The organism is Halobacteriovorax sp. RT-2-6 (assembly GCF_047085025.1).
In the GTDB taxonomy this organism is placed as follows: Bacteria; Bdellovibrionota; Bacteriovoracia; order Bacteriovoracales; family Bacteriovoracaceae; genus Halobacteriovorax_A.
Map to the genome: position 1 here is coordinate 758435 of NZ_JBKIYH010000001.1, position 57671 is coordinate 816105.

Genomic DNA, 57671 nt, shown 5'->3' on the forward strand with positions numbered 1-57671 from the left:
TTTCTTTGCTACTTTCTTAGTTGCTTTCTTTGCTACTTTCTTAGTTGCTTTTTTCTTTGCTACTTTCTTAGTTGCTTTCTTTGCTACTTTCTTAGTTGCTTTTTTAGCAACTTTCTTCTTTGCTACTTTCTTCTTGGCCATGGCCATCTCCTTAATCTATATAGAAAAAATTTCCAAAATCATGTGCATATTTTTGAGTAATCATTCCATAACCTGGATAGTTTACTTCATCTAACTTAAACTTCTTCCCAAAGCCTTTAACTCCCCAAGAATTCTTAAAGTAATAAACACCCTTATATTCGAATTCCTGCCAAGAGCCATCTTCCATCTGCATTCTAGTCTTCACAACAACATCATCGTCATAACCAACAAGAATCATCGAATGGCCCCCGCCTTTTTCTCCCGAAATTCGACGATCACGTGTTCCAACTTCAGGATAGCCAACAATGCCTGCATACCATTTGCTCTTATCACGTTCTTGAATCTCAAGAGTCTGAGTCTTTTTTGCATTCCAAGATCCATAGTACAACTTAGTTCCTAGAATAACTGACTTTCCTTGACTTAACCATTTCTTAATTTTGGATAAGTCTTTCGACATGTAAGACTTCTTTCTTGAATAAAGATCATCCACTAAAGTGTCTCTTAAATAAATTGCCTCTTTTCTAATTGGAATAAAATCAGGATCAATTTGAGCAATATCATAATCAGTCATTTCAAATAAACGAGGATCACGCTGCCCAAGTAAACAAGACTGTAGATACTTTGGAAGCTCTACTAAATGGCCACAAGTTTGTTTGGCCATAGTGATTTCAGGATAGTCATCTTCAAGAGATGGCCATTTCTTGCGAGAGTAAGGCCAAGTTTTTTCGTAAACAACTCCCCAATCAAGAATGGCACGCATATTTTTAGATGTTGTTGAACCTTCCCAACTCTTATCCTTCATTATGAGATATTCCATCCACTGCTCAGACAAATCGAGCTCAACTGGTAGAACCCCATGCTTACGAATTAGTAAGTGCTCAACAATTCCAATTGCACTAAACATAGTGCATGTACCACGGGAGCCTTGAGACTTAACGGAAGTCTGTTGGCCAATTAATGCATGGATATCACTTCGCGATGGAAGCTCAGATGCTTGGGTGTATAGTGCACCAAGTAGAATTATTAAATTCAATAAAATCGATCTAAGGTGTGTTGTGTTCATGTATGGAATTCTGACTCTTTAGCTCGGTTTTATCAAGATGCAATGCAAGGTTCCTGGATACTTTTCGGGATGCGTGGCATGAAGTAATTATGCTAAGCATCCCGAAAAGTATCCAGGAACCCATACCAACAAACAGATTGCCTAATCGCCTTTCTAAAGGCACATTATACGCATGATTTCATTGGCAGGATTAAACGACAAACAACGCGCGGCGGCTGAGACCATCGAAGGCCCAGTACTGATTTTAGCAGGTGCTGGAAGTGGTAAAACACGTACAATCACCTACCGAATTGCGCATATGGTTGATAACCTGCATATTCCTGGAAAACAGATTCTGGCCGTTTCATTTACAAATAAGGCCGCAAAGGAAATGAAAGAAAGAGTTCACGGCCTGCTTGGAAAGAATAAATCTAAAGGAATGACTTTAGCGACTTTTCACTCACTAGGTCTGAAAATTCTTAAGAAAGAAATTACTCATTTGGGTTATCATAAGAACTTCTCGATCTACGACCAAACAGATCAAATGAGTATCATACGTGAAGGTCTTAGACTTTATCACGATAACAAGGGCTCATTTAAGAAAGAAGTTATTCAGTCTAAGATTGGAAAGCTTAAAAACGAAGGGATTAAGCCTGAGGACTTTGCTGATTCGCCATTCTTTGATGGAGAAGATCCTTATGATCACGCAGTTAATTTTCTCTACGAATTTTATCAAGAGAAGCTTAAATTTTATAATGCCATCGACTTTGATGATATTCTTCTTCTAACAGTTAGGCTCTTTGATGAGAATCCCGAAATCGCTTTAGAATATTCAAATGGATTTAAGTACATTATGGTAGATGAGTACCAAGATACAAATCCACTTCAATTTAGACTTATTCGACACTTAACTTGTGCCCACGATAATCTGTGTGTTGTTGGTGACGATGATCAAGCAATCTATTCGTTTCGAGGTGCCGATATTTCAAATATCATTGGCTTTGAAAGAGATTACTCTCGTGCAAAAGTTATCAAGCTAGAGCAGAATTATCGCTCAATCTCACCGATTCTAAAACTTGCTAACGCTGTTATTCAAGAAAATACAGATCGTCGAGACAAGACACTGTGGTCAGATAAACCAAGTGATCACAGGCCTATCCTTTGGGAGCTTGAAGATACTGAACATGAGGCGGAAATCATTGTTGAAGATATTATCTCTCACCAATCTAAAGGTGGGCATTTAGGTGACATCGCAATTCTTTACCGTTCAAATACTCAAGCAGCACCAATTGAAGAGCAGCTAAGACTTTCTCAGGTTCCCTATACAATTATCGGTGGCCAAAAATTTTACGAGAAAAAAGAAGTAAAAGATATCATGGCCTATCTTTCGGTCATTAAAAATCCTGCCGATCAAATGGCGCTTCGAAGAATTCTAAATGTTCCAAATCGTGGAATCGGAATGAAGACTTTAGAGAAATTTCTAGAAGAAAGTGAGGCCCATCAGATCGATCTGTTTAGTGCAATGAAAAATGCACCTGAACTTGCGGGTACACGAGCGGATAAGATTACAACATTTATTAATTTTATTGAAAGTGCAAAAGAGTATTTTGGAAGACTACCTCTTAGTCAGGCAATCACAAGTCTTACGGATGATCTAAAGTATTTTGAATATATCGACAAATGCTATGACCAAGTTAAGCAGGCTTCACGTAAAAAAGACGATATTCACTTCTTCATTGAATCAGCGGCGCGTTTTACAGAGAATTTTAAGGAACAAGCTACCCTAGATAAATTCATGGAAAAGCTTATGCTTCAAGATTCTCAGGATACAAAAGATGAAGACGAAGATGATGATGTAAGAAAGAATGAAGTTACGATGATGACTCTTCACTCATCAAAGGGGCTTGAGTTTAAACAAGTTTATATGGTTGGAGTCGAAGAAGAAATCCTTCCGCACAAGAAAACAATTGTTAATGGCGAAGGAGACGCAGAAGAGCGTAGACTTTGTTATGTAGGGATTACTCGCGCTCAAGAAAAGCTTATCATGACAGTGTGTAAGCAAAGAAAAATATACGGCAATATGCTAACACGCCATCACTCACGCTTTCTATGCACTGATGATGCAAAAAAATACTTTGTTAAACAAGACCGTCAAAACTTCGGTCACCTTGAAACTCAAGAAGAAGTCGACGCCTATAAGAAAGATTTCTTTTCAGGACTTATGAATCTTCTAGATTAAAATCAATGATAACAGTATTGGAAGAGTAACCTGGGATAAGGCTAAGTAGTGTTTCAAAAAATCCCTGCTTAATCGTCACACGCATCTTACTTACCTTGCGACAATCATAACTTCGTTGCTTAAAAATATCTCTAATTCTACGCTCTTCAATACCAAAGCCAGAAATATTTTTTGAAACACGATAATCAAGTTTATCGTCTGCTTTTGCCCAAATACCATTTGGAGAAGCACAAAATTGACTATTGAGCTTAACTCCACTTGATGCACAAGAAGTAATGAACAGTATAAAAGGGAGAATGACAAATCTAGTAAACTTCATACTCATTCTCTCCAATATCAGTGGCCGCCTTAACTTCAATTTGCTTTTTGGAAAAAAGGCCAAAACTTAAAAATTTTATAAATTGATCAAGTGGAGATTCAATCTCTTGAATTTCAACACGTGAAACATACTCACTTCGACGACGAAAGAAATCATTACCTAGTTTTATATGATGCTGTTTCGGAAGTGATCCATAAAACATATTTTGAATTTCGTGATTTGCTTTTAACGTAATGGCCTCTCGATTTGCATGTTTTGAAATATGCAAAAGCCTCTCACCATCTCCACTATAGAGTGTGCTAGAGCAAGACGAAAGAAAGAAGGCAAAAAGGCCCATTACGATTATATTAATATTAATTTCCCTTGAAGTCTGGGCTTCTCTTCTCTTTTAGAGCTGAAAGTCCCTCAAAGTGATCATTCGTTCTTTGCGCAATTCCTTGGTATGCACTCATTAAATTGAGATGAGACTCAAGATCATCGTGAGCAGCACGCTTCATTGCTGTCTTTGTCAATTGTACTGCAACTGGAGCATTAGCAGCTATTTCATTTGCAAAAGCAGATACAGCAAGCTCAAGGTCCTCACCTGTTACGATATTATTAACAAGGCCCATTTGCATGGCCTCTTTAGCAGTATAAATACGACCCGTTAAGTACATCTCCATTGCTTTTGTGTAACCAACTTTTCGAGTTAAAAAGAATGGCCCACCATCTCCAGGAACGAGAGAGAGCTTACAGAAAGTTTCACCAAATTTCGCATCATCGCTTGCGACTGCAAGATCACACATCGCTACAAGATCACATCCAGCTCCAATTGCACCACCGTGAACCATTGCTATAATTGGTTTTTGAAGTCTTTCGATAACTCGAGGAATATTTTGAATTCCACGTGAGTAACGATTTCTGAGCTCAAAAGATTCACCTGCAAACATTCCTTTGCGAGCAATCATTGCTTTAATATCACCACCGGCACAGAAGTTGTCGCCTTCGCCTCTAAGAACGATCACGCGAATATCTGGATCACCATCAGCGAATGTTAAAACTTCAGTAAGAGAAGCAATCATTTTATTAGTGATAGCATTTGCCATCTTAGTATTATCAAGACTTACCCAAAGGGTTGCGTCTTTCTTTTCAATTTTTAAGTGTTCAAATTCGTAGCCGTAAATAGACATTACTTTCTTCCTTTATAAGCTTGAAAAAACTTAGACGGTGCAGTGTGACCGATTTTAGAAATAATAAAAGAGCTAGCATCATGGAGTTTATCCATATCCACGCCTGTATCAAAACCAAGTTTATGTAAGAGATTAACAACGTCATCTGTTGCCACATTCCCACTTGCACCTTTTGCATATGGACAACCGCCAAGACCTGCTGCAGATGAATCAAAAACCTCAATCCCCTCTTCTAAAGAAGCGTAGATATTAGCGAGGGCCATCCCCTCTGTATCGTGAAAGTGCATTGCCATCTGTTTTAAACCAAAGTGATCTTTAATTAGTTTTGTAATTCTTCGCACTTGGTTAGGGTTAGCGACACCAATAGTATCCCCTAATGATATTTCGTAACACCCTAGATCTAATAATCTTTGGATTCCATCAACGATTGATTTATCTTTTATTTCTTTTTCATAAGGGCAACCAAAAACTGTTGAAAGATAGCCTCTAACTTTCATTCCTTCATCAAGAGCGGCCTTTGCCACTTCAATCTGTCTTGCATGGGCCTCTTCAATAGTTGCATTGATATTCTTCTGGTTGAAAGTATTCGATGTTGCAGTAAACATACTAATCTCTTTCACCCCAAGACTCTTTGCAAGCTCTAGTCCCTTTAAGTTGGGTACTAAACAAGGAGTCGCAATCCCCTTATCTTCAGTGATTTTTAATACCTGAGGATACAGCTCTGCTGCATCCTGCATTTGAGGAATCTTATCAGGACGAACAAAGCTTGTTACTTCAATTGTTGAAAGTCCTGTCTCACTTAAAAGCTTGATAAACTCGAGCTTATCTTCTGTGGCGACAAAACTTTTTTCATTTTGTAATCCGTCGCGAGGTCCAACTTCAACAATCTTAATTTTTTTAGTCATAGTTAATCCGAATTAGTTTAATTCTACGAGGTCAACTCCACCATCAATTGTTTGGCCTTCTTGAACTAGTATAGCATCAATCTTACCATCACGAGATGCCTTTACAGTATGTTCCATTTTCATGGCCTCCATAACAACTAGAGCATCACCAATTTTAACTTCTTGCCCTGCTTGAACAAGAACCTTAAGAATTTTCCCAGGCATTGGCGAGCTCATTTCATGGGCCTCACCTGTAGCAGCCCCAGAGCGCTTCGCAACACTTCGTGAAAGTTCAACACGCTTACTATTTACAATATAGGCATTCTTTTGCGTTAGAATATGGAATGGAACTTCGTTAATCCAAAGAGCATCTTCTTCAATATCAACAGTACAAGTAAAGCCTTCAAAACGTACAACAAGAGTACTCACACCTGAGAACTTGAAGAAAGCTTCAAAAGTATTTTCTCCAAAGTCATAAATTCTCTTTTCACCTTGGTCACCGCTCATTCTAAAAGAATCAAACATGATATCATCTTTTAAGAAATCGTGAGCAAGAGCAGCAGCAATCTCTTCTGCATAAACTTCAGCAGGTGCAAGATCTGCTTCATAAGTTTTTACAAAGTGAGTATAAGTGTTACCAGCAAGGAATGCCTCATGCTTTAAAATTCTTACGAGATAGTCATTATTTGTTGTTAAACCTTCAAATGGAAGGTGATTAAGACCTGCAATCATTGTTCCTACAGCTTCATTTCTTTCAGCTCCCCAAGTAATTACTTTTGCAATCATTGGGTCAAAGTTAACAGTGATTGAGTTTCCATTCTTATAACCAGTGTCTAGACGAATCCCCTCAATTGCATCCCCAATATATTCAAGGCGACCAATTGCTGGCATAAAGTCATTATCAGGATCTTCTGCATAGATACGACATTCAATAGCGTGCCCGACTTGCTTAATATCATCTTGAGTAAACTCAAATCTCTCACCACTTGCTGCCATAAGCTGTAATTCGACAAGATCATATCCTGTTACCATTTCAGTGACAGGGTGCTCAACCTGTAATCTTGTATTCATTTCAAGAAAATAGAAGTTTTCACCGTCAAGAATTAATTCAACAGTACCAGCACCATGATAATCGATGGCCGTTGTAATCTTAACAGCTGCATCAGTCATCTTTTTACGAAGCTCATCACTTAGGGCCAAAGAAGGAGACTCTTCAATAATTTTTTGGTGACGTCTTTGAATTGAACATTCTCTTTCAAAAAAGTGAAAGTGATTCCCGTGAGTATCACTCATTACTTGAATTTCAATATGGCGTGGACTTGTTATGAATTTTTCAATCAAGACAATATCGGAACCAAATGAGCTTAGGGCCTCTCGCTTACAACTTTCAAGTTCAGCAAGAAAGTCTTTCGAGTCATTAACAACTCTCATCCCTTTTCCACCACCACCGGCAGATGCTTTAATCAGTACAGGATAGCCCATTTTATCAGCTTCAGACTTTAAGAATTCAGGTTCTTGATTTTCACCATTGTATCCTGGAATAACAGGAACACCGATTTCAATCATCTTGTCTTTAGACCCTTTCTTATCTCCCATAAGAACAATATGCTCAGGAGTTGGTCCAATAAACACAAGACCTGCATCAGTTACTTTCTGAGCAAATATTGCGTTTTCAGATAAGAAACCATAACCAGGGTGAATTGCATCACATCCACTATCTTTTGCAATTTGAATGATCTTATCCATATTCAGATATGTTTCACTAAGAAGTTTTCCTTCTAAGTAATAAGTCTCATCTGCAAATTCTCTTTGAGGAAGATTTCTTTCTTCAAAAGTGTAAAGAGTTACTGTTTTAATTCCAAGAGTGCGACAAGTTTTGATAACTCTTAGTGCAATCTCAGCGCGGTTGGCGATTAATACTTTCTCAATTTTCTTTATAGTTGCCATATATAACTTACTTCCAGTTTGGTTTTCTTTTTTCAAGTAATGCTGTCATACCTTCCTGACCTTCATCAGAAATTCTCTGCTTAGCAATAACTTCACAAGTGTAATTCATTGTTGCTTCATCATTTCCAAGACGCTCTTTAACACCAAAAATTAACTTCTTTGCAACTCTCTGTGCATTTGGTGCAACTTTAATGAGTTCTTTTGCCATATTGACGATATCTGCATCATAGTAGCGATCAAGAGAAACTCTATGAATAAGGCCAATTTGTAGAGCACGTTCTCCATCAAATCTCTCACCAGTAAGAAATAGGTGGCGAGCATTTGACTCTCCAATTTTTGCCATAACAAATGGAGAAATTACCGCAGGAACAAGTCCAAGATTAACTTCCGTAAGACCAAATTTTGCACTCTCACTTGCGATGACAAAGTCACAACAAGCAACAAGACCAACTCCACCACCAAGGGCAGCGCCATTTACTCGGCCAATGACTGGCTTAGAAAGATTGTTAATTGCATGAAATAGTCCCGCTAACTTTTTAGAGTCCGCAATATTTTCTTCCATTGAATAGTCTTTCATTTTTTTCATCCAATTTAGATCAGCTCCTGCGCAAAATGATTTTCCGGCACCAGTAAGAACAACAACGCGGACGCTATCATCATTTTCAAGTGCTAGGAACTCTTCTGTAAGTGCTGCAATCATCTCATCATTGAATGCATTATGAACTTCTGGGCGATTTAGTGTGATGAAACAAATCCCACTTTCTTCACCTGTTTTTATCTCTTTTGTATATCCTGTCATAAAAAATCCTTCTTCTATTTCACTACATTCTAAAGACACCAAACTTAGTCTCTTCAATTGGAGCCTGTTTGCTTGCTTTAATTGCCGCACCTAAGATATCACGAGTTTTATGAGGTTCAATCACACCGTCATCCCACAGTCTTGCTGTTGAATAATATGCGCTTCCTTCATTTTCGTATTTATCTAAGATAGGTTGTTTAAACTTCGCTTCTTCTTCGGCCGTCATCGGCTTTTCACCTTTTGCAACAAGCCCGTCTTGACGAACAGTTGCAAGTACTCCTGCTGCTTGCTCACCACCCATTACTGAGATACGAGCATTAGGCCACATCCATAAGAAACGAGGAGAATAAGCACGACCACACATACCGTAGTTACCAGCACCAAAAGATCCACCAATCACAACTGTAAACTTTGGAACATTAACAGTTGAAACGGCCGTAACCATTTTAGCACCATGTTTTGCAATTCCTTCAGCTTCATATTTAGAACCAACCATGAAACCAGTAATATTTTGTAGGAAAACTAATGGAATATTTCTTTGTCCGCAAAGCTGAATAAAGTGAGAACCTTTAATTGCCGATTCAGAAAAGAGAATACCGTTATTAGCTACGATCCCTACTCTTTCTCCACAAATCTTTGCGAAACCACAAACCAGTGTTGGCCCGTATTTTTCTTTAAACTCATGAAAGCGTGAACCATCCACAAGGCAAGCAATGATCTCTCTAATATCAAATGGCTTCTTCGTATCACGAGGAAGAATTCCGTAAATATCTTCGGCATCATACTTTGGCATTTCAAAATTGAAGTCGTCTTCGTTTTGCTCAAAGTTTATATTTTCAAGAATTGATCTTGTAATTGCAAGAGCGTCGTCTTCGTCTTCAGCGAAGTGGTCAGCAACACCTGATTCACTTGTGTGAACTTTTGCCCCACCAAGAGTTTGAGCATCAACTTCTTCACCTGTTGCAGCTTTTACTAGAGGAGGTCCTCCTAAAAAGATCGTCCCATTATCTTTTACAATAATTGATTCATCCGCCATCGCAGGAACGTAAGCTCCACCAGCAGTACATGAACCAAGAACAACAGCAATTTGTGGAATCCCTTGGGCAGACATTTGGGCCTGATTAAAAAAGATTCTTCCAAAGTGTTCTTTATCTGGAAATACTTCATCTTGCATTGGTAAGAATGCTCCACCAGAGTCCACAAGATAAACACATGGAAGGCGATTCTCACGTGCCACCTCTTGCGCTCTTAAGTGTTTCTTAACTGTCATTGGAAAATAAGTTCCACCCTTAACAGTTGCATCATTGGCCACGAACATACACCAAACACCGTGAACCTTACCAATCCCCGTAACAATACCAGCACTTGGGATATCCATTCCATACATGCCGTTTGCAGCAAGAGATGATAATTCGATAAATGGAGATCCTGCATCGAGGATTTTATCAATACGCTCACGTGGTAATAATTTTCCACGAGAGTGGTGACGAGAAACAGATTTTTCTCCTCCACCCATATGAGCATGTTTAACTTTGTTTCTTAATTCTTCTACATTTGAAAAATGAAAATTGAAATTCTCTCTAAAGTCATCACTTGATCGATCGACCTTAGAAACGATAGGTAGCGTCCCTGAAATTGTCATAGAAATTGCCTCTAACTTTTGTAATAAAAACTGAGCAATTTTATCTATTTATGAGGGATTTTGACAAGGCAAGGCACGTTATAACGCGCCTTGCATCGGCTTATTCTAAGAAATTATTCTGATATTTCTGCTGCATTGAGAAATTGAGAGTAGATACTATCCTCAGAACTTACTTCTGAAGCCTCCGAGGCAATTGAGCGACCTGCGTTATCCAGTTTTTTAATCTGATCTGCTTCTAACTGGGGCCCCTCTAATTCAGGAAGCATTGCTACCTCAAATAGTGCATCTTTTGATTGTGAAAGGATGACGTTCCCATCATCATCATGGCCAATGAAGTATGTCTGACCATCTGCTAGGACAACGCGATTGCTACCTTTTGAAATTGCATCAGCAACTAGCTTACGATCTTGCTTTCCTATTCGATTATCTGATACCGATAGTACATCTGATCGTGTATTACTAGATAAACTAAGTCCTGATACCATATCTGCTGCGCCAAGGGCAGCTGAGATTGAAGATGCTGATCCAGAAGTTCCAGCACCTGCTATTGATGCTCCACCACCACGGCCAGAAGTTGTACCAACAGAGGCCCCTCCTCTTACACTAGATGGAGCTGCACCAGAGTGAGGATATGCAGAAGAACTACTACCAAAGTGACCTAATGCTCGCTCATCAGCAAAATTTTGCTCACTAGCAATACTTCTTTCTTTTCTCTTTGCGCTTTCTTCATTAACTGCAAGTGCATTTTTTGCAACATTGGCCAGTTGTTCTTTTAACTCTTTAAGTTGCTTTCTAAGCTCTTGCGCTTCTTGATCGTCATTAACACTTGATGCAAGTTGATTTTCTATTTTCTCAACTTGATTTTCGATCTCTCTCTCGACTCTTTCATGTTTTGTTTCATTTACTTGAGAAGCAGTATTTGTTTGCACCTGAGCAACTTGGGCCTGTCCCATCGTAGCCATTTGCGAGCTTTGTGCCATCCCAGTATTTTGTGTATTTGTATACTTCTTATTTAGGTACTCTGCCGTTTGAGAAAAGGCTCCATCATCGATAGCATCTGCAGATACATTTTCTATATTCGAATTTGATTTAGAATTATTATTAAACGCATTTGCTAGGCCACCCTTCTCATAGGACTCTCTAACTGAAGCAATTTGCTGTCCGTGACTTCCACGAACTTCATCAAAAACGAGTGCAGGGTCATAAGTTGAAGTAAAGTTACCATACCCACCCGCAATAGTTTGTGGGATCTCTCCTTTATTAAAAGCTGAACAATAGAACTCTGCTGTTTCAATATCATTTCCACCAAATGACTCATTCGCCTCAGTAAATTCAACTGCAGATACACTTTTCATTACATCATCAAAATTTGAAGGATCACAAGTATACTCAAGTTCTTCAATACGACTCTCACACTCACTAATTACTTCTTCTTTCAAATCTGTTAAGTGATTCATAAGAGAATCAAAGATAAAGCTCTTAGTATCAACACCTTGATTTTTAATTTCTTTTAAGGCCTTAGTTACTTGCTCAAAATCATCTGCGTCACGAACCATTGATTTCATAAATTTTGAACCAAAGAAGGATACGTATTGAATTAGAAATTGATCCTCTTCTTCTGCAGTAAAGACTTGATTAGCATAATCAAGGCGACCTTCTTTACCATCAGTTTGATAATAAAGGGAGCGACTTAACTTATCTGACTTTGCAATTTCTCTTTCTCTAAAACTATAAAATTCACGACTAAAGATTTTGTTATTATAAACATAAGCTTTAAGATCATCTTTATAATACTTCGAATATCCTTCACCACTAATTCTTTGTTCATTGAATCTTACAATGAAAAGATCAATGAATTGGTTTCTTTTACTACCGCCATTACCATCGAGGGCAACATTCTCAGCTGCAATTTTCTCATCAAAATAATCATCGATTTCTGTATTAGATTTTGTGAAAACATGATTTAGGCGCTGCTTTGCCTCACCTTCAGTACTTGTTTTGATAAGATTATCCAAATTATAACCAAGTTTCTTATCAATAGCATTTCTAACTTGAGGGCTTAAACAAGACTCAATTTTTTGACTAATTTTATCAATATCACTTTTTGTACAAGTAAATCGATCAAAGTTTTTATCTCTAATAGCTAGTTCGTGACGATAACGTTCTAATCGTCCAGCATTGTCTCTAATGAGATCAAAAAGATTATAAACTCGGCTGGCCACAATCGCAGAGTGAAACTTACTCTTATATGCTTCATCTGAATTAGGTACTAATACCTGTTCTTGAGTTACAGTAGCTGTAACGTTACTTACACAACCACAGTATTGTTCAACATTAATTTTCTCTTTAGCACCTTCTTGAAGGTCAACACTATATAAAGTGTCTCGACATGCATTACCATAACGAGACATACTGATTTCCATTTTTGTCACTTGATCAATTTGATTATCAGCTGGAGATGAACTCTTACGATCACCAACACAGCCAGACTTTGCAAGAGACTTCTCCATTTCCACAAATGGATCACTTGTACCAAGGATACGATTCTTTCTAATCTCATTGAATGTATTTTCGTTGTGATCAACCTGTTCAAGAAGATAGATACCAGCATCAGCAATAACCGTATCGACTTCACTTAACATTAGTAAGTTTTGTTGAAGTGGTGTAGAAAACGAACCTCCAGCGACTCCTAGGATAGCGGCTGCTTGAGTAGTGTTCTGTAGTGTAAACAATGTCGTAGTAATAAATATTTTAATTAATTTCATTTCCGTCCCGGATACCTGATCCAATTTGTCTATCGGTGGCATTAAGAATTCTCTTAAGTGACCAAAATTTATTGTTCACCTTCCTTTCTTCAATATATTATGGACGCTAAAAATAAATTTTCTAAACACACTACAAATAACTTAATTATGAGGTGAGCAAACTCACTGAATTCACGTGTACAACTGTTTAAAAATAAATAAATAGCGACTAAACAACAAAATCTCCTTGCGCCAATAATAGTCGTCGTTTCAACACTTTCTATTTTCAAAAAAAAGTAAAAAAAATAAAAAAGACCAGCTATTGCTGGTCTTTTCTATATGTGAATTTATTGATAATTCTATTCGTTGATTTCTGCGGCATTTAAGAACTTAGTATAAATACTATCCTCGCCAGGAACTTTTACTTCTTCACCTTCAGAAGCAATTTCACGCTTAGGACCGTCTTCGGCCTTAGGAGTAGGAAGTTGAGGTCCTTCTTGCTCAGGACTCGTCACACCAGCTAATACTTCTTCTGCTGTTTCAGAAAGAATCACATTTCCATCTTCATCATGACCAATATAATAGACACGGCCATCGGCAAGAACAACACTGTTATTCCCTTCAGCGATAGCTTTTGCAACTAAGCGTTGATCACTTTTAGCAATATTATCACCTGCTACTGCTCCTGAAGAAGCACGTGAAGAAGAGCCTGCTGTAAGTCCTAGTCCACCAGTTGCACCTAGTCGATTGATCGCACTAATTCCTGTACCGGCCGATGAAGAACTGCCTCCAGCTCCAGCAGAAAGATTTGAAGGAATACTCGATCCACTAGACGCCTGCTGTACAGCTCTAGTATTTCCTGCAGGTGCCGCATCTCGACGACCTCCACCAAAACCACTACTTGCAGCTATATTAGACATTACTTTATTTCTTTGAGCTGCAATACGCTTTTCTCTTTCAGGATCATCTTCATCAATAGGTTTTTCAGACTTTGCAGTTATAGCAGTATTAAGCTCTGCTATTTGTGCTTTAAGTGCAGCAAGCTCAGCTCTAAGCTCCGCACTCTGACTCGCTTCATCAGTAGAAACAGCTGTAGAGTTTCGGTTCTCTTCAAGCTCTTTCGCAATTGCCTCGGCTTCATCCTCAACTCTTGTTTTCACATCTTCAAGAGACTTAACAGATGTTGACGGATTTTGAATCATTGATTGCAGAGAGTTGTTATCAATAACATTCGAACTTGCAAAACTATTAGATGGTAATGAAGAGTTTGAACTATTGTAGCTTTCAAGAAATTGCGCAGCTTCATCAAAATTATACTCGCTTGAACTTCCATCATTTGCGACACCTGAGTCTTGTCCATTATTAATAATATCACCAGCAGTATTAGCTCTTTCAACAAAGCCTCCGAGGCCTCCATCTAATTTTGAATCGTCGTCACTCTTTACTTTATTAGTCCCAAGGCCAGTCGTTGGATCATATGAGCCTTTAATTTGCTCTAAGACTTTTTGTGAGTCCGAAACAACAGAGCTAGCAAGCTTGGCCGCATTCTCATTGGTAACACCCATATCTAGGGCAAGACAATACTTTCTTGAATTCAAAGAAACGTCTTCACTATTTGTATCATTAATCGCAACGAATTCTTCTAAAGAAAGAGAAGACATAATCTCTTTAGGACTACTGTTACAATCCTTTTCAAGGGCCTCAATTTTTTGACGACATGTTGCTCTTAATTCATCTTCGTGCTGATTTCTAATTACGTTATACATATCTCCCATCACTTTAGCGCCTTGATCATTTTTCGTTTCAAGAGCATTTAGAGCGTTTGAGATTTCAGATAGAGATGCCTTTGAAGAACCATCAAGTAGTCGTGGTAATGTTTGACTGGAAATTGATGTTGCAAATTGTAACATTAGCATATCTTCCTGAACTTGAGAGATATACATATTATCGACAAAAGAGCTTCCCCAACCATAACTTTTATTTTCTAAATTGGCCTTTGCTCTTAATGTTTTATCCGTTACATCAAGTTCCTGCTTTCTAAAATCTTGATAAGCTCCATACATAACAGGATCACTATAGATATACTTATTTAAGCGTGCCACATATGAACGAGGAAACCCTAAAGGTCCTCTTTTATGCTGGCTATATTCTAAGATAAAAATATTTGCGAATTCTTTTAGCTTTTCTTCATCAGTTGTGAACATCTGTCTTTGTCCACTAACATTTTTATCAATGTCTTCAAAGATTTGCTCGAAGCGATTCTTAGCGCGAGACTGTCTAGACGAGTTACCAAGAGCTGGAATCGTTGTCATAAAGTGTAGGCCAATCATATCATCCGAAGAATCAAGTTCCAGTTTCTTATCAATAGCATCACCAAGCCTTCCTGCAAAACAAGACTTAAGCTTATTACTTAGGTTTTCAATATTCTGCCCAGAGCAACTATACGGGTCATTCACATAGCTGTGCTTGTCAAATTCATCAAAACGAACTCTTGCGCTCTCTAAGAAGTCTTTAAATTCTTTGACTCTGTGAGCGACAACTTTTTCATAAATTTTATCAGAGAAGTTATCAATAACATCCTTCTGACCTAGCTCTTCTTCTTGTTCATCAGAATGAGTTATCTTATTTGCGCAATTACAGAATTTTTGAGGGTCAACTTTTGGTGTTATACTAAATGGATCTTCATCTATTGTTAAATAGTCATCAGAACAGCCTTTAAAACGGCTATCAAGCTTAAACATAAATGACTCAAGGAACTCACCATTCGTCCCTAGACGATTCTCAGAAATTGAATCATCACCAGTACAAGGCCTGTAGGCTTCATCAAAGCGAAAAGCAGTCGCATTATTCCAAGGATTGCCTCCAACGGCCACTGCAGAACTATGTGGATATTGTACTTTTTGCTTAAAAATGAAAGGAGAATTCGATAATCCCTTTAGTGATTTGTCACCATCGTCATAATTCAATTCGATTAGATTATCATAACTAAAGTCGTCCATTGGATCTTCAATACGACTCATAAGACCAGTTTGAAGGAAGCTTGCACTGTAAAACATCGGAGGAACTTTACTTCTAATTCCATCCCCACCTTCAAGCTCTCTAAGCTGTAGACGCTTAAGACGAATCGACTTCTCAAAATCATTATTCGTTTCAGCGATGTTATAGACTTGTTGAACAAGGACTTGTTGAACAGGGTCCACAGCATTGAATTGCCCACTTGCATTCACAACCGCATTACCAACCGCAGCGCCAAGCATGTCACCACTTTGATCAGCCACTCCACTAATAAGACCTGATTGTCCATTAGCAAAGCTTGAGTTAATCGTGAATAATAGGATAATCGATGATTTAACAACTTTCATTTCTTCCTCACATAGATTAATCTTCTTAATTTATCGGTTAATAAGTTTTATTTCTTTACTTAACCGACAATAAAGTTGACCACTCCCCTCTATCATTTTCACTTGAGAAAGGGTGTGAGTGAATAATTTTAATAAATTAGGTGCAAGATAATTTTTAGACCGACTTTAACTAGCTGATATCAAAGAATAATTTTCAATTGTAAAATTACTATTCACCAAAAACTGTGCAATTAATTGTGCCAATAAATTTTGCTTTTTAGCAAAGTCCTGGCCCATACTTAGTTAATTTATCTAAGTGGGAATCAATCGTAGCATAGGCGTACTTATGTAATCTTTCAGGAAGATCTGGGTATATTGATTGAAAAATCTCTTCACGACTCTTGCCTTCTTCCAAGCAAGCACGGATTTGATTCTCTCTTTCGATTCGATGATCAAGAGTTTGCTTAATTTTATTTGTTCCACCAAGACAAATTCCATGTGAAGGCATTACAACTTGTGGATCTAGATTGATTACATTAGTAAGAGAGTGAAAATATTCTCTCATATCAGAGCCTCGGCCACTTATTGTAACTGTTCCAATCGTTTGGATTAGATCTGAAACAATCATCCATGCCCCGTCAGCTCTTAGAAGAGAGCTCTGACCAAAAGCATGGCCACCAGTCGTAACTAGCTTTACTTCATGGCCACATGACGTTGTCACAATATCGCCATCATCATAGAACTTTACTTCATGGCCATCAAAATAATCCTGCCCAAAGTCTCCTAAAAGATGTTCATAAGTACCTTCGGACATAGAAAAAGGTAGTTTTAATATCTTTGCTAATTCACGACTAAACTCGTGATGATCAGGATGGTGATGAGTAAGAAATATCTCACTAAGATCATGTTCCTTTAGGCCATAAATTAGCTTTTCTAGTTCTTCTTCATTCTTAGGAGATGGATCGATAACAATTTTCTTTCCATTATCATCTCCAATGACAAAACAATTCGTACGATTTGCTGGAGGAAAAGTATGTGAAAGAGGCATGTATTGACGTAGGCCAAATAAAGGCTCAATCATTGGAACCTGCAAATCTCCATCATACTTCAAGTTAGCATCAAGGAAATCAAGAGAATTAATATCACGATCAAGGTCTTTAAGAATTGTAATCATAGGAGGAACAACCAAGAGATGTCCTTTCTTATATTCAGTAAAGGCCTCGTGACAATTCATCCACGTTGCCTTGGCAATTTCTCCCTCGTCAAAGTGAAAATTAATTTCTTCAAGAGCACTCTTATCTTTAATAAAAACCTTGAAGTAATAATTCTCAAATCGATGTGGATTAAAGTCAGGAGTGACTGCTAAAGCGTATTGCTTAACATCAAGTATGTGACCTGACTTTAATAGTTCATCAATATTTATATGAAGCTCCTCTTGGATCTCTCTTTTTAGAGCAAAGAGAAGGTAATCATCTCCACCATTGAGCACATCCTCTTCATCAACTTTTCCTCCAGGAAAAGAAGAGTAGCCAGGAAATGCTCTCAGATAGTTTTGTCTCTTCATAATAAGGACTTGGTCCTCACAGATAAATATTGCTGAAACTGATTGCTTCAATTGATCTCCAACTCTTTAAATACTCTTTGCGCATTAGTGTAGCGAACTTCCCTGTAACCTTTAATATTATCGAGAAGCTTAAGGGCGTGATATTGACTATTCTTCGCTTCAATTTTTTGAATACCGTTAAATAAGTAATTTCTTACCTTAGAACCAATCTCTCTTTCTTTTGCATGCCAAGCAGGCAGCAGAGAACGTAAGATTCTAAAGTGTCTCATAATTTTTAGTTGCCAATCTTTTGGCGAAATATCAAATTCAATCTTCTTTCCAAAGATATCAAATGAAGGACGGTTAATTCTCTCTTTAGTATAAGACTTACCAAGGAAGCTATAGATACTCTCTTCCATTTGCTTTAAAAAAGGTGAAAGCATTAAGTGAGCAACCATGACTTCATCTTTAACGATAAATGTCTTAGCAAGAACACGTGTAGCAAGAACTTTATTTTCTTCATCAACAATAGTTCCCACTGCTCTGGCCCCAGAAATAAACTCAGTCGTCTCTTTTCCACGATTGTATATATACTGATCGTGAATGATCTGAATTAAGTCCTTGCGACTCATCCAGTTAATATCAACAATTGCTTGATCAAGATGTTGTCTAAATTTATTAATAATATAAGTAGAATTATGCCAAGGAAGTAGTGACTCCCTTACGGACTCGATTGCTAAATCGAGAGGGTCCTTGTTCTTTACGACAAGATTCTTATACTTAGCTTCAAAAGCTTCAGTTCCAAGAGACGCCATTTCTCGCCCTAGCTTAAACGAAGCGATATTATTTTCAATTTCAGCAGGCTTCATCGACTTCTTTAAGGCCCCAAGAAGATCATCTTCACCAAATGGAACAAGACCTAATTGAAATGCATAACCGAGAATCATACTTGAAGCATAGACCGCTTTACCAAAGAAGAGATCACACCACTTCTTAAGAGGAACCAGAATAATTCTGTCATCACCTTTACTTCTAACTTTTTCAATAAGCTTAGCTCTAGTTAAACTTTCTTCACTCTCCCCCTTATCAAGAAGAATTGAAAGAGGCACTTGATACGAATCATCAAAAATTGCAACAGCATTCTCAGTCTTTAAAAATCCCAGTTGTCCAATACCATCTAAAAGGTCAGGACTTAAAAGTACATCAGAACCACCACGAGGAGTTACGGCCCCCATCGATTTTTCTTTATGACAAATCGACATATGTCCCGTTACATTTCCATTTCTTTGAGCAAGGCCCTTTTGATCCATAAATTTAAAATCCAGATCATCACGGCCGGCCATTTCAACACATGCATTTGCAATAATTTTAGAGATCGTTGTAATCCCCGATCCACCGACTCCCGTTACAACCATTCGCCAAGTGTCACCACTAGCAATTGCATCAAATGTTTTCTTCGTTTCAAATTCTTTCAGATCATATGTTAAGTGAGAAAGATCACTGTCACGATACATTGTTGGGTGATAACCTTTGACCACAACTTTTTCAAAACTTGGACACGCCTTCATTTTTGTACAATAACTATCGGCCACACAAATAGTAGGGTCAATTGCCATCTTAGTACCATATGCATCCATAACCTGAGTTAGGCCAGGACAACCTGTCTCTTCAATACAAATACGGCAGTCTTCACAAGCAGAAGTATTAATTTGATAGAAAGTTTTCTCAGTTAAAGACCCTTTCTGTTTAATCTGAGTTCTCTCCTTTGCTCTTACCTTTGCTTGGTAAGTAAGAGAACATTCTTTATTTGAAATAATAACCTTCACACCTTTTTGAACAACAAATTCCCGCATAAGGTTTTGGTAAAAGTAGCGATCTGATGGATTGACTTCCTTAGCTACCTTAACACCAAGGTTTTGAACGATATTTAACATATCTTGCTTTGGCCTCTTACTTCCCTCTACGTTAACTTGAGAAGCAGGAGTCATCTGGTGCCCAGTCATGGCCGTATTATCATTATCTAAAAGAATATAAGTAATATCGTGATCAGCTTGAACTGAATTTGAAATATCAGTAAGGCCTGAGTGGAAGAAAGTTGAGTCTCCCATAAGAACAACAGAAGGATTCTTTGTGAAAAGATCCATCCCCGCACCAAGAGCACCACCTTGCCCCATTGCTGATAAATTATGCATTTCTCCAAATGGCGGTAAAAATGAAAGTGAATAGCAACCAACGTCACCATGAGTGATAAGGTCAATATCTTGGGCCTTAAGCCAGCGACGAAGGTCTTTTAAAAGAGAAAGAGTCTCACGGTGAGGACAACCTGGACAAAAAGTAGGAAGTCTCTTTGGAAGAATCTCTCCGAAATTCCTTTCTTCGAATGCCAATGATTTACATTGGCCAACTTCAAGATAGTCTTTCAGTGTTTCAAGTTTTTCACTGATGATCTCATAACTAAGCCCACCAAATGCAGGAAAGCCTTCAGAGTCCTTAAAGTCTTTACCAACAATATCAAGAGTCAGGCCATGTTTCTGACAAAGAGAGCGAATCTCCCCCTCTAAGAAACCTCGCTTTTCTTCAACCACAACAAGCTTCTTCAAGCCCTTTAAGTAAGGTACTAAGATGTCATCAACAAGTGGAAATGAAGAAGCAACTTTATATAAAGAGAAGTGATCAAGATACTCACCTTCTTCTAGGCATTGCTTAAGGGTTTCGAAAATTACACCGCTTGAGATAAAACCAATATCAGCGTTAATATTTCCAAAAACTTGATCAAGGGCCATCTCTTTAAGTACACTTTGAAGTTTTGGAAAGCGCTCTTTAATCATACTCACATCAGCAAGTAGAGAATTTGGTGGAACCATTACATTTTTTTGAAGATCAAAAGTTGAAGGATCGATATCGATTAAATTGCCATCAATCGGGGCCTCGTCAAAGCACTCAACTCTTCCACCACCTTCAGCAAGAAAAGTCGTTAGAAGTAATCCTTGATATAAACTTGTTTTAGAAGAAATTTCTTTTGCCTTAGCAATCCAGTCTTTTAACTCTTTAGGATTTGAAGGTTCTAGAAAAGACATATGAAGATGCTTAAAAAGATATCTTGAATCAGCTGCAGTTGAAGTGGACATCGACCAAGGGTCATCTCCAACACAAATAACAGTAGCAGGATAAACTTCCTTTCCATCGACTATCTTAGGTCTCGCAGGATTGGCAAAGTTACCAACGGATAAAGCATCACTTGCAACATGAAGTCCCATTGATTTCATGGCAACAATACAGTCACGTCCCGCTTGTTTTACTCCACTGGCCATGGCCGCTGCATTGGCTTCCGAGTTTGCAATAACAACACGGATACCTTTTTCGTGAAACTCTTTTTTCTTGCTATATAAGATATTAAAATAATCTGCTAACGGTGATCCTGGATATCCAGTATAAAGATTAAAACCAGCTTCAAGAGCACCTTGAATGATTAGCTCATTCCCATTGAGAATTCTATATTGACTCATAATTCCTCTAAATTTAATTGAGGTGCAAGTATAGAATTTTTATTATGTTTTTTGACGAACCAAAGCGTCATTACTCAATAGTAAACACGATTTTTTTAGTATATGTATTTTGAATCTTCTGAGGCTTGAATTGCCATTGTTTTGCAACACTTAGTACTGCTTCATTGAAAGCTGTGTAATCAGCAGGTTTTAAAATTTTGACATCCACAACTTTCCCGTCAACACCAACAATAAGGGAGATAGTCACGGAGCCACCAATCGCAGCTCTTCTGGCAGATCGCGGATAAATAGGGGCCTCGAAATGAACTATTTGGTTCTCAAATGTATTATTTGTCACAACCTGTTGTTGCTCAGACTTAGAGGACTCCTCTTTAGCCTGAACACTTTTTCGCGGCTTTTGTTCAATCTTTTCAACTTCTTTTTTATTTTGCTTTTCTTGTTTTATAGCATGGGCCTTAATCTGGACATCAATACCAATGCGCTCGCGCCTCATCTGCTGCTCACCTTTTCTTATATTTGAAAAGAATATAACAGCATGAGTCACTAGACTTAGTGCAAAAAAGAAAAACCATAAACGATGCTTCATGCACATATCATAATGCATCTTGCTCCATTTGGGAAAAATCGTTAGTATCTTTCATACACAAATCAAACAGCTAATATAAAGAAGGAAGTTTTTATGAACTCAAAAATTTCTCCAGAAAACCCTCTTGGGGTCCTGGCCATTGATCATCTCGAATTCACATGTGATTCACTTGATACGGCCACAAAAGATTTATTCTACACATTTGGTTTTTCTAAAACATATGAAAAGCAAAGTGAAAGCAAAGAGCTATTCACTCAGGGACAAGTTAGATTTCTTTTAACGGCACAAAAAGGTGGCCATGCGCAAGATTACTTCAAGGCTCACGGTGAAGGTGTTTCAACAATCTCATTCTTAGTTGAAGATTGTGAGCATGCTTATAAGACAGCAATTGAGCGTGGTGCTGAGTCACTTCAAGAAGTTGTTATCACTGAAAATGAGCATGGTATCTACAAAAGTGCTCGCATTAAAGGCTTTGGTGATGTTGCCAATGAGTTCATCGAAAGACCTCGCACATTCTTTCGTCCAGGGTTTACGAAACTTGAAGAAGATCCAAAAGCGCGCCCTCTAGGTTCACGTGTTGCTCGCATTGACCACTTAACGAATAACGTTCCAAAAGGTGAAATGAAGAAATGGGTTGAGTTCTATGACCGTGTTTATGGTTTCAAAGTAACTCGCTACTTCGATATTAAAGGTTCAAAAACTGGACTTAACTCAGAAGTTGTTCAACTTCCAAAAGGTGAAGTCATTATTCCTATTAATGAGCCAAAAGAAGCTGGTGGAAAGGATCAAATTCAAGAGTTTCTTGATCGTCACAACGGTGCAGGAGTTCAGCACATTGCTTTAACTTGCGGTGATATTCTTACAACTGTTAAAGACTTAAGAGAAAGAGATATTAAATTTCTTGATATCCCTCATTCATACTACGAAGGTATTGCTGGGCGTGGAATTAATGTTACAGAAGATCTAGTAGAGCTCGAAGATCGTCAACTGCTTGTTGATGGTGATGAAGAAGGCTACCTAATCCAAAACTTTACTGACACTTATGTTGGTCCACTATTTTTTGAATTTATTCAAAGAAAAAATCACAACGGTTTTGGTGAAGGAAATTTCCAGGCCCTCTTTGATGCTATTGAAAGGGACCAAATCGCAAGAGGATACCTGGATTAGAATTTAATTACTTAATACAATTGAAGATGCTTTGTTTCTCATAAGACTTCGAGGCAAAGCATCTTTTATCAATTGTCATATCTGACCAAGCTTTATAAGCACGATCGCGAATTGAGTTAATCACATCTACAAATCCTTGAAGGACTTCATACTCTGACTTATCAGAGCACTCGAATAAGAAGTTTGAACAAATAACTTCTTTAGAAATGATAATATCTTCTCGCTCTGTATTGATTACGATATGGGCCTCATGAAAAGGGCGAAAAGATTCAATTACGTGCGCACGCACATCTCTTGGTGAAACTTCTAGAGCAAATGACACTTGCAGCGCCATTAATACTAGAAATACTTTTGTTAATATTTTCATTTTCCACTCCGGGATTAAATTTTTAAGATGCGGCAATATAGACGAAAAGCTAAAGGCAATGTTTATTATTGAAAGTATTTCACATAGCGTCATTGGAAACTGATATTTTCCATTAGATTAAACTAATATATTGATTTCCTTTATCTAAACTACTGATAATACGTCAAAAAATGACTCAACTAGCCTATTCAAAGGGCCCCTCATATCCCTACAATATTGGTTTAATTAACTAAAATTTAAACAACACGACACAACTTCAAAGAAAGGATACTTATGTACAAGTTAATCGCCATTTATAAAATTCCAAACGATATCGATGCATGGGAAAAGCACTATGCGCAAGTTCATACTCCACTTGTAAAGAAAGTTCCAAGTATGAAAGAGCTTCGCTTAAATCGCATCACAGGGACTCCTCGTGGAGCAAGTGATCTACATGTAATCGCAGAAATGGTTTTTGAAAATAAAGATGACTTTAAAGTAGGAATGAGTTCTGAAGAAAATATGGCGTGTGGAAAAGATCTATTTAATTTCGCTAAAGAGATTGTTTCAATTCACTTCGCTAAAGAAGAAGTAATCACTCTTTAATAAGGAAAGCTTTAATGAGTAATATACTTTGTGAATTTCCATATAACGACCACGAGCATATCGCCCTAGTTAAGCTTAATCGCCCAAAGGTTTTAAATGCTCTTTCAACAGACCTAATGCGAGAGTTAGTTGATAAGCTTTTCGAACTTGATGATAACCCACAAGTTCGTGTCATCATCCTTACTGGTGATGAACGCGCATTTGCTGCTGGTGCAGATATTGCACAAATGGTTGAAGCGACTCCAATTGATCAAATCAATGACAACCGCTTCCGCTCATGGCAACAGCTTGCTCAAATAACAAAGCCAATCATTGCGGCCGTAAATGGTTACGCTCTAGGTGGTGGATGTGAGTTAGCAATGCACTGTGATTTCATTATTGCTGGAGATAGCGCAAAATTTGGCCAACCAGAAATTAGCATTGGGACAACTCCTGGTGCAGGTGGAACACAACGCCTAACACGAGCTCTAGGAAAGTCGAAGGCAATGATGCTTTGTATGACAGGTGAAATGTTTGGTGCAAACCAAGCACTTGACTGGGGCCTAGTTGCAAAGGTTGTCCCTAGCACGACTCTACTTCAAGAAACTTTTGAAACGGCAAAAGAAATCGCAAATAAGGCACCAGTTGCAATTAAGTTAATCAAAGAATCTGTAAACAAGGCCTTTGAAATGTCACTTAGTGATGGTGTTGATTTTGAAAGACGCAATTTCTATTTAACTTTTGCAAGTAGTGACCAGAAAGAAGGTATGCGTGCCTTCTTAGAAAAGCGCTCACCAGAGTACAAAGGAAATTAGAATGTCTGAATTTAAGAATATTATTATCGAAAAAGAAGCCTTCACAGGTATGATCACAATTAACCGTGAAGAAGTTTACGGCGCACTTTCTCGTGAAGCAAAACTTGAAATCATCAAGGCCATCAGAGATCTAAACCGCGACAGTGAAGTTGGCTGTATTATTCTTGCTTCAAAAGGCAAAGGATTTTGTACTGGACAAGACTTAAATGATCGCACAGTGCAAGCTGGAGAAAAACCAGTTGATCTTGGAGTAACACTTGAAACTGAGTGGAACCCACTGGTTAATGCAATTAAGTCATCTAAGAAACTAGTTATCGCAGCAGTTGAAGGTGTCGTTGCAGGAGCCGGTGTTTCCGTAGCACTTGCATGCGACTTAATCGTAGCAAAACCAGGAATAAAGTTTGTTTCAGGTTTTTCAAAACTAGGTCTTTGCCCAGATGCTGGATCAACTCATATGTTCACTCAAGCACTTGGCCCTAAAAAAGCAATGGAATACTTCCTTTTTAATGCTCCTTTAACAAGTGAGCAATTAGAGAGTGCAGGACTTATTAATAAAGTAAGTGAAGAAGCATTAACAGATGCAAAAGCATGGGCCGGGCAAATTAATGCCATGGCACCTCTTTCAGTAAAAGCGATAAAAGAGAATATCAATGTTGCAATTGATAGCACTTCAAAAGAATCGATGGAGCGCGAAACAGCTTACCAAAGATTCTTGGGAAATAGTGAAGATTATAAAGAAGGCCTAACGGCGTTCTTTGAAAAGAGACAAGCAAAATTTTTAGGAAAATAAGAAGGAGGCCATATGGCAGCAAGAGAATACACTCAAGAAGAACTACAATTATTTGAAGACATTCAAAATGGTAAGAAATTTGATAAGGGAGATGAGCTTCCTCCACTATACAAGAAGGCCCTAAGAAACCTTCTATGGATGCAACACGATTCAGAATATTCTGGGGCGCTTGGATATGCACCATGGATTGAAAAGGCACCAACGATGCAAGAAAAAGTTGTTGTTGCTCAAATCGTTAAAGATGAAATGAGACATGCTTCAGTTTGTTACAGACTTCTAAAAGGTCTTGGTGAAGATGTTGACTCACATATCGAAAAGTCAGAACTTGGATTCAAAATGCCAGAAGACGAAGCACAAATTGGATTCCAAAGATTAAAAGATGACTACCGTGTAAATATCTTCTACTACGGTATCAATTTCTGGGAAGACTTTATTCTATTTAACTTCCTAATGGATAGAGCTGCTGGCCACCAACTAGAAGACACTCTTGATTCAAGCTACCTTCCTTGGAAAAAAGGAATCGAAGGAATCTATAAAGAAGAAATCATGCACCTTGCTCACGGTGACAAATGGATCAAAATCCTTGCCGAAGGTGACAACAAAGAATTCCTACAAGAAAGACTAAATATCTGGTGGCCAAGAGTTATGAACGTATTTGGTTCAACAAAAGGTCGCTCAAATGACCTATATGTTAAGTTAGGACTTAAGAAGAGAACAAATGCTGTTGTTCGCGATGTTTTCGTAAAAGAAGTAGAAGAGCTTTGTGAACAAGCGGGCCTAGTTCTTCCTATCTACGACGAAGATGCACAACCACAAAGGCAATAATTGAATGAATATAAATAGTGTACTAGTTATTGGTGCAGGAACTATGGGGCGAGGAATCGCCCAATGGTTTTGCCAACACGGTGTGAAGGTTGAATTAGTAGACCAGCACCTTGAAATGGCCCAAGCAAGTGGTGATCTTATCACCTCTTCGTGGGACAAACTTGAAAGCAAAGGTAAATTTGACTCCGCTGAAATCACGGCTTTTAAAAAGAATTTAAATATCGTTGAGATGAATGAGCACCAAATCGATCACGACCTTGTGATTGAGGCCATCGTTGAAAACTTAGATATTAAGAAAAAAGTTTTTGCTCGTCTTGATGAGATCATGAGTGAAAAAACGATCTTTGCATCTAATACTTCATCTATTCCAATTACTAAAATGGCAAAAGACTTATCAAAACCTCGTAAAGAAAAATTCTTAGGTCTGCATTTCTTTAATCCTGCAACTTTAATGAAGTTAGTTGAAATTATTGAAACACCATGGAGTAGTAAAGATCAGGCCCATGCCCTTTATGACTGGTTTGAGCGCTATGGAAAAAAGCCTGCTTTATGCAAGGATTCTCCTGGTTTTATCGTTAATCGTGTTGCCAGAAATTTTTACGGCGAAAGCTTTCACCGCCTAGAAAACTACAATCAAGAGCAGGTCGCAGAAATTGATCGTGTCATGAAAAATGTAGGTGGATTTAGAATGGGCCCATTTGAGTTAATGGATCTTATCGGAATTGATGTCAACTATGATGTCACTCAATCTGTGTGGGCTTCATACTATTATGAACCACGTTTTAGGCCACACAAGATTCAACGTGAAATGGTTGATAGTGGTCGTATTGGACGCAAAGTTAAAGAGGGGTTCTATCGTTATGAATAAAACTATTTTAGTAAGTGATAACCACCCTCTGTACAAAAATGTTCTTGGAAGTGAATATCCTTCAATTGTTGTTGATCCGTATAGCATCAACACACTAGATGGTGTTGATTTTGATGAGACAGATTTAATTGTTGATCTTACTTGTTTTGATCGCAACTCAAAGATGGACCTATACGAACACTTAGATATTGTCTTTGATGGCCCAATCGTTTCAGATCTAACGGTCAACTGGGGTGAGTATTTAATTGGTCAATACGAAAATGTACTTGGCGCTGTAGCAGCGGCCTTCTACTCTCCAAAAAGCTGTTTTGAATTCTATATGAAAGATGATTCTATTGAAGAAGCTGCGTTTGATGTCTTCAAAAAACTCGGTTTTGATCTTGAAATCGTCAATCACATTGGAATTGGGTTCACATACCCTAGAGTTATTTCACAAATTATTAATGAAGCATACTTTGCTAAAGAAGAAGCCTTGGCTTCAAATTCGGATATTGATAAGGCAATGAAGTTTGGTGTGAACTATCCACTAGGTCCATTTGAATGGGCCGATAAAATTGGAATTGAAAAAATCTTAATTCTGCTAGAAGAATTACGTGAAATCACAGGAGATGCACGTTATCGTCCGTCTCGCCTACTTAGGATGAATTTATGACACTTAAATATAGAGATGCGTATCTTGTCTACGCAAAAAGAACACCTATTGGAAAACTTGGTGGAAGCCTTTCTCATCTAAGAGTTGATGATATGCTAGCGACACTTTTTCGTGACTTCTCTCAAAGCTTTGATTTTGACATGAAGGAAATAGACGATGTTATCGTTGGCTGTGCAAATCAGGCCGGTGAAGACAACAGAAACCTTGCTCGTATGTCTGCTCTCTTAGGAGGCCTTCCTTACGAAGTTCCAGGTGTAACACTTAACCGTCTTTGTGCATCATCACTCGATGCAATTATTGATGGTTGGTCGCGCATTAATTTAGGAATGGCCGATTGCCTTCTTATTGGTGGTGCTGAGAGTATGACAAGAGCACCTCTTGTTATCTCTAAAGGATCAACTCCATTTGGGCGTGATTCTCAAATGTTTGATACAACATTTGGTTGGCGATTTCCAAATAAGAAGATGAAGGAGATGTTTCCTTTACTTGGCATGGGAGAGACAGCTGAAGAAGTTGTGGCGAAAATTGGAATTTCTCGTGAAGACCAAGATAAATTCGCACTTGCATCCCACCAAAAAGCTTGTAAAGCATGGGAGAATGGAGAATTTAACGATGAAGTTCTTCCTGTTGAAATAGCGATGAGAAAAGAAACAATTACTGTTTCAAAAGATGAAGGTCCTCGTCCATCAACAACTCTAGAGGCCCTAGCAGGACTTAGAGCAGTATTTAAAAAGGATGGTTCAGTAACGGCCGGAAACTCTTCAATGATGAATGATGGTGCAGCATGTGTGGCACTTGTTAGTGAAGAGTTCTTAAAACGCCACAACTTAACTCCTCTAGTGAAATTAACAGGAGCAGGTGTTCGCGGAATCCACCCAAATATCATGGGCCTTGGCCCTGTAGCTTCAACTCAAAGATTAATGGAAAAATTTGGAAAGAAAATTTCTGACTTTGATGTTGTAGAACTAAATGAGGCCTTCGCTTCTCAATCACTTGCTTGTATTCGCGAGCTTGGCCTTGATGAATCAAAAATAAATTTACGTGGTGGAGCAATCTCTCTAGGACACCCTCTTGGATGTTCTGGTGCTAGAATTGTGACAACACTTACTCATATCATGAAAGACAATGCAAATCTTAAGCAAGGTCTAGCTTCAATGTGTGTTGGTGTTGGTCTAGGTGTCTCTCTAAGCGTGGAAAATTGTAAATAGGAGTAAATATGAATGAAGTAAAGTTATATATCAATGGAGAAATCCGCCCTTCGTCATCAGGTGAAATGGTTGATTCAATCGACCCATCAAATGGTGAATTTGTAGCGAAGGTTCACATTCCTTCGACACAGGATCTTGAAGATGCAGTACAAGCAGCAAAGAGCGCCTTCTATAATAAAGAATGGCGTGAAATGACTGCGGCCCAAAGAGGAGAAATCCTACTTAAAGTTTCAGAGCTTCTAAAAGAAAGAAAGCGTGAGTTCATTGAACAAGAAATCAAAGACAGTGGTTCAACTTTTAGAAAAGCTGCCGCTGATCTTCACAACACAGCAAGTTTCTTTAAGGTAATGAGTAAGGTTGCGACAAATTTTAAGTTTGAACAATTAGATGAAAAAGCAACAAGAGCGGGCTTTTCTAAAAATACTCGTCGCTATGAGCCTGTTGGTGTTTGTGCACAAATTATTCCATGGAACTTCCCTCTTGTTATGGCCGGTTGGAAAATTGGTCCAATCTTAGCGACAGGATGTACGACAGTTCTAAAATCAGCAGTTGAAACTCCAGTGACAGCAATGATGCTAGCAGAAGTTCTAATTGAAGCAGGCGTGCCTAAAGGTGTTGTCAATATCGTTACGGGTGGAGCAAAAGAAGGACAATATCTTGTTAATCACAAGGATATCGCAAAAGTAGCATTTACAGGATCAACGGCCGTTGGGCGTGAAATCTTAAAGCAAAGTGCAAGTGAAATTAAGAATACGACAATGGAGCTTGGTGGAAAATCGGCAAATATCGTTTTAGACGATGCTGATCTTGATATCGCTGTTGATGGCGCTCTTTACGCATTCCTATATCACTCAGGTCAAGCTTGTGACTCGGGAACTCGCCTACTTGTTCAAGATGGAATCTATGATGAGTTCATGACAAAGTTCAAAGAAAGAATTGCAAAAGTAGCAATTGGTGCAACTCCAGAGAAGACAACAGGATTTGGACCTGTGGTTTCAGAGAAACAATTTAACACAATCATGGGTTATATTAATAAGACAAAAGAAGAAGGTGCAAAGCTGATCTATGGCGGTGAGCGTATTACTGAAGGTGACTTTGCCAAAGGTTACTATATTCAGCCGACAGCTTTTGAAATCACACCAGACAATACAATTTGGCATGAAGAGATCTTTGGGCCAGTTGTAGGTATTACTAAATTCAGCACGGAAGAAGAAGCGATCAAGCTAGCAAATAACTCAATCTATGGACTTGCAGGAGCTGTATGGTCAAAGAATGAAGAACGTGCGCTTAAAATTGCCAAAGAAATTGAAGCCGGTACAGTTTGGATAAATGAGTATCACTTATTAAATCCAGGAATGCCATTTGGTGGATTTAAACAATCTGGTGTTGGACGAGAAATGGGTGAAGAAGGAATCAAGGCCTACCTTGAAGTTAAACACCTATGGGAATCTGATTGTAATACACGCGAAGGTAAAATGTGGTTTGATGCCCTATTTTAGATAAAGAAAAGGCCTTCGTTATGAAGGCCTTTTTTTTATTTGTATAAAACTTTTAGTGCAATATCTCCAAAGTCATCGTAAATCGAGAATGATTTTTCAAAGTGACTTTCTTTAAACACAATATCTAAATTAGAATCAATACATGTTGTGATAAAATCACGTCCGTAGATTTCGTAACTACGATTTAAGAAAGGTTGAAATTCACAAATTCTCACCCTTGGGTATTGATAAGGAACACTTTCATAACTTAAAGCAAAGTACTCACGATACTTAAGAAAGTCCTCTCCTATTCCAGCTAACCTCGTAAAGACATAGCTAATATTGCGATTATTGAATCTAAAAAGTTGAGATAATTTTTGAGAGTGCTGTGCCGTTCCTGGGCGAAAGACTGGTTCATCACAATATTGAGTGTCCTCAGAGTTGTAATTTGCGATATTAAATTTCTTAATAACACACTTAATTGGTGTTGCGATCGTAAGGGTTGATCCCTTTCTACCATGCATGAAGCGCCTAAATGTTTTATCCTCATTAACTGATCCGTGCACAAGGCCAAGAACATCACCAGTTCTCGTATCAACGACACCGGCCCCCATTGAATCATCACGAATATTACAATTTTTCATCGCAACGGCAGAAGATTCTTTGTTATTATTTGGGAATAAAACATTATTATTTGTTTTACGGCAGTTGTATCTCATACGGTTAAGTTCATAACCTGTATTATCAAGCTTCTTTTTAACGAACCAAAGTTGATAATAGCTAAAATCACTCATCTTATTTTCAGAAACAGCGGCATAGTCTCCAGGAATGGCCTCCTTGAGTCTAATAGTTGTAAAGTTTCCGTTGTAAGTATTTTGTTCGTTGAATTGAGATTGATCTTCTAGAATTTCACCACATTGATAGACGCGGCCGTTTGTTGTTTTTGCTGCAATTGAACTACAGCTTGCATCGGTCACACAATGAGAAGGAACAACCATGTGCTGCTCATCGGCCATATAGCCAGTACAATACTTAGGAAACTCACTTGAACTATTAATAAATAGCACAAATGAGTCAGTACACTGACCCTCTTCGAAACAGTCGAATTTAACCTTTGTTGAGGTCTCTAATTTCGAGGTCTGTCTCGTAACATTCTTTTTAGCACCATCTTCTCCACCTGGAGTTCCACATGAACACAGAACAAGTAGTGAGATGATTGAAAGTGTTATTGCCTTAAGCAAAGTTCGTCTCCAAAAACTTCATTTAGTCCGATTTTTTACCATAAATAGGATACCCAAATATGATATTGTAAATTATTCAAGAATCCTCGACACACAGTGGCAAAATCGACGATTTTAACGTATTCTTGTTAAATATGATGATCGTAAGCGCGTGCTTGGCCGGCAAAAAATGTCGATATGACGGAGAGCATAAAAAACAACAACTTATAAGTGACCTCGTTGCTCAAGGCAAGGCCATTGCTGTCTGTCCTGAAGAACTAGGAGGCCTTCCCACTCCAAGGCCACCCGCAGAGAATGTCGATGGAAAGCTCATCACAATCGATGGAAATGATGTCAGCATCAACTACGAGCTTGGGGCCCAAAGATCTCTAGAAATTGCACTAGAAAACTCATGCACAAAGGCACTGCTAAAATCAAAATCACCAATGTGTGGTGCTGGACTTGTTTACGATGGGAATTTTTCAGGAAACCTAATTGAAGGTGATGGCGAATTTACCAAGAAGCTAAAAGAGAACGGTATTCAGGTTGAGGCCATCGACTAATCCAAAGTTTTCACACATCTAACAAAGCTGTAACATCTCAATTAATAAATCAATTAAGATAGACCTACTAGAACACTAGGAGGGTCTAGATGAATGAATTAGAACTAAAGAAATTTCAAGCAAGAAATTTACAAGGTCGAATGAAGCACCTTAGTCATCAACTTGAATACTTAAAAGTGAATCCAGAAGACTGGGATAACTTTCAATCAATCATTAATATGAAATTTAATCATCTCATCAATGATTCAATTTCTCTTGGAAGTATTGAAGCGGCAAATTATCTTGCCCTATTACAAAATCATTTAAATGAAAATTTTAATAATGAGACTATTACTATCGTAAAAGACCAATTTGATGAAGTTCTCGATGCTCTAGATGGCCTTGGTGTTGAGCTTTTAATCAATACTGAAATGCAATCTGAGTTTACGCATTAGTTAAACTGTGGTTTGTGCTTCTGCGGATGCACGCAAACTCGTCGGCTTCGGCTCCTGCCTCTCGCCGACATACCGTCCATCCTGGACATAAAAAAGCCCCGCATTCGCGGGGCAATCCTTTTGCAGTAATTATAGTGGTTTTAATTAACCAATTAGTTTTAGAGCTGCAGCACCTTGAGAGTTAGACTGAGCAAGTACTGAAGAACCAGCGTTAACAAGAATATCATTCTTAGCTTTCTTCGCTGTCTCAGCTGCATAGTCAGTGTCTCTGATACGAGAGTTAGCAGCACTTAAGTTTTCTGAACTGATCTGTAGGTTGTTAATTGTAGAATTTAATCTATTTTGCTTAGCACCTAGCTCAGCTCTTTGTCCTGCAATACTTTCGATTGCAGAGTCTAGGTTTGCAAGAGCAGATTGAGCACCCTCTTTCGAGCCAACTTCAAGGTCTGCTACACCTAGGTTTTCCAGAGAAGAGTTCAGTACATTCGTATCGAATTGAATTCTATCTTGGAAATCATCATTATTAATACCGATTTGGATATCAAACTTATCACCAGCACCAGTTAGAAGTTTCTTTCCGTTAAACTCAGTAACTTCTGAAATTCTTTGGATCTCTTGCTTAAGGTTTTGATACTCAAGATCAGTAAATTGTCTCTCAGTGTCACCTACTGTGTCCGATGCTGATTGAACAGATAGTTCTCTTAGTCTTACTAAGATGTTTGATACTTCATTCAGACCACCTTCTGCGATTTGAATCATTGAAATACCGTCATTCGCGTTTCTTTCTGCTTGATTAGTTGATCTAATTTGCCCTTTTAATTTCTCAGAAATCGCAAGACCTGCAGCATCGTCAGCTGAACGTACAATTCTTGTACCAGATGAAAGTTTTTCTAAAGATTTTGATTGAGCGTTGTTGCTTAGACCTAATGATCTTTGTGCAGCTAAAGACGTTACATTTGTGTTAATACGCATACCCATTGTGATACCTCCGTGATCTATTTCCCCCCCGTACTCAGGGTTGTCCCGACCATTGGAACAATGAGCATACTGCTCTTGTGAATTTTATTAACTTTTTAATTAAGTCTTCTGACCTAACATGAATCTTCTCGGAGGTGAAAATGAAAGCTTTAGGAAAATATTAAATTATTTTAGATTTTTTTTTACATTTTCTAAAATTAAGGAAAGTCTCGAAAATCATTAATTTTTTTGGACTCTATAATGATAAGTACATAAATAAAATAAATGATTTACCGATAATAAGCTATATGGAAGAAGGGAAACCGCTCATTTTTCTTGAGCCTCTTACTGAAGCAGTAAAGAAGCTAAAAGAGTCTATTGAGGCATCTGCAGAAGCAGAGGGTATCGAAATATATGAAGTTGAAAGTCCCGAGGAATATAATCAACTAATCCCAACTATCGGCCAGTCTTTAACGATTGCCTGTAGTCCTAAAAAGACAGCTCAATGTATTCAACCGCTAAGAAAATTCATTCATAAAAATAATGTAAAAGTACTTCTGATTAACTCGAAAGCTGTGCCTCCTAAAACTCTAGAAAAGTTTAGAAAGATTGGATTAACAGAGTATATACAAGAACCTGTTCCTGCAAAAACGTTAGAGTATAAAGTAAATCTTATATTAAGATCTTTAAAGAAGGCCGAAGAAACAGCAGAAATGGAGTTTCGAAGTGGTGAAGATAAAGCAGCACTCGAAGAAAGAAATTATGAAGATAAGAAAGAGGCCGAAAGAAATAATAATGGTGGGCACTTAAAGGGAAATGTTTCAAAGACAGCTCCTCATAAAGCTAATAAGGATGTCTTTGATGATAGTACATATGCAGATTATAGTGATGATGACGAAATTAAAGAACAAGGAATGTCATTAAAAGACTTAAGTGCACACCAAAAGCAAAATAATCAAGAAGGTGGCCATCTTAAAGGCTCATTAGAAAAGAATAGTAAGGCCGACAACACTCCTGAGATAAATTTTGAAGAGGATCTCTTTAAAAGCCTTGAACAGCAATCAAGTAAATCAAATAAGGATCTAGGAGGAAGTCTAAAAGGTCAAGTATCCCCTACTTTAGATGACTATGATGAAGATAAAGACGACTTTGATGAGGACCTTTTTAAAAGTCTTGATAGTGTAAAAAAGAGTTCACAAAACACAGACCAACAAAGTGGACAACTTAAGGGGAGTTTATCTCCAACATTAGATGACATTGAAGACGATGATTTCGAAGACGATCTCTTCAAGAGTCTTGATACTGTCAAAAAATCAGCGAATAAAGCCGATGACCTTGGTGGAAGCCTTCAAGGTAAGCTATCTCCTACTCTTGATGACATAGAAGACGAAAAAGATACTGACGAAGACCTCTTTGCAAGTCTCGATAAAGTTAAAAATACGACAAATAAATCGAATGAGAAAGATGGTTCACTTAAAGGTAGCATCTCCGCAACATTAGATAATGTAGAAAATGAAAAAGATACCGACGAAGACCTCTTTGCAAGTCTTGATAATATAAAAAAATCAAACTTAAATGATAGCAAAACGAGCAGACCAAATCTTAGTAGAAAGCTTACTCCTACACAAAGCGATACTGATTATAGTGATGACGATTTTGATGATGACTTATTGAAAACATTAGAGGAGCTACAGTCAAATAAGACCACTTCTAAGGGAAAAGATCAACAAGGAATACAGTCTTCATCTAATGATGAACTTATTGATAACGAGAAAGGTCTCCAAGGTAAATCGAAAGACAGTGCCGATCTGGCAATGAGTAAGAATAATGGTTCTCGTGATAATCAGACAAATAATAGAGACAATGAAGATTTATTTGCTTCTCTCGATGCGCACTCTAAAGAGAAAAATAAAAAGTATGATAATGTACATAACTTAGATCTAAATTTAGATAACAAAGCCGAAAACGAAGAAGTAACAAGACCTCCTGGACCAACTATTGAATACGAAAAGAAGGGTGATCTTGGCGAGCAAACTATTGATTACTCAAACCTTGATAAACAACCTGAATACGAAGGTGGTTCGAAGGAAGAATTAGAAATAAGATTCTCAGAATCTCAGGATGTGCTTGCTGCTAAAAAAAGAGAAGAAGCAAATCGTCTAGCAGAACAATTAAAGATTCAGCAACAACAAGAAGATGCAAGAAAAAAGCAGGAAGAAGAAAGAAAAAGAGCACTTGAAGCACAACAAGCAAAGGCACTGGCCGATGCTGAAGCAGAGAGGCTAAAAAATGAACAAGAAATTGAAGATGCCCTAGGCGCAATCTTTATTCCAGATCCAAAAGATATGAACTTTTTTATCGAGGCGATGAATTTTGTTATTGATGGTGACGCAGTAAAAAGCTTCACAAATGAATATATAAATAGTTTTTGCATTGGAACAGTCCTTATTTATAATATTCAAAATGAGTGTATTCTAGGTAATGAAGATGTTGATGATCGCTTCGAAGCTATAAAGAATGTTTTAAAAGCAAAGAGAAAACCTAGTTGGAATGATACAACATTTCAAAGTGAGCTGCTCTACTATCACATACCAATCATAGAAAATGGAAAATACCATAACTTCATTCTATTTCTGACTTCCAAGGGTGAAATTGCAAGATCAAATGAAAATCCAAAAAGGGTCGAACAATGTCTACAAGTAATCAAGGGAAGCTACCTTAGTGGAGAAGATCGAGCATCTAAGAAGATTGAATCAAAAAAGAGCTCATCCATTACAGAATCTGTTAGTGGTCTCTTTAAAGGAATCTTTGGAGGTAAGAAATGAGGGCATATTTCTTTATCAAATTAAGTTCACTAAAAGACATTAAAACTTTTCCTTTTTCACTCTATGTCTACAACTTGAAAGATAAAACATATAATTTGTCACTAAAGGCCAATACTCCATTAACAAATGATAGTTATGAACTACTACGTTATATTGAAGATAGTAATAAAGGTAAGATCGCAGTAAAGCTTTCCCAGAGAATGACTTATTTGGCCACAGTTGGAGAACTCGATAAGATTGAACCAAGAGTTATTGAAGAAACAAAGCAGAAGATTGAAATTTTAAAAGAGTACGAAGACATTATTGAGGAACAAAGGATAAGCGAACATATCGCACTTCCCCCACTTCGCAGTATGGTCTCAAAAGCAATCGATAAGGATGACTTTCTACCTATCATACTTAGGGCCCAAAAAGAAATCATGCTTTTTTCAATTGATATAAGCCACACTGTATCTCTTGCACGTCACTTTGCAGGTGTGCATATGAATAAAGATAATCTGACAAATAGAATCGTCGCTCTCAGTTATTTCTTTGCGAAGAAAATGATGATTGATAACCCACAAGATCTTGCAGACCTAGTATGTGCTTCATTCCTAGCAAATATTGGCCTTACTCAAATATCGCCTAATATCATTCATGGCAATCAAACTGAAATCACTCACGATCAAAGAGAGCAATATTACAAACATGTTAAATTTAGTCGTATGTTTATTGATCAAAGCGGTATTAAGTTAAGTGAAGAGTGTAAGAAACTCATTGATACTCATCATGAAAAATATGATGGTTCAGGAATGCCCGATCAAATATCACAAGCAGGCCTTGGCCTAAGCAGTGAGATCCTTGAGTTTGTCTCTCACATCATGGAATTTAGCTACGGACTGATTACCGGAGAAAAAACATCTCTAAGTAGTGTTATTTATATGATTGATGCTGGAGCAGGAGTTAGTGGACTCAATGTCAATTACAGCGGCCGTATAAAGCCTCATGTAACAAGCATACTATCTCTTTAATTATTAGTTATTAATTAAATGTTCCGTACGGAAGTGTATTTCTTCCCATCCAAGTGTGAAGATTCGCCTGAATACTCGTTTCATTATCATTTTTATTATCCATAACTTCAATCTTAGCGAAAGTTAACTGAGTCGTTCCAGTTCCCTTTCCAAAATCGAGATTATACATACGAGTCCATGTTCCAGTATTTATAAATGTCTTCCCATTAGAATAGGTACGACAAATCGGCTCATGCGTATGACCAACAATTAGCACATCTGTATCTTCTGCTTGCTGTAGATAATCGAAAGTCAGAGATTCGTAATCTTGAAAGAGTGCTAATTCCTTAAAGAATAGTTTTAGCCAATCACCAAAATTATCACTTATCTTAAAAAGATAAATTGAACGAACCATGATGAAATAGATAACGTTTGCGAGCATAAAGCGCAGCGTGAAAAATGTATCGTAAATAAGTCCATTAATTAAGAACTTATTGATAGGTCTTACAGCATTTACGTGATCTCGCTCCTCTTTAAACTTATTGATTACTCTTGTGACGTAATAAGATCCCCACGGAGGATTAAAATAGCGCTTACCAGACTCATCTTCGATAATACAATGCTCTTCATCAAAGGTATGAGCAATCTCATACTCGTGGCCATGCTTAAGAACAACTCGATCAGCAGGACGATACTCATCATTTAGGTGACGTATTTCAAATTTTGATCGTATATTTTCGTCAAAGTAAGATAAAACAAGCTCCTGTAGTGATTTAAAAACAAGCTCCGCATCGTGATTACCTATAATGAAAGTAATTTTCTTATTCTTTGTTTTCAAAAAATCATTAAGGGCCTGCATAACTTCTTTATGGGCCTCAAGAATCATTTTTAATTTTTTTAATGAAGACTCTTCAGACCAAAATTCGTCATCATATACCTTGATATAAGGAACGGCCAAAAGATCAAAGAAGTCTCCATTAATAATTAATTCAACTTCTTTATTTGAATATTCTTCTTTACTAAAATATTCGAGAAAATCCACAAGTTCTTCATCGTAGTGAAAATCTTCAAGATAGTTTCTTACACCATCAACATACTCGCCTGCTCCGAGATGAACATCAGAGATTACAATAATGGTTTTCTTTGAATTATTTTTGCGAAGGAATCTCATATGCCGATTTACCTATATTCAAGACGATTTTTTGAAAAGCAGGATCTAGTGGAACGAAGAAAAATCTTTTCTTGGTATTAAAATCAAATTCAACACTTACTTCCATGTCTGACTTTACTGTAATAAATTTTAAATTCTTATCAAACTCATCAACAAACTTGCCGCGAATCGGAGTAAGGGTTTTATTTTGAACAATAACTGCAACTCTCCCATTTCTCATTTTTGCAGGGGAAATTACTTTGTAATAACTAGGCATGGCCGTAACTATAAATGCCTCGGCCCTCTCCATTCTCTGTTGTGCAAATACTTCTTTTGTTAAAAAGAAGCTAAAAAAAATTGAGAAAAGAAAGAAGCTTAATCGTTTATTATTCATATTTATATTGTAACTATTTAATATTTTATAGATTATAGCTGGCAAAGCTTACCTAGTAATCATCATTTACACGCTGAAAGTGATGTCATTTAAGATTCATACCGATGAATCTTGTATGATAAACGCAATAAAGAAAACATTTACAAAGAATACTGAAGAACAAAACCTACCATTAGTGGACTTTTCTGATCCAGCACACCACTGGATCGTTTCAAATCCACATATTTTTAGATTCTTTCAAGATATACTTGGACAACTCGATGAAGAAGAATGTGAGAGCTTGGCTTCATATGGACAATTAGTTTTTCTCGAAAGCCAAGGAATGTACTCAAGTGTTATTCCTTCACATGGAGATAAAACATTTGTTCTTATTTACCCTCAATTACTAAAATTGATTCGTTCAGCAGATAACGAAATGGCCCAAGCAGTTATCTTCCATGAATTAGGTCACCTCTACTATCGTCATTTTACGATGAGGTCACAAATTGGAGAGATGACAAAACAAATTGAAGCAGATGAGTTCTCTATTCGTCATGGCCATGCTCTTGGACTATTTAATTTCTTAAAGGGTATGCCAATTACAACGGAAGTTAGCCAAAGACTAGAAATGATTCGTTTAAGAACTTAATTTCATCTCTTATTTTAGCTGCATCTTCAAATCGAAGATCCTTTGAAGCTTCTTTCATCTCTAGCTTAAGCTCAGCGATACGCTTCTTAATTTCTTCAGGAGACATCGAGACTTCTTTAGGTCCACTCTTCTTACCTTTCTTCTTATTTCCTCGAAGAGTCTCGATAACACCACCAGATACCTCTTTCAAAATAGTTTGAGGAGTGATTCCATTGGCCTCATTATACTCCATCTGAATAGCACGACGCCTTTTCGTTTCACCTATTGCTCGCTCCATCGATTTTGTCGTTTGATACGCATACATAAGAACCTTACCATCACTATTTCGAGCGGCACGTCCAATTGTCTGAACGAGTGATCTCTCAGATCTTAAGAAGCCCTCCTTGTCTGCATCTAAAATTGCGACAAGAGAAACCTCAGGTATATCAAGTCCTTCCCTTAATAAGTTAATACCAACAAGAACATCAAATTCCCCAAGCCTAAGATCGCGAATGATTTCAACTCGCTCAATTGTATCGATATCACTATGAAGATACTTCACTTTAATTCCACTACCATGATAGAAATTAGTTAGCTCTTCAGCTAACTTCTTCGTTAGTGTTGTGATTAAAACTCTTTGACCTTTTTCTATGATTTTTCTTACTTCAACAAGGAGGTCATCAACCTGATTGGTAGCATCCCTAACTTCGATAATTGGATCGAGAAGGCCAGTTGGTCTAATGATTTGTTCAACAAACTCACCGTGAGTTCTCTCTAACTCATAATTTCCAGGAGTCGCTGAGACATAAAGAATATCGTCTAACTTTGTCTTAAATTCTTCAAAGTTTAGAGGACGGTTATCGAGTGCTGATGGAAGTCTAAAGCCATAATCCACAAGATTTAACTTCCTTGCTCTATCTCCTCTATACATCCCTCCAACCTGAGGAACAGTAATATGGGACTCATCAATAATCATAAGAAAGTCTTTTCTAAAAAAATCAATGAGAGTCGGAGGAGGATCACCAGGCTCACTTCCTGTCATATGGCGCGAGTAGTTTTCAATACCAGAACAAAAGCCCATCTCTTCAAGCATTTCGATATCAAGAAGTGTTCTTTGTTCAAGTCTTTGCTTTTCTACCAGTTTATTTTGTTTTTCTAATTCCTGTAGTCTTTCACGAAGCTCAAATTTAATAGTCTCTAAAGCATGCTCCATTCTCTCCTCTCCAACAACATAGTGAGACTTTGGATAGATTGTCACCTTCTGTAGTGCTTGTATCTTTGTTCCTCTTAAAGGATCAACAATTGTAATACTCTCAATCTCATCATCGAAGAACTCAACTCGTACAACATTTGAATCCTCGTGGGCCGGAAAGATTTCAACGATATCACCACGAACGCGAAAGCATCCACGAACAAAGTCGATATCATTTCTTTCATATTGAATTGCAACAAGTGACTTTAAAAATTCGTCGCGATCTTTTTCATCTCCAACAAAGAGAGTCTCTCTCATATTCGCATACTCATCAGGGGAACCAATCCCGTAAATACAACTAACAGATGAGATGATTATCACATCATCTCTTTCCAGTAGTGAACGAGTTGCCGAGTGGCGAAGTTTATCGATCTCATCATTTACTGATGAGTCTTTTTCAATATAAGTGTCACTTCCAGGAACATAGGCTTCTGGTTGGTAATAGTCATAATATGAAACAAAGTATTCAACAGCATTATCGGGAAAGAATTCACGAAACTCTGCATAGAGTTGAGCAGCAAGAGTCTTGTTATGGGCGAGAATAAGAGTTTTCTTTCCTAGCTTTTGGATAACGTTGGCCATGGTAAAAGTTTTTCCAGAACCTGTTACACCAAGAAGTGTTTGTTCCTTAGTGCCGCTTGTAAGCTTCTCTACAATTGTTTTAATCGCCTCAGGCTGATCTCCACAAGGCTTAAACTTCGATTTTAAATTAAATACATTTTCACTCATATGCCTATTTTATCTTATTATCATAGTTTAAAACAGCGAAATTGAGTTATCATTAATATAACCAAGTTAGTTTTTGTAAACTCGATAGAAAGTTTATATGATAGTAAAAATTCGAATTGTTATTAGGGTTTATTATGAGTGTAGGTGAAACACCTAAAGGTGAAAAAAGAAAGATCGCGATCATTGAGACAGCAATCGATCAGATGGCGCACAAAGGTATTGATGGTGCATCTTTTCAAAAGATTGCAAATACACTTGGAGTTAGCCAGTCTGCAGTTTTTCACTACTTTAAAAATAAGTCTCAACTCTTTCTTGGAGTTCTCGACTTTATCGTTACAAAGAACCACGCTAGAGTCATAAGCACAATTTGCGAAGAAGATACTTCTTTAACTAAACTAAAAAAGCATTGTCTTGCTAATTTCCAATGGCTCATTGACCGTCCCAATGAGGCAAAAACGATTCTCTATCTTTACTATCGCGCTTCTATCGACAAGAAGGTTTCACAAACTGCTGCCAACCTCATTCACACCGGTAGACAGAGGATAATTGACCTCGTTCGTAGCGCTCAAAAAGATGGGCAGCTCGCAAAAAACCTAAACCCTGAGCTTGCTGGTCAGGCCATTCATGAATTTCTAACAGGTGCTATCATCCAGATATTAAGCCTTTATAATGTAATTGATCCAAAAGAAGAGGTTGAAGCCTACACAAAAAGGCTTGAGACGTTAATTAACCGACTAAACAACTAAAGAATTGCCGTAGAATTTCCGAAAAGCTATTGGTGAAGATTCTAATATCTTGTGTATTTTCCATTCTAGTTGTTCTTAGCTTTATTCTTAGTAAAGACGAAGTTGCACGCCGCTCAATTGCAAGTGTAAATAGGCCAAATTCTTGTCTCGAGGCCATTTCTGAATTTGTTAATTTTGGAGCGGATCCTAAGTATGACACAAAGGTTGCACAAATCATGACTTATCTGAAAGATAAGTATAAGGGGATCAACCTTTCTTATATCCATCGTTCAGGACTAGATCGTAAGATAGAAGATGGCCACTTAGTTTTCACTACTTTAAGAGGGAATTTAAAAGTTCCTCTTAATCAGCAGCATCTTATTAAGGCCGATAAAGTAAAGGCGGTAACTCCCCTTTCACAACTGAGCGACTATCATCAAAAGCAATATGAGAATAATATTTCAAAACTTTATAAGTATCAAAATGATATCAGCACTATTATTTATGAAGCTCATAAGAAAGATGAAAAAGAAATAACAGATTATCTTCTAGGTGAATATCAACGAATCAATACTCTTATCAAATTCTACCGTGGAGAATTAGATTACGTCCCATATGCACAACTTGGAGATAACCCTTATAAGTTACACGAGCCAGTTCATGTAGACTCTCAAGGAAGAACAAGAACTCTTGTACATTTTGATAACTCGAGCTCAACGAGCAACTCTATCTTTAATATTTCTGTAAATGAGAGTGAAGAGATAAGTTACCAAACGATGTTTGCGAACTTTTTAAATAGCTTAAACTACAATCAAAACTTTTTCTCACCTCAAAGAATGATCAAAAAGATTCAAAGCTTTACCTATATGGATGATAATGAAGTGAAGGCATCCTTTCATATGATTGATGCTATCAGAGACTATGAATCACGTCCTGAACTAGTCAGTACCGTGAGAGACTTTCTTTTTAATGAATACAAGAATCGTCTAAATATCGAAGACCAAGACTTAGATAAGCTTAAAGAAATAACGGAGCAATTAGAAAGTCGTACAATCGTTCTTGCAGCAGCTCGAAACTCTCAGATAAAATATTCATTTAAAGGTCATGATGATTCTGGTATTCGCTACCTATCTAGAGAAAAAGATTCGATCGATATTTCGGGAACAATTTCAATTACTCTTTCAAAAGAAGTAAATCAGAAGCTTCCTCTTGAGATCTTTACTGGCCATGAGGTAGAAAGACAAAGAGGTGAAATAATAGCCGAAATTGGACGTTTTGCAGTGGATGGGAATGATTCCATTTTCAATGCAAATGACTTAATAGCGGCCGTTACATTTGCGGCACAGAAAGTAGAGGGCCTTGATCGCATTGTCATAGAAGCTGATAAAATTAGGGCCCGCTCATTTAAGCGCTGGGGCTTTAAACCAATTCACGAGCGAATCAATTACGAAGGAAATACTGAGTACATTATGGAAGTTACACCAAAAGAGTTACTCGAAAATGTTGAAAAAAGATATTTTGAAAGTCTTTGAAAAAAAATAAAGCGCTTGCAAGTTACCCCACAAACGCTTATTTCACACACACAACACAAGAGAATAAGTTCAAAAGAACCTTGAACTTATAAAGCTATTAATTAAAACAGCTCTCAATTTGATTTTTTACTTCAGTTTTCTCTGCCCCGTTCTTGATTGAAATCTCTTGAACAATTAGGTCTCTACACTGCTCAAGCATTTTCTTTTCACCGAACGAAAGATTCTTCTTATTCTTTAATAAGAAAAGTGATCTAAGGACATCAGCAATCTCAATAAGTGAACCAGTCTTCACTTTTTCCATATAGTCTCTGTAACGACGGTTCCAAGTTGAATTATCAACTGTTACATCATGATCATTAAGAAGCTCGTAAACTTCACTGATCTCTTTTTCGTCGACGAGTACTCTAATTCCATCTTTGGAATTCGTAGGAACCATTACAGTCATTCCATTAGCTACAACTTTAATGATGTAGAATGAAAGACTTTGTCCTCCTACCTCGCGATCTTCGATGTCCACAATTTGTCCCACACCGTGGCCAGGGCAAACTGCGTAATCTCCAATGTTAAACATTTCTACCTCCAAGGGTATTTTCTCTCCCATTGAATATACTACGACGCAGCATCAGCCTCAATGAGCCTTGTAAGATTTACATATGATCTTTGAATTTTAGACAGTTCGTTGTAGAGAAACGACCCAATAATTTCAACTACTTATGTTTAGCTGAGTTACGATAAAGAGGAAGCATGATCTCAAAAGTCGTATTCTCCTCTTTATTAAGATATTTAATGTGGCCATTCATCGACTCAACGATCTGAGTACTAAGGGCCAAACCAATGCCCATACCGGCTTCTGGCTTAGTTGTATACATATATGCAAAGAGCTTCTTCTGATCCTTAAGATCAATCCCTTTACCTGTATCAACAATATGTATGATCAATTGGTTTTCACTATTAGATTTATAGCGAATCGTAATTCGCCCTCTTTCCATCTCTTCAATTGCATCAACAGAATTGGAAACAAAATTTGTGAGCACCTGAAGAATCTGAACTTCCTTTCCCCAAATCTGACAACCTTTACAGTCACCTTCAATATTCAAAGCAATATTATTTGCACTACATTTATGAATAACAAGCTCTTGTAGCTGATCAAAGAGCTTATCTACATTAATTGCACTATTGTTTAGATGATTAGAGTTCTTAGATAAAAGCTTGATCCCTTTAATAATTTGATCAATCCTTTGGGCCTGATTCTTAATCATATTAAACTTTTTCTTCTCTTCTTCATCAGCAGTGTTCTTCTCTAGTCTTTTCACACTCCACAGAAGTACAGTAAGAGGATTATTAATTTCATGAGCGACATTGGCCGCAAACTCACCTAGATTTGCCAGACGATAATTATTAACAAGCTCAACATTCTTTTCTTCAAGCCTCTCATCACTTCGAATTTTTAAAACAAGGATGACGAGGAAACCAATAAGGCAGATAGTTAAACCGGTAAGAGAAGCTAAGTAAACAGCACGCTTAAAGTCAAAAGAGTTGGTGATATCGCCATAGACATAGGCAGAGATTTGCCAAAACTCACTTTCAAGCTCTAAGTTCAAGTCACTGAGTCGCTCTAGAATTAGAATTGAGCGAGCAATCTCCTTAAAGTCATTTTCCGTAAATTGATAGCCATCTACACTCTCGGCCCTCGTAAGAACTGTCTCAATAATACCACGAGCAGACGTGAGGATTTCATTTGCAACCTTCAGGTAGTCTTGAAATGATTTCGTTTCATACTCATCTAAAATAAAAGCTTCACTCTTTAGTGCACTAATTTGTCCAAAGCTAGCATCAATTCTTAAATAGGCATCTTCGAGATTATCAATTGTTGGTGAATCTTTAAATTTTATAAGTTTTTTATGAGTGTCATGAATAGCGTAGGCCACATGAAAATAAAGTCTAGCAACAACTCTTGAGTTAAAAAGTCTGTGCTCTTCCTTATCAAAAATTCGAAGCCCTGCTCCAAATCCAGCAGAAAGCATCAAAACGAGAATAATTAAGAAACTATAGAATAAATGCTTATTAGAAAGCTTACTCATAGACGAATTCGATCTCATTTATCATCCAAATCCAGTCAGCTCCTTCTTCAGTAATCTTATCTTTTGAAATGACCCCTAAGTCTTTTCTAATAATTCTCATAGGGCCAAGCTCTGAATTTTCAAGCCACTTCCCATCCTGCTTATACATAATATAAGTCGTTTTAGAACGTTCAACATTTCTTTTAATATGAACTTTATAAAGATTAATGGCCTTAAGTTTCACGGACGTAGCTGTAGGCGCAAAATAAACAAACAGACTCTCAAGAGAGAAAGCAGTTACCTTTATCTTCTTGTGCTGTTGATATGGATCAAAAAAATCAAACTCAACACTTGGGATTTTAGTGAAGTAATCAACCTTCACAACCTTGTCTTCCGTATGAAGTTTTTGATTTAAGATTGCAATTTTTTGTCTAGGTACTTTAGCAATCACGCTAATACTAAAAAACGTAGCGATTAGTAGCAAAATTTTCATAAATAATTTTTATCACGATTAAGTCGATTTGACCAAGTATAAAAGAAATATAGAAACTAATTAGCGATAAAGGGGCAACATGATTTCAAAAGTCGTATTTTTCTCATTATTTAGGTATTTGATATGGCCGTTAAGAGACTCAATGATCTGTGAACTAAGGGCAAGTCCGATTCCCATACCTGTACCAGGCTTACTCGTGTACATATAAGCAAAAAGCTTCTTCTGATCTTTAAGATCAATCCCCCTACCGGTATCGATAATATGAATAAGTAACTGATCTTCAAGATTAGTTTTATACTTAATCGAAATTTTCTTATTATTCATTCCCTCCATTGCATCAATAGAGTTAACAATAAAGTTTGTGAAAACTTGAAGAAGTTGAACCTCTTTCCCCCAGACCTTACTTCCTGAGCAACTCCCTTCAATATTCAAAACAATATTATTAGCGACACATTTATGAATAATAATCTCTCGCAGGTGTTCAAAGAGTTCTTCAATATCTATTGGGCTATTATTTAAGTGATTAGAATTTTGAGAAAGAAGCTTTATCCCCTTAATGATCTGATCAATCCTCTCGGCCTGACCTCTAATCATCGCCAAGTTTTTCATTTCCCCATCGCTGTTATTAACTTTTTCAATTCTTTTTACGCTCCACAATAAAACCGTGAGTGGATTATTGATCTCATGAGCAACATTAGCGGCAAACTCACCTAGGTTTGCGAGTCGATAATTATTAAGCAGCTCAACATTTTTTTCTTTTAGCTCTTCATCACTCCTACTCTTTAAAATAAGCATGATCAGAAAACCGGTCAGACAAATAAATAGACCAATTAAAGAAGTGAGAAAAACAATTCGATTAAATTCAAATGAACCTGCAGCATCCCCAAATACATTTGCAGACAACAGCCATGACTCACTCTCTAGCTTTAAAGTTAGATTATTCAAGCGCTCTAAGATGATTAGAACTTCATCAATTTTATTCAAGTCACTAGCAACATAAGAATATCCCACATTTGACTCAACCTTAAAAAGGAGTGCTTCAATCTTTTGTCTAGCAGTATTAAAGCTACGGTCGACTTCAGAGAGATATTTTAGAAACGACTCTGTATCATATTCAGCAAGAGAGTAGATTTCACTCCTATAGGCCATTGTATGACCAAGGATTGCATCGGCCCTAAGAAAAGCGGACTCAAGGGCTTCAGAACTTGGACTCTTTTTAAATTCTTCAAGGTTCTGGGAAGTGGCATGAATACTTGCGACCACTTGAAAATACAATCTCGAAATAACACGAGCATTAAACAGCTTAGGCTCATCTTTATCAAAGATACGAAGACCGGCCCCTACTCCTGCAGCGATAACAAATATAAAAATTACGATGAAACTGTAAAATAAGTGTTTATTCGAAAATTTATTCATAGATGAAAGAAATCTCATTAATCATCCAAATCCAATCTATTCCTTCTTTGGTAATTTTATCATTCGGAATTATACCTAAACCTTTTCTGATAACCCTTAAAGGACCTAAGTCAGAGTTTTCCATCCAATTTCCATCTTGCTTATACATGACGTAAGTTTTTTTGGCCCTCTCAGTATTTCTTTGGATAATAACTTGATAAAGATTAATGGCCGTTAGCTTTACTGACTTTGCATCTGGAGCAAAGTGCTTGAAAAGATTCTCAAGAGAGAATGCCAACGCTTTATTCTTTTTATTCTTTTGATAGGGATCGACGAAGTAAAATTCTTCACTTGGAATATTTGTAAAATAATCAACTTTTGCAACTTTAAGCTCTTTATGAAGTCGTTGATTCATTATTTTAATTTTTTGTCTTGGGATCTGAGCAAATGCCGAAATCCCGAATAATGCTAAAGACAGTACAAGAGTTTTCATACGTAAACTTAACACGACAAATTCTCTTTATAAACATAAAAAAGGCCTTGTCATAGACAAGGCCTTCTCTCATTATACTTTTAAGATAAAAAGATAATTAGAAACGTGGACAAATTTCATCTTTTTCGAAGAAATAAGCAAGTTCTCTTTCTGCAGAAGCTAGAGAGTCAGAACCGTGAACAGCGTTTTCACCGATTGACTTAGCATATAGCTTTCTTAGAGTATTTTCAGCAGCTTCAGCTGGGTTAGTAGCACCCATGATTTCTCTGTTTCTTTCAACTGCGTTTTCACCTTCTAGGCACATAAGTACAACTGGCGCAGAAGTCATGAAAGCAACAAGCTCACCAAAGAATGGTCTATCTTTGTGCTCAATATAGAAACCTTCAGCTTTCTCTTTTGAAAGGTGAGTAAGTTTAAGAGCAGCGATTCTTAGACCTTCTTCTTCAAATCTCTTAATGATGTTACCGATGTTGTTATCAAGAAGCGCGTTTGGCTTAACGATACTAAAAGTTCTTTCCATTTTAATCTCCTTAAAATTATCTTGCGGAAAATTTCCTAAATTCTTTAATTAAAGGTTCTTTAAAACCTTCTCCATTGTCTCACCAAGCTCAGCTGGAGAACGTGATACAGTTACACCACACTCTTCAAGAATTCTAAACTTAGCTTCAGCAGTGTCATCACCACCAGAGATGATTGCACCTGCGTGCCCCATTCTCTTACCTGGAGGCGCTGAAGCACCAGCGATGAAAGAAACAACTGGCTTACTCATGTTCTTTTGAATCCAACGACCTGCATCTGTTTCTGCAGAACCACCGATCTCACCGATCATGATAACAGCATCTGTATCTGGATCTTTTTCGAAAAGCTCTAGTACGTCGATGAAGTTAGTTCCGTTTACTGGGTCACCACCGATACCAACACAAGTTGATTGTCCGATATCTCTTTGAGTTAATTGGTAAACAGCTTCATAAGTAAGAGTTCCTGAACGAGAGATAACACCAACACGACCTGGCATGTGGATGTGACCTGGCATAATTCCGATCTTACACTCACCTGGAGTGATAACACCTGGACAGTTAGGACCAATTAGTCTTGATTTTGAACCTTTAAGAGCTGCTTTTACCTTAACCATATCTAGGATAGGAATCCCTTCAGTGATAGCAATGATAAGTGGCATTTCTGCATCGATTGCTTCAAGGATTGAGTCAGCTGCGAACGGAGGTGGAACCATAATCATGGCCGCATTCGCTTCCGTCTTATTCATAGCTTCTTTGATTGTATTGAAAACAGGGAAACCTTCGTGAACTGTTCCACCTTTACCTGGAGTTACACCACCAACAAAGTTAGTACCGTAATCTCTTGATTGTAGTGAATGGAAAGTACCTTGCTTACCTGTAAAACCAACAGTGATTAGTTTTGTATCACGATTAATAAGAATGGCCATTACGCCTCCCCTTTTGCTGCTTCAACTGCTTTCTTTGCAGCATCAGCTAGATCTTCAGCAGCGATAATTGCAAGATCTGATTCATTTAATATTTTCTTACCTAGAGCAACGTTTGTTCCTTCTAGACGTACTACTAATGGAACTGTAAGTTCTAGTTCTTTTGCAGCTGCAACAACACCTTCAGCGATAATGTCACATTTCATGATCCCACCAAAGATATTAACTAGAATTGCTTTTACGTTCTCATCTTGAAGAATTAGAGAGAATGCTTTTTGAACAGTTTCTTTTGTTGCTGATCCACCAACGTCAAGGAAGTTAGCTGGCTCACCACCGTGTAGCTTAATGATGTCCATTGTACCCATTGCAAGACCTGCACCGTTTACTAGACAACCAATATTTCCATCAAGCTCAATATATGCTGCACCAAATTCACTTGCTGCAAGTTCTTTATCACTTTCTTCAGTTGGATCTCTTAGTTCTTGAACCTCTGGATGCTTGAAAAGAGCGTTTGAATCAAAGTTTAACTTTGCGTCTAGTGCTAAGATATCACCTTGCTTAGTTTTTACTAATGGGTTGATCTCTGCAATTGAACAGTCATACTTCATGTATAGATCGTAAAGACCTTTAAAGAAAATTGAAGCTTCCTTCACTTCTTCTTTTGTCTTAAGACCAATTCCGTATGCAAGCTTTCTAGCAACAAATGGAGTGAACCCAGCTGCTGGATCGATTGCTACTTTAATAATTTTCTCTGGAGTATTGTGAGCAACTTCTTCAATTTCAACTCCACCTTCTTCAGAGGCCATCATTGTAACTTTACCAGTTGCACGGTCTAGAACAACACCAGCATAGTACTCATGCTCGATGTCACATCCTTCTTCGATGAATAGTGTGTGTACTTTCTTTCCTTCTGGACCAGTTTGGTGAGTAACAAGAGTCTTACCTAGAATATCGTCAGCGTGTAAGCGAACTTCTTCGATTGACTTTGCAAGCTTAACACCACCTGCTTTACCACGCCCACCTGCGTGAATTTGAGCCTTAACAACCCAAATATTTCCACCTAATTTTTCTGCAGCAGCAACTGCTTCATCAACAGTCTTCGCTACTTCACCTCTAAGAACCTTCAGGCCCATATCTCTCATTAAACCCTTGGCCTGGTACTCATGTACGTTCATTAAAACTCCTAAGTTTTTTGTCTATGAAATATTCATGATTTTACTGGCTTATAATAGAGGGCAAGACCATATCTTTCTAGGTGAGTCGTGTCATTTTCCCCAAGTTTTTTGTGCATTAAATGATTAAGATTTAGAACTGAAGATTTATTCACAATATAACGCTTACAGTCTTGTAGCAATTTCTAAACTTTCGCACAATTATGACATGGAAAACATACTTATTAGCCCTGGTAAATTTAGATTAGACGGTGGTGCCATGTTCGGCATTATTCCAAAACCATTATGGAACAAGGTTCATCCTGCGGATAATGACAACCGCATTGACCTCGACCTAAGACTTTGGATCATCAAGGACCAAGATCGCATCATTATAACAGATACGGGAATTGGCGATTATCACGGTGAAAAGTTTGATGAGCAATTCGATGTTCGCCAAGAACACTCTCCTTTAAAGAAGGCACTTGCCGACAAGGGAATTGATTGTGCAGATGTGACAGACCTTGTGATCTCTCACCTACACTTCGACCATGTTGGTGGGATGGTATATAAAGATGAAAATGGTGAATTTGCACCGGTCTTTCCAAACGCTACGATTCACCTTCACAAAGACCACTGGGAATATGCACTTAATCCAACGTTAAGAGATAGTGGCTCTTTTCATAAGCAATACTTTAAAGAAACAATTGAAAGGTTTGATAAAGCTGGACGTGTTCACTGGCTCACTGGAAAAGAAGGTGAAATTTTAAAATTAAGTAATGATAGCCTTCGTTTTAAGTGCTCTTATGGCCATACTCCTCACCTTATACACCCATATACAAATGAATATATCTATCTTGCCGATCTAATCCCAACATCAAATCACGTTCACGTGCCTTGGGTAATGGGCTATGACATTGCTCCTGGGCAGACGACTGTTGATAAGATTGAATTTCTAAAGATGATTGTAGAAAAAGATCTTCGCGTAATTTTTGAACATGACCCTAAATATGCCAGTGCAAAGATTACGCAAAATGAGCGCGGAAAGTATATTCCAGTAGACTTAGAGTAGCTTTTGAATTTCTGCTTGAATATCATTCTTTGAAGACTGAAAAATCACGCGGTCATCATCCATAAACTTTCTTAGGTAGAGACGCTTTTTCTTATTTAGCATTCCATAGCGAGACAGCTTATCAGTAAGCTTCACACTCCAAGCACTTATATCTTTACCCAAAGAGTGTATTTCATTTTCAAGTTTCCTCTCTTCACTAGAAAGTCTTGCATCATTAAGATCATAATTCGATAAAATAATACTCTGTAACAAAGGTGCAATATTTTTTGCATATCGTTGCTTAAATTCTTTATGAGCCAACCATCCACTAACCTGACTAAGAGAAAGACGATAGTGAATTGACATCGAAGAAATGAGGGCCTCTAGTGTTCTAAGCTTTTCATTAATTGCAGCAATATTCTTTTTTGAAGCAACAGTCTTCTTTTTCTCAACTTTTGTAATTTGTGCAATATATTTTTCACGTGTTTCAGGAACAAGGAATACTTTCTTTTCTAAAACTTCACGGTTTGAACCAGTCCCAAATTTGCTCTTAATATTATCCAATAGTCCAAGATAATCGTAAATGAAAGTTACAGCATAAGAACCAGGTATGAAGTTTTGTCCTTCCTCTAATGTTAGATCCTTAAACTCAATAATTCCGCCTTCTCCAATATTATGGGCCTTTACAAGAACATCCCCACGATGTAGCTCATCAGGTTTTCGATGAAGAATGAGCTCAACACTTACTCTCCTTTTAAATGGAAGCTTTATATAAAGAGCAGACATATCCTTATTAACAATTAAATGTACATCATTTGCACTAACAGGCTTCTTAAATTCATTTAGTGCACTAATAGAGATATTTTTTAACTCAACTTCTTTCACTTTAGGGCCTGCGGCCATGTAGAAACTGATAACCACAACAACTGTTATGATAAAACTTGCAATAACTGTTGTATAAATTGGAAACTTACTAGGTAACTTAATGTCTGCTGCGACATCAAGTTTCTCGCTACTATCTTCTAACTCACGTTCAAAATCGTCCTCATCTTCAATCTCTTCCTCTAAAGGAGGTGGAGTATCATCCTCATTGTAGTCATCAAAGAACTTCGCTTCGTGTATAGGAATCTCAGGAAGATCATGATCTTCATCTAAAACCTTAGACTCATAATAAGATTGGGCCTCATTACGGGCAACTTGAATGACTGCAAAGACAGGCTTCCAATTCTTGGCCCCTTTGCGCCAGCAAAGTTGATAGGATTTAATTAGACCTTTATCATAAAAGTCGATAATATCTTGAGCGTTGAATGGTCCCTTATTTTTGCCGGACTGATTAATATACCAATTTTTTTGCATAGTTATACTTTAAAGGAAGTTACATGGGCTGGAAAGAAATAGATGACAATCTTAACAAAAGAAAATCACAATCTATTGCCACTCGCTTTAAAATTGATGACTTTAATTCACAGCAAGCTCTTCTACTAAGTGAGAACGACCTTGGTGTTGTGAGAAACGGTGGCCGCCGCGGCGCCTCTCACGGGCCAAAAGTAATCCTTTCTCAGCTAAAGAAATTTGCCGATCATAATAGCCTCAGTGAGCTTGGGATAATAAGTATCGCCAACCAAGGACAGTTGGACTTTGATAAAATGCAGGCCCAATCAATCGAGAAAATAAAGAAGATAAAAGCAAAGAAATTAGTTCACCTTGGTGGAGGCCACGACCATGTCTATCCTCTTGCCATGGGTGTTGAACTAAAGAATCCACTTCTAATCAATATTGATGCCCACCTTGATACAAGAAGTGATGATGTCTATCATTCAGGGACTCCATTTCGCCAAGTGGCCAATCAGAAAGAAGTCAAAATTTTGCAAATTGGAATTCATCAATATGCAAACGTGCCTCAAAATTATGATGGTATGAAGATGGATATTATCGATACGAAAAAGCTCAAAGAGTTATCTCTTACTTTTAGCGACACTAGCTTTATGAAAGAGATCTACGAAAAACATGATGGTGATATTCTCTTTAGTATCGATGCAGACGCTATTGCAGCTAGTGATATGCAAAGTGTGAGCGCTGTAAATCACGACGGAATCCCTCTTGAGTTTTTAAGAAAGCTTGTTTCTCAATATAAAGAGTATACAGCGAGTAAAAAACAGATTTTAGGAATTTACGAATACAATCCGTTATTTGACGAGTTATCGACAAAGGACGCACGCGCCCTCGCCTCACTCATTTATGATTTCTTAGTTTGATCTTAATTGGATAGTTTTCTTCAAGTCAGTTTGTGGGTCATTAATTTTAATGACCTTCTTTGAAATATCCCATTTTGGATTATCAACTTTTTTAGATCCTTCTTGAGCTTTATATTCCCAAGGGTAGTCTCCAATAAATTGATTTTTCTTCTTATCAAAGATGACTGCGTAGTAAATATCTATTAACTGGAAAGTACCCGCTGAACCTGCGTAATAAATTATCAATTCATAATTATCACCAACAGACTTAGTCTCAGTAACTTTACTTTTTCCAGTACGTTTTGTGATTTTTGCCTTAAGTGTTTTCGAATCTTTTTTCTTAAGCCAGAAGTCACCTTTAATATTTACAATTGACCAGTCACTAACACCAGCGCTAACAATTGTTTGAAATAGAAATGTTGTAATTAATAGTATCTTTTTCATTATGACCTAAACGGTTTCTTTACAGTCCAATGCCAATCGTCGCCATCAACGATCTTTCCATCTGTATCGATTGGTTTATAAAAAATATGGCGTTGTCTTTTCCAACTTTTCGCAATCTTCTTACGATCACTTGCATTGTTTTCATTATACATTGGGTTTGGCTGTCTTAGAAGATTTCCATCAACTTGAACATTTAACTCCCAATTATCTTGATTTGCTCTAAAGTTATCTCCCCAAGCATCATTCGTTGGAAGCATCCAGTTTGCATGGTAATGGTAAACATGATCAACATCTGGCTTCGGCTTAAAATTGGCCGTTCCAAATTTCATATAAGCATCAATGGCCGTATCAAACTCTTGATTTCGACCAGGAAGCATCATTTGTCTCCAATTATCTTCATTATGGTTATACATCGAGAATTGCCATGGATCTAAAGCAATATCGAGAGCAGTCGTACTACCTTCTTTACCAGCACGAGATGCATCTTCATTCGAGTTACGAACACGATTATCAATAACCTTCATGATCATCATCATTTCTTCAGGGTGTCTTTCACCACCATTGATATCACGAACAAGGATTCCAGCTTCACCTTGAGCAGTAAAGATCATAGCGGCAAAGTGCTGCTCTTCCGGTCTTAAATAACGGTAGAGGTTTTTAAATATTTGCCCACGATTTTTTAAAGAACCCTGACGTGTAATTGAGTTTTGGATACTCCTAATACATTGTCCAAGCTTTGACTTAGTATTGCTATCGCTTGAAGTTAATGAATTACGGTTTTCTAAGACCTCGCAACCGGCCTTCCACTTTTGATTACTTGTAATGATATTCTTAGGCTCTTCAAAAATTTCGCCAACATAAACAGGACGGTTTTCAGATAAAATATCACTACCTTCACAAGGCTCAATTGGAGGATTCCCTACTTCATCAATAGTACGGTTTAAGCGGATATAGTTGTAGGCCGTTGCCATATCAAGGGCCTCTTTAAGATATCGTTTCGTTACATGATAAGTCTTATCTTGCTCAACTCCGTCGACTTCAAGTTTAATTCGATAGGCCCAATTATTTTGACCAACAATACGAACCTTTATACTCTTATCACTTCCTCTCTTTGGGGCATCAATTCGGTGGGAGTAACCTGTTTCAGGATCAAGAATATCAAATGAACGGACAACATCGAATTGAACATCCGTCACTCCTTCGTAATTCTCATCTGTTACAAGAGCATAAGTGCTTGAAATTGCGACTATGCTTAAAAATAAAATCAACTTTTTCATCAACTTCCCCATAAGTTTAACGCGACAATAGTTATTGTAACACGTTGCGAAGATATTAATGAAATATGGGCGAAATCTGCTTGTTTATACAAATTTCGCTACCAATTTTTTAAGGCATAATTTTCTGGAGATCTTTCTTATCAGTTAATCCGTACTTCAAAAAGTAGACTAAATCGCTTTTTTGCGAGTCATTGATACGAATCAATTGATCTTTAAGGATCATGTCTGCTGCATCTTTCTTTTTAAAGAGCATATATTGATTTGTTTCAACAAAGAGATTCTTTCCAAAATTCTTCTTAAAAGTGCTTAGTAACCAAGAGCTGTCATACTGATCAATTGCCGTAACACCTGTTCGGTAATGTTCAACAACTTCCTCAAGGCTCCCATATGCGCCCGAATGAAAGTAAGGAGCGGTTAATGCAATATTTCTTAAAGGTGGAACTCTAAATTTATAGCGATCACTTTCTCGCTTGGTTACAAGAAATCGCCCTTCATCATTTCTTCTCGGATCATTCTTACCTGGCCCTATCTGCGGCGAAGCTACTGCTGCAAACATATTCGCACCAAGAAGTGTCCCTGTATGACATCCGATACAGCTTCCAGTTTCAAAGAAGACAACTGCACCACGCTTGGCCTCTTGATTAAGAGCAAAGCGGTTGCCATTTAAGTACTCATCCCACGCCGTTTCATATACTGCAAATTCATGTGTTTCAAAATGAGCAATGGCCTGACCAAAGTGGCCAATATTAAGTTCAGCTTTTGGAGTCCTTGGATAGGCTTCTTTGAACAACTTTTGATACTTAGGCATCTTTAAAAGTCTTCCCATAACGATCTTCCAAACTGCTTCTTCGTTTACGGCGTTGGCAATGTCATTGCTTCCCTTAACGCCTCTCATTTCTTCATGAGAAGTAATTGGAAAAAGAGCTTGCGCAGCAAGGGCACTTCCAAGATTTTCAGTAATATCCCATCGTTCAGGATAATCACCATTTAAGGCTTCAACTGGAGTTGTGTAAACATCCCAATCTTTACGATAGTGAACTCTTCCATCCCAGAACATAAATTCGATATTCTTATCACCTAAGTTATAAAGAGGTTGTGAATTTCGTGGAATAGCATGGCCTTTAGCAATTAAGCGCTCACCTGCTTGCCACTTTCCACCTTCACCAATTCCCACAGGAAGCTTATCACCACTGCCAAATTCAGGCATATGGCAATCGGCACAGCTAATATTGCGATTTCCAGAAATCTCTTTCTCATTAAAGAGCTCTTTTCCTAATTTAAAAATTTGTGGATTCTTTCCTGTTGGCTTCTCAACGGCCTTCATTGAAAAGCGCTCAATATAGCGCTTTAACTTAATATCAAGTTGGTCGGCCTGGACTGCAAAAGCGCTCAGTGCCAATGTGAGGATAAATAAATTTTTCATTTTGTGTGTGTCCCAAAAAATTAATTTTCAAAATATTAGGAAAGAGTGTTTGACACGTCAAACTTTCAACTTCCTAAATCTTACACGACTTAAACTTATCCTTAAAAAGAAGAATTAAGTCGTGTGGCATAAGTCCAAAGGATAAAAGAGTATCATTAAAGCACTTAAGCTTAATTCTTCCGTAATCCTTTTCAAT

General features: G+C 37.6%; 51 protein-coding genes (1 of these 51 cut by a window edge). 19 read left to right on the forward strand and 32 right to left on the reverse strand.

Going from position 1 to position 57671, the window contains the following annotated elements; translation table 11 throughout:
- Positions 1–151: 151 nt before the first annotated feature.
- The gene (locus ACMAYS_RS03465) at positions 152–1174 is read right to left on the reverse strand and encodes a C1 family peptidase (protein WP_392991533.1); all 1023 of its coding nucleotides are present in this window, start codon (positions 1172–1174) and stop codon (positions 152–154) included.
- A gap of 202 nt (positions 1175–1376) precedes the next feature.
- Between ACMAYS_RS03465 and ACMAYS_RS03470 the strand changes: the two genes are divergently transcribed.
- Positions 1377–3422: an ATP-dependent helicase gene (locus ACMAYS_RS03470; protein ID WP_103216909.1), complete on the forward strand. Its 2046-nt coding sequence runs from the start codon at positions 1377–1379 to the stop codon at positions 3420–3422.
- Here the strand turns inward: ACMAYS_RS03470 and ACMAYS_RS03475 are convergent.
- The 12 genes from ACMAYS_RS03475 to ACMAYS_RS03530 all read right to left on the reverse strand — a co-directional run bounded on the left by ACMAYS_RS03475 (position 3403) and on the right by ACMAYS_RS03530 (position 21902).
- Positions 3403–3741 carry a hypothetical protein gene (locus ACMAYS_RS03475; protein ID WP_412462746.1) on the reverse strand — a complete coding sequence of 113 codons (339 nt, stop codon included), beginning with the start codon at positions 3739–3741 and terminating at the stop codon, positions 3403–3405. The genes ACMAYS_RS03470 and ACMAYS_RS03475 overlap by 20 nt on opposite strands.
- Positions 3728–4009, reverse strand: coding sequence for a hypothetical protein (locus ACMAYS_RS03480; RefSeq protein ID WP_146037772.1), 282 nt, complete (start codon positions 4007–4009; stop codon positions 3728–3730). The genes ACMAYS_RS03475 and ACMAYS_RS03480 overlap by 14 nt, the downstream gene beginning before the upstream one ends.
- 85 nt (positions 4010–4094) lie before the next feature.
- On the reverse strand, positions 4095–4910 hold the full coding sequence (locus ACMAYS_RS03485) for an enoyl-CoA hydratase-related protein (RefSeq protein ID WP_412462747.1): 816 nt from the start codon (positions 4908–4910) through the stop codon (positions 4095–4097).
- Entirely contained in the window at positions 4910–5815 is a 906-nt protein-coding gene (locus ACMAYS_RS03490; protein WP_103216905.1) for a hydroxymethylglutaryl-CoA lyase, read from the reverse strand. The genes ACMAYS_RS03485 and ACMAYS_RS03490 overlap by 1 nt, the downstream gene beginning before the upstream one ends.
- 12 nt (positions 5816–5827) lie before the next feature.
- Positions 5828–7741 carry an acetyl/propionyl/methylcrotonyl-CoA carboxylase subunit alpha gene (locus ACMAYS_RS03495; RefSeq protein WP_146037771.1) on the reverse strand — a complete coding sequence of 638 codons (1914 nt, stop codon included), beginning with the start codon at positions 7739–7741 and terminating at the stop codon, positions 5828–5830.
- A 7-nt stretch (positions 7742–7748) separates the two neighbouring features.
- Positions 7749–8540: an enoyl-CoA hydratase-related protein gene (locus tag ACMAYS_RS03500; protein WP_103216903.1), complete on the reverse strand. Its 792-nt coding sequence runs from the start codon at positions 8538–8540 to the stop codon at positions 7749–7751.
- Positions 8541–8562: 22 nt separating this feature from the next.
- Positions 8563–10182, reverse strand: coding sequence for a carboxyl transferase domain-containing protein (locus ACMAYS_RS03505; protein WP_103216902.1), 1620 nt, complete (start codon positions 10180–10182; stop codon positions 8563–8565).
- A 113-nt stretch (positions 10183–10295) separates the two neighbouring features.
- Positions 10296–12947: a hypothetical protein gene (locus ACMAYS_RS03510; protein ID WP_412462748.1), complete on the reverse strand. Its 2652-nt coding sequence runs from the start codon at positions 12945–12947 to the stop codon at positions 10296–10298.
- Between the two features lie 338 nt (positions 12948–13285).
- Positions 13286–16288, reverse strand: a complete 3003-nt coding sequence (locus tag ACMAYS_RS03515; RefSeq protein ID WP_412462749.1) for a hypothetical protein — start codon at positions 16286–16288, stop codon at positions 13286–13288.
- A gap of 256 nt (positions 16289–16544) precedes the next feature.
- Entirely contained in the window at positions 16545–17882 is a 1338-nt protein-coding gene (locus ACMAYS_RS03520) for an NUDIX domain-containing protein (protein WP_412462750.1), read from the reverse strand.
- Positions 17879–21316 (reverse strand): thiamine pyrophosphate-dependent enzyme, encoded by a 3438-nt coding sequence (locus ACMAYS_RS03525; RefSeq protein ID WP_412462751.1) that lies wholly within the window; start codon positions 21314–21316, stop codon positions 17879–17881. Before ACMAYS_RS03525 ends, ACMAYS_RS03520 begins: the two co-directional genes overlap by 4 nt.
- Before the next feature lie 70 nt (positions 21317–21386).
- Positions 21387–21902, reverse strand: a complete 516-nt coding sequence (locus ACMAYS_RS03530; protein WP_158246786.1) for a TonB family protein — start codon at positions 21900–21902, stop codon at positions 21387–21389.
- A gap of 93 nt (positions 21903–21995) precedes the next feature.
- On the opposite strand from ACMAYS_RS03530, the gene hppD reads away from it, so the two are divergent.
- The gene (hppD, locus tag ACMAYS_RS03535; protein ID WP_103216896.1) at positions 21996–23069 is read left to right on the forward strand and encodes a 4-hydroxyphenylpyruvate dioxygenase; all 1074 of its coding nucleotides are present in this window, start codon (positions 21996–21998) and stop codon (positions 23067–23069) included.
- A 7-nt stretch (positions 23070–23076) separates the two neighbouring features.
- Here the strand turns inward: hppD and ACMAYS_RS03540 are convergent, their stop codons facing one another.
- On the reverse strand, positions 23077–23436 hold the full coding sequence (locus ACMAYS_RS03540; RefSeq protein WP_412462752.1) for a hypothetical protein: 360 nt from the start codon (positions 23434–23436) through the stop codon (positions 23077–23079).
- Positions 23437–23709: 273 nt separating this feature from the next.
- Here ACMAYS_RS03540 and ACMAYS_RS03545 point away from each other — a divergent pair, with 273 nt between their 5' ends.
- From ACMAYS_RS03545 to ACMAYS_RS03580, 8 genes are read left to right on the forward strand one after another with little or no spacing between them, the layout of a single operon-like run.
- Complete coding sequence (locus tag ACMAYS_RS03545; protein WP_103216894.1) at positions 23710–24021, forward strand: EthD family reductase; 312 nt, start codon at positions 23710–23712, stop codon at positions 24019–24021.
- 14 nt (positions 24022–24035) lie between these two features.
- Positions 24036–24815: an enoyl-CoA hydratase-related protein gene (locus ACMAYS_RS03550; RefSeq protein ID WP_103216893.1), complete on the forward strand. Its 780-nt coding sequence runs from the start codon at positions 24036–24038 to the stop codon at positions 24813–24815.
- A 1-nt stretch (position 24816) separates the two neighbouring features.
- Positions 24817–25605: an enoyl-CoA hydratase/isomerase family protein gene (locus ACMAYS_RS03555; RefSeq protein ID WP_103216892.1), complete on the forward strand. Its 789-nt coding sequence runs from the start codon at positions 24817–24819 to the stop codon at positions 25603–25605.
- Positions 25606–25617: 12 nt separating this feature from the next.
- A complete protein-coding gene (locus ACMAYS_RS03560; protein ID WP_103216891.1) occupies positions 25618–26430 on the forward strand; it encodes a Phenylacetic acid catabolic protein in 813 nt (270 codons plus the stop codon).
- Positions 26431–26434: 4 nt separating this feature from the next.
- Entirely contained in the window at positions 26435–27298 is an 864-nt protein-coding gene (locus ACMAYS_RS03565) for a 3-hydroxyacyl-CoA dehydrogenase NAD-binding domain-containing protein (protein WP_103216890.1), read from the forward strand.
- Positions 27291–27950, forward strand: a complete 660-nt coding sequence (locus ACMAYS_RS03570; protein ID WP_158246785.1) for a 3-hydroxyacyl-CoA dehydrogenase family protein — start codon at positions 27291–27293, stop codon at positions 27948–27950. Before ACMAYS_RS03565 ends, ACMAYS_RS03570 begins: the two co-directional genes overlap by 8 nt.
- Entirely contained in the window at positions 27947–29158 is a 1212-nt protein-coding gene (locus ACMAYS_RS03575; RefSeq protein WP_412462753.1) for a thiolase family protein, read from the forward strand. Before ACMAYS_RS03570 ends, ACMAYS_RS03575 begins: the two co-directional genes overlap by 4 nt.
- 8 nt (positions 29159–29166) lie before the next feature.
- Positions 29167–30657, forward strand: a complete 1491-nt coding sequence (locus ACMAYS_RS03580) for an aldehyde dehydrogenase family protein (RefSeq protein ID WP_412462754.1) — start codon at positions 29167–29169, stop codon at positions 30655–30657.
- Between the two features lie 35 nt (positions 30658–30692).
- Here the strand turns inward: ACMAYS_RS03580 and ACMAYS_RS03585 are convergent, their stop codons facing one another.
- Positions 30693–31877, reverse strand: a complete 1185-nt coding sequence (locus tag ACMAYS_RS03585) for a hypothetical protein (RefSeq protein ID WP_392991507.1) — start codon at positions 31875–31877, stop codon at positions 30693–30695.
- Between the two features lie 134 nt (positions 31878–32011).
- Here ACMAYS_RS03585 and ACMAYS_RS03590 point away from each other — a divergent pair, with 134 nt between their 5' ends.
- Entirely contained in the window at positions 32012–32419 is a 408-nt protein-coding gene (locus ACMAYS_RS03590; protein WP_103216885.1) for a DUF523 domain-containing protein, read from the forward strand.
- Positions 32420–32508: 89 nt separating this feature from the next.
- Positions 32509–32853: a hypothetical protein gene (locus ACMAYS_RS03595; protein WP_103216884.1), complete on the forward strand. Its 345-nt coding sequence runs from the start codon at positions 32509–32511 to the stop codon at positions 32851–32853.
- Between the two features lie 144 nt (positions 32854–32997).
- Here ACMAYS_RS03595 and ACMAYS_RS03600 read toward each other — a convergent pair whose 3' ends face one another.
- Positions 32998–33831 (reverse strand): flagellin, encoded by an 834-nt coding sequence (locus ACMAYS_RS03600; protein ID WP_103216883.1) that lies wholly within the window; start codon positions 33829–33831, stop codon positions 32998–33000.
- A 287-nt stretch (positions 33832–34118) separates the two neighbouring features.
- Here ACMAYS_RS03600 and ACMAYS_RS03605 point away from each other — a divergent pair, with 287 nt between their 5' ends.
- The gene (locus ACMAYS_RS03605) at positions 34119–36635 is read left to right on the forward strand and encodes a cell envelope integrity protein TolA (RefSeq protein WP_412462755.1); all 2517 of its coding nucleotides are present in this window, start codon (positions 34119–34121) and stop codon (positions 36633–36635) included.
- Positions 36632–37645 carry an HD domain-containing phosphohydrolase gene (locus ACMAYS_RS03610; protein WP_412462756.1) on the forward strand — a complete coding sequence of 338 codons (1014 nt, stop codon included), beginning with the start codon at positions 36632–36634 and terminating at the stop codon, positions 37643–37645. The genes ACMAYS_RS03605 and ACMAYS_RS03610 overlap by 4 nt, the downstream gene beginning before the upstream one ends.
- A gap of 10 nt (positions 37646–37655) precedes the next feature.
- Here the strand turns inward: ACMAYS_RS03610 and ACMAYS_RS03615 are convergent, their stop codons facing one another.
- Both ACMAYS_RS03615 and ACMAYS_RS03620 read right to left on the reverse strand, forming a co-directional pair.
- Positions 37656–38795 (reverse strand): metallophosphoesterase, encoded by a 1140-nt coding sequence (locus ACMAYS_RS03615; RefSeq protein ID WP_412462757.1) that lies wholly within the window; start codon positions 38793–38795, stop codon positions 37656–37658.
- Positions 38773–39168, reverse strand: coding sequence for a hypothetical protein (locus ACMAYS_RS03620; protein WP_103216879.1), 396 nt, complete (start codon positions 39166–39168; stop codon positions 38773–38775). The genes ACMAYS_RS03615 and ACMAYS_RS03620 overlap by 23 nt, the downstream gene beginning before the upstream one ends.
- A 115-nt stretch (positions 39169–39283) precedes the next feature.
- On the opposite strand from ACMAYS_RS03620, the gene ACMAYS_RS03625 reads away from it, so the two are divergent.
- Positions 39284–39796 (forward strand): M48 family metalloprotease, encoded by a 513-nt coding sequence (locus tag ACMAYS_RS03625; protein WP_103216878.1) that lies wholly within the window; start codon positions 39284–39286, stop codon positions 39794–39796.
- Here the strand turns inward: ACMAYS_RS03625 and uvrB are convergent.
- Positions 39759–41756, reverse strand: coding sequence for an excinuclease ABC subunit UvrB (uvrB, locus tag ACMAYS_RS03630; RefSeq protein WP_412462758.1), 1998 nt, complete (start codon positions 41754–41756; stop codon positions 39759–39761). The two genes, ACMAYS_RS03625 and uvrB, sit on opposite strands and share 38 nt — an antisense overlap.
- A gap of 134 nt (positions 41757–41890) precedes the next feature.
- On the opposite strand from uvrB, the gene ACMAYS_RS03635 reads away from it, so the two are divergent.
- Both ACMAYS_RS03635 and ACMAYS_RS03640 read left to right on the forward strand, forming a co-directional pair.
- Positions 41891–42502, forward strand: coding sequence for a TetR/AcrR family transcriptional regulator (locus ACMAYS_RS03635; protein WP_412462759.1), 612 nt, complete (start codon positions 41891–41893; stop codon positions 42500–42502).
- 32 nt (positions 42503–42534) lie between these two features.
- On the forward strand, positions 42535–44013 hold the full coding sequence (locus ACMAYS_RS03640) for an N-acyl amino acid synthase FeeM domain-containing protein (RefSeq protein WP_412462760.1): 1479 nt from the start codon (positions 42535–42537) through the stop codon (positions 44011–44013).
- Between the two features lie 97 nt (positions 44014–44110).
- Here ACMAYS_RS03640 and ACMAYS_RS03645 read toward each other — a convergent pair whose 3' ends face one another.
- From ACMAYS_RS03645 to sucC, 8 genes are all read right to left on the reverse strand, one after another.
- Positions 44111–44584: a CarD family transcriptional regulator gene (locus ACMAYS_RS03645; protein ID WP_233189682.1), complete on the reverse strand. Its 474-nt coding sequence runs from the start codon at positions 44582–44584 to the stop codon at positions 44111–44113.
- A 136-nt stretch (positions 44585–44720) separates the two neighbouring features.
- Complete coding sequence (locus ACMAYS_RS03650) at positions 44721–46112, reverse strand: sensor histidine kinase (protein WP_412462761.1); 1392 nt, start codon at positions 46110–46112, stop codon at positions 44721–44723.
- Positions 46087–46566 carry a hypothetical protein gene (locus tag ACMAYS_RS03655; protein WP_146037770.1) on the reverse strand — a complete coding sequence of 160 codons (480 nt, stop codon included), beginning with the start codon at positions 46564–46566 and terminating at the stop codon, positions 46087–46089. The genes ACMAYS_RS03650 and ACMAYS_RS03655 overlap by 26 nt, the downstream gene beginning before the upstream one ends.
- Positions 46567–46626: 60 nt before the next feature.
- Positions 46627–47982 (reverse strand): sensor histidine kinase, encoded by a 1356-nt coding sequence (locus ACMAYS_RS03660; RefSeq protein ID WP_412462762.1) that lies wholly within the window; start codon positions 47980–47982, stop codon positions 46627–46629.
- Positions 47975–48454, reverse strand: a complete 480-nt coding sequence (locus tag ACMAYS_RS03665; protein ID WP_392991491.1) for a hypothetical protein — start codon at positions 48452–48454, stop codon at positions 47975–47977. Before ACMAYS_RS03665 ends, ACMAYS_RS03660 begins: the two co-directional genes overlap by 8 nt.
- A gap of 97 nt (positions 48455–48551) precedes the next feature.
- Complete coding sequence (ndk, locus tag ACMAYS_RS03670) at positions 48552–48980, reverse strand: nucleoside-diphosphate kinase (RefSeq protein WP_103216869.1); 429 nt, start codon at positions 48978–48980, stop codon at positions 48552–48554.
- Between the two features lie 42 nt (positions 48981–49022).
- Positions 49023–49898 carry a succinate--CoA ligase subunit alpha gene (sucD, locus tag ACMAYS_RS03675; protein WP_021266725.1) on the reverse strand — a complete coding sequence of 292 codons (876 nt, stop codon included), beginning with the start codon at positions 49896–49898 and terminating at the stop codon, positions 49023–49025.
- Positions 49898–51070: an ADP-forming succinate--CoA ligase subunit beta gene (gene sucC / locus ACMAYS_RS03680; RefSeq protein ID WP_103216868.1), complete on the reverse strand. Its 1173-nt coding sequence runs from the start codon at positions 51068–51070 to the stop codon at positions 49898–49900. The genes sucD and sucC overlap by 1 nt, the downstream gene beginning before the upstream one ends.
- Positions 51071–51275: 205 nt before the next feature.
- On the opposite strand from sucC, the gene ACMAYS_RS03685 reads away from it, so the two are divergent.
- Positions 51276–52118 carry an MBL fold metallo-hydrolase gene (locus ACMAYS_RS03685; protein WP_412462763.1) on the forward strand — a complete coding sequence of 281 codons (843 nt, stop codon included), beginning with the start codon at positions 51276–51278 and terminating at the stop codon, positions 52116–52118.
- Here the strand turns inward: ACMAYS_RS03685 and ACMAYS_RS03690 are convergent.
- Positions 52110–53453: a DUF4339 domain-containing protein gene (locus ACMAYS_RS03690; RefSeq protein ID WP_103216866.1), complete on the reverse strand. Its 1344-nt coding sequence runs from the start codon at positions 53451–53453 to the stop codon at positions 52110–52112. The two genes, ACMAYS_RS03685 and ACMAYS_RS03690, sit on opposite strands and share 9 nt — an antisense overlap.
- Before the next feature lie 23 nt (positions 53454–53476).
- On the opposite strand from ACMAYS_RS03690, the gene ACMAYS_RS03695 reads away from it, so the two are divergent.
- Positions 53477–54352, forward strand: a complete 876-nt coding sequence (locus tag ACMAYS_RS03695) for an arginase family protein (RefSeq protein WP_412462764.1) — start codon at positions 53477–53479, stop codon at positions 54350–54352.
- Here the strand turns inward: ACMAYS_RS03695 and ACMAYS_RS03700 are convergent.
- The 4 genes from ACMAYS_RS03700 to ACMAYS_RS03715 all read right to left on the reverse strand — a co-directional run.
- Positions 54344–54775, reverse strand: coding sequence for a hypothetical protein (locus tag ACMAYS_RS03700; RefSeq protein ID WP_103216864.1), 432 nt, complete (start codon positions 54773–54775; stop codon positions 54344–54346). The genes ACMAYS_RS03695 and ACMAYS_RS03700 overlap by 9 nt on opposite strands.
- On the reverse strand, positions 54775–56052 hold the full coding sequence (locus ACMAYS_RS03705; RefSeq protein WP_103216863.1) for a hypothetical protein: 1278 nt from the start codon (positions 56050–56052) through the stop codon (positions 54775–54777). Before ACMAYS_RS03705 ends, ACMAYS_RS03700 begins: the two co-directional genes overlap by 1 nt.
- A 109-nt stretch (positions 56053–56161) precedes the next feature.
- Entirely contained in the window at positions 56162–57475 is a 1314-nt protein-coding gene (locus ACMAYS_RS03710; RefSeq protein WP_412462765.1) for a cytochrome-c peroxidase, read from the reverse strand.
- 73 nt (positions 57476–57548) lie between these two features.
- Positions 57549–57671, reverse strand: the end of a protein-coding gene (locus ACMAYS_RS03715) for a DUF885 domain-containing protein (RefSeq protein WP_412462766.1). It continues 1620 nt past the right edge of the window; only the last 123 of its 1743 coding nucleotides appear in the window; the start codon falls outside the window, past its right edge — the gene reads right to left on this strand; its stop codon occupies positions 57549–57551.

Excerpts from the sequence above, each read along its gene's own strand:
- ACMAYS_RS03470 (WP_103216909.1), top strand. The coding sequence starts at position 1,377 with ATGATTTCATTGGCAGGATTAAACGACAAACAACGCGCGGCGGCTGAG.
- ACMAYS_RS03475 (WP_412462746.1), bottom strand. The coding sequence starts at position 3,741 with ATGAAGTTTACTAGATTTGTCATTCTCCCTTTTATACTGTTCATTACT.
- ACMAYS_RS03485 (WP_412462747.1), bottom strand. The coding sequence starts at position 4,910 with ATGTCTATTTACGGCTACGAATTTGAACACTTAAAAATTGAAAAGAAA.
- ACMAYS_RS03490 (WP_103216905.1), bottom strand. The coding sequence starts at position 5,815 with ATGACTAAAAAAATTAAGATTGTTGAAGTTGGACCTCGCGACGGATTA.
- ACMAYS_RS03495 (WP_146037771.1), bottom strand. The coding sequence starts at position 7,741 with ATGGCAACTATAAAGAAAATTGAGAAAGTATTAATCGCCAACCGCGCT.
- ACMAYS_RS03500 (WP_103216903.1), bottom strand. The coding sequence starts at position 8,540 with ATGACAGGATATACAAAAGAGATAAAAACAGGTGAAGAAAGTGGGATT.
- ACMAYS_RS03505 (WP_103216902.1), bottom strand. The coding sequence starts at position 10,182 with ATGACAATTTCAGGGACGCTACCTATCGTTTCTAAGGTCGATCGATCA.
- ACMAYS_RS03510 (WP_412462748.1), bottom strand. The coding sequence starts at position 12,947 with ATGAAATTAATTAAAATATTTATTACTACGACATTGTTTACACTACAG.
- ACMAYS_RS03515 (WP_412462749.1), bottom strand. The coding sequence starts at position 16,288 with ATGAAAGTTGTTAAATCATCGATTATCCTATTATTCACGATTAACTCA.
- ACMAYS_RS03525 (WP_412462751.1), bottom strand. The coding sequence starts at position 21,316 with ATGAGTCAATATAGAATTCTCAATGGGAATGAGCTAATCATTCAAGGT.
- ACMAYS_RS03530 (WP_158246786.1), bottom strand. The coding sequence starts at position 21,902 with ATGAAGCATCGTTTATGGTTTTTCTTTTTTGCACTAAGTCTAGTGACT.
- hppD (WP_103216896.1), top strand. The coding sequence starts at position 21,996 with ATGAACTCAAAAATTTCTCCAGAAAACCCTCTTGGGGTCCTGGCCATT.
- ACMAYS_RS03540 (WP_412462752.1), bottom strand. The coding sequence starts at position 23,436 with ATGAAAATATTAACAAAAGTATTTCTAGTATTAATGGCGCTGCAAGTG.
- ACMAYS_RS03545 (WP_103216894.1), top strand. The coding sequence starts at position 23,710 with ATGTACAAGTTAATCGCCATTTATAAAATTCCAAACGATATCGATGCA.
- ACMAYS_RS03550 (WP_103216893.1), top strand. The coding sequence starts at position 24,036 with ATGAGTAATATACTTTGTGAATTTCCATATAACGACCACGAGCATATC.
- ACMAYS_RS03555 (WP_103216892.1), top strand. The coding sequence starts at position 24,817 with ATGTCTGAATTTAAGAATATTATTATCGAAAAAGAAGCCTTCACAGGT.
- ACMAYS_RS03560 (WP_103216891.1), top strand. The coding sequence starts at position 25,618 with ATGGCAGCAAGAGAATACACTCAAGAAGAACTACAATTATTTGAAGAC.
- ACMAYS_RS03565 (WP_103216890.1), top strand. The coding sequence starts at position 26,435 with ATGAATATAAATAGTGTACTAGTTATTGGTGCAGGAACTATGGGGCGA.
- ACMAYS_RS03570 (WP_158246785.1), top strand. The coding sequence starts at position 27,291 with ATGAATAAAACTATTTTAGTAAGTGATAACCACCCTCTGTACAAAAAT.
- ACMAYS_RS03575 (WP_412462753.1), top strand. The coding sequence starts at position 27,947 with ATGACACTTAAATATAGAGATGCGTATCTTGTCTACGCAAAAAGAACA.
- ACMAYS_RS03580 (WP_412462754.1), top strand. The coding sequence starts at position 29,167 with ATGAATGAAGTAAAGTTATATATCAATGGAGAAATCCGCCCTTCGTCA.
- ACMAYS_RS03590 (WP_103216885.1), top strand. The coding sequence starts at position 32,012 with ATGATGATCGTAAGCGCGTGCTTGGCCGGCAAAAAATGTCGATATGAC.
- ACMAYS_RS03595 (WP_103216884.1), top strand. The coding sequence starts at position 32,509 with ATGAATGAATTAGAACTAAAGAAATTTCAAGCAAGAAATTTACAAGGT.
- ACMAYS_RS03600 (WP_103216883.1), bottom strand. The coding sequence starts at position 33,831 with ATGGGTATGCGTATTAACACAAATGTAACGTCTTTAGCTGCACAAAGA.
- ACMAYS_RS03605 (WP_412462755.1), top strand. The coding sequence starts at position 34,119 with ATGGAAGAAGGGAAACCGCTCATTTTTCTTGAGCCTCTTACTGAAGCA.
- ACMAYS_RS03610 (WP_412462756.1), top strand. The coding sequence starts at position 36,632 with ATGAGGGCATATTTCTTTATCAAATTAAGTTCACTAAAAGACATTAAA.
- ACMAYS_RS03615 (WP_412462757.1), bottom strand. The coding sequence starts at position 38,795 with ATGAGATTCCTTCGCAAAAATAATTCAAAGAAAACCATTATTGTAATC.
- ACMAYS_RS03620 (WP_103216879.1), bottom strand. The coding sequence starts at position 39,168 with ATGAATAATAAACGATTAAGCTTCTTTCTTTTCTCAATTTTTTTTAGC.
- ACMAYS_RS03625 (WP_103216878.1), top strand. The coding sequence starts at position 39,284 with ATGATAAACGCAATAAAGAAAACATTTACAAAGAATACTGAAGAACAA.
- uvrB (WP_412462758.1), bottom strand. The coding sequence starts at position 41,756 with ATGAGTGAAAATGTATTTAATTTAAAATCGAAGTTTAAGCCTTGTGGA.
- ACMAYS_RS03635 (WP_412462759.1), top strand. The coding sequence starts at position 41,891 with ATGAGTGTAGGTGAAACACCTAAAGGTGAAAAAAGAAAGATCGCGATC.
- ACMAYS_RS03645 (WP_233189682.1), bottom strand. The coding sequence starts at position 44,584 with ATGTTTAACATTGGAGATTACGCAGTTTGCCCTGGCCACGGTGTGGGA.
- ACMAYS_RS03650 (WP_412462761.1), bottom strand. The coding sequence starts at position 46,112 with ATGAGATCGAATTCGTCTATGAGTAAGCTTTCTAATAAGCATTTATTC.
- ACMAYS_RS03655 (WP_146037770.1), bottom strand. The coding sequence starts at position 46,566 with ATGAAAATTTTGCTACTAATCGCTACGTTTTTTAGTATTAGCGTGATT.
- ACMAYS_RS03660 (WP_412462762.1), bottom strand. The coding sequence starts at position 47,982 with ATGAATAAATTTTCGAATAAACACTTATTTTACAGTTTCATCGTAATT.
- ACMAYS_RS03665 (WP_392991491.1), bottom strand. The coding sequence starts at position 48,454 with ATGAAAACTCTTGTACTGTCTTTAGCATTATTCGGGATTTCGGCATTT.
- sucD (WP_021266725.1), bottom strand. The coding sequence starts at position 49,898 with ATGGCCATTCTTATTAATCGTGATACAAAACTAATCACTGTTGGTTTT.
- sucC (WP_103216868.1), bottom strand. The coding sequence starts at position 51,070 with ATGAACGTACATGAGTACCAGGCCAAGGGTTTAATGAGAGATATGGGC.
- ACMAYS_RS03685 (WP_412462763.1), top strand. The coding sequence starts at position 51,276 with ATGGAAAACATACTTATTAGCCCTGGTAAATTTAGATTAGACGGTGGT.
- ACMAYS_RS03690 (WP_103216866.1), bottom strand. The coding sequence starts at position 53,453 with ATGCAAAAAAATTGGTATATTAATCAGTCCGGCAAAAATAAGGGACCA.
- ACMAYS_RS03695 (WP_412462764.1), top strand. The coding sequence starts at position 53,477 with ATGGGCTGGAAAGAAATAGATGACAATCTTAACAAAAGAAAATCACAA.
- ACMAYS_RS03700 (WP_103216864.1), bottom strand. The coding sequence starts at position 54,775 with ATGAAAAAGATACTATTAATTACAACATTTCTATTTCAAACAATTGTT.
- ACMAYS_RS03705 (WP_103216863.1), bottom strand. The coding sequence starts at position 56,052 with ATGAAAAAGTTGATTTTATTTTTAAGCATAGTCGCAATTTCAAGCACT.
- ACMAYS_RS03710 (WP_412462765.1), bottom strand. The coding sequence starts at position 57,475 with ATGAAAAATTTATTTATCCTCACATTGGCACTGAGCGCTTTTGCAGTC.